The following is a 57671-nucleotide window of genomic DNA, read 5'->3' as shown; positions in this document are numbered from 1 at the left end:
ACAACCTTTACGAGGCGGGCCTGGCACGACCCAGGGTCAAGGCCGCGGACTTCCACGGCAAGGCCGCCTACCTGGAACAGCGCGAACGGCACGGCCAGCCGGCCACGCTCTGCACCCTGGTGATGGAGGCACACCACGACGCCGCCGGCACCCCGCGCTTCCCGGTCGGCCAGTCGCCGCTGCTCGACCCCGAGAGCGGCGAGGTGCCGGTGGACACCCTGGGCCGGCGCTCCTACGTGACCAGCATCGCCTTTGGGCCCTCGCTCGGGCGCAACATCGCCCTGGCCTATCTGCCCGCTGGCTACGCCGAGGAGGGAAAGACCCTGTTGCTGGAGTACTTCGCCGAGCACTACCCGATGCGGGTGGCCGCCGTCGGCTATCGCGCCCTCTATGACCCGGAGAACGCCCGGCCGCGAGGCTGAGGTCTCAGCCGCCCGGCAGCCCGTCCGGCAGAGCCAGCTCGGCCTGCCGCTGCTGCCGGCGCTTACGCTCGCCGCTCGGCGAGTGGCCGAAGTGGTCGTGGTAGCACTTGGTGAAGTGGGGGGGCGAAACGAAGCCGCAGGCCAGCGCCACCTCGGTGATCGGCATCCGCGTCTGCTGCAGCAGCAGCCGTGCCCGGGCCAGGCGCAGTTCCAGGTAGTACTTGAGCGGCGGACAGCCCACGTAGCGCTGGAAGAGGCGCTCCAGCTGACGCCGCGAGAGGTCGGCATAGCGGGCCAGCTCGTCCAGCGCCAGGGGCTCCTGGAGGTTGGCCTCCATCAGGGTGGCCACCTCCTCCAGCTTGGGATGGCTATGGCCCAGGCGCACCCGCAACGGGCTGCGCTGGCGGTCGCCCACGCCGCGGATGCGCTCGTGGATGAACTCCTCGGCGATCGCCTCGGCCATGGCCAGCCCCTGCTGGCGACCGATCAGGTTGAGCATCATGTCCAGGGGGGCGATGCCGCCCGTGCAGGTGTAGCGGTCGCGATCCATGACGAACAGCTGGGAGGTAAAGGTCACCTCGGGGAAGCGCCGCGCCTCGTGGAGGCTGCCGATATGCTCCCAGTGCAGGGTGCAGCGATAGCCGTCGAGCAGCCCCGCCCGGGCCAGCACATAGCCCCCGGTGCACACGGCGCCCAGTGGGATGCGCCGTTCGGCCAGGCGCCTGAGCCAGGAGAGCGTGGCGCGATCGCAGTGCGCCTGCACGTCCAGGCCACCGCACACCAGCAGCAGGTCCAGTTGCGGCATGGGCTCCAGCGCCTGGTCCACCGCCGTGGGCAGGCCGCTGCTGGCCGTCACCGCGGTGCCATCGCGGCTCACCAGGTGCCAGGTGTAGAGGGGACGGTCGGCCAGATGGTTGGCCATGCGCAACGGCTCCAGCGCCGCGGAGAAGGCGAGCTGCGAGAACCCGGACAGCAGCAGGAAGCCGATGTCATGGTGGTCCTTGGCCGGTACGGGAGCCTCAATCATCCTCCTTCCCCTCGCCGGCGCTCGGCCGGGCGACGTTGTCATCAGGAATAGTCAATCCCTTCGACCCTCGGCAAGGGCAGCGAGTTTGCGGCAGGTGTCGCTGCGCCCAAGGCCGCGGACGTCGACAGGCAAAAGGGCCGCGTCAGGCGCACGATACTGAACGGGACGCGAGGCATGACCCGCCGACGCCCAAGAGGAGAGACGCTGATGGCACCCCAAGCGACCGAGCAGGCCGCGTCCCGGCCCGCCGACAACCTGAGCATCGCCCGCGCGGTGCGCCTCTGGCCGATCGAGGAGATCGCCCATCGCCTGGGCCTGCCCGGCGAGGCAGTGGAGCCCTATGGCCGCGGCATCGCCAAGCTCGACCTGGCGGCCTTGGCGACCCTGGCCGAGCGCCCGCAGGGGCGCTACGTGGTGGTGACCTCGATGACCCCCACCCCGCCCGGCGAGGGCAAGACTACCACCGCGATCGGCCTGGTGCAGGGACTGCAGCGCCTCGGCCACACCGCTACCGTCGCCCTGCGTCAGCCCTCCATGGGCCCCACCCTGGGCCTGAAGGGCGGCGCCACCGGCGGCGGCTACAGCCAGGTGCTGCCCATGGAGCGCATCAACCTGCACCTCACCGGCGACATCCATGCGGTGGCGGCGGCCCACAACCTGCTGGCGGCCATGGTCGACAATCACCTGCACCATCGCCTGGAACCCGAGCTGGATCCTCGCGAGGTGCGCTGGCAGCGCGTCATCGACCTCAATGACCGCGCCCTGCGGCACCTCGTCATGGGCCTCGGCGGGCGCGGGGACGGGATGCCCCGCCAGGGCGGCTTCGAGATCACTGCCGCCTCCGAGGTGATGGCGGTGCTGGCGCTGGCCGACTCCCTGGCCGACCTGCGCCGACGCTTGGGCCGGCTGATCGTGGGGCTGGACCGCGACGGCGAGCCGGTCACCGCCGAGCAGATCGGCGCCGCCGGCGCCATGACGGTGCTGCTCAAGGAGGCACTCAAGCCCAACCTGCTGCAGACCCTCGAACACGCCCCGGCGCTGATCCATGCCGGCCCCTTCGGCAACATCGCCCACGGCAACTCCTCGATCGTCGCCGACCGCATCGGCCTGCACGCCGGCGACTTCCTGGTCACCGAGGCGGGCTTCGGTGCCGACATGGGCGCCGAGCGCTTCTTCAACATCAAGTGCCGGGCCTCGGGCCTCGTGCCAGACGCCGCAGTACTGGTGGTCACGGTACGCGCCCTGAAGTACCACAGCGGCCGCCACCGGGTGGTGCCCGGCAAGCCGCTGCCCGCCTCGCTGCTGGGGGAGTCCGCCGACGAGGTCCGGGAAGGCGGGGCCAACCTGCTCAAGCAGATCGACAACGTGCGTGCCCACGGCCTCTCGCCCGTGGTGGCGATCAACGCCTTCCCCGGCGACCATCCAAGCGAGGTTGCCACCATCCGTGAGCTATGCGCCTCGGTGGGCGTGCGCGCCGAGGTCTCCAGCCATGTGCGCGACGGCGGCGAGGGCGCCCTGGGCCTGGCGCAGGCGCTGGTCGAGGCGATCGACGAGGCCGACGAGGCGGGGAACGGCTTCCAGTTCCTCTACCCCGCCGAGATGGCGCTGGCGGAGAAGATCGAGCGCATCGCCACGCGCCTCTATGGCGCCGAGGGGGTCGACTTCGCCCCGGGGATCCGCGAGCTACTGGAGACCTGGCAGCAACAGGGGTACGGGGCGTTTCCGGTATGCATCGCCAAGACGCACATGTCGCTGTCGTCCGACCCGGGACGGCTCGGCGCCCCCACGGGCTGGCGGCTGCCGGTGCGCGAGGTGCGCCTCTCCGCCGGCGCCGGCTTCGTCTATGCCCTGGCCGGCGACATTCGCACGATGCCCGGGCTCGGCGCCTCGCCGGCCGCCATGCGGCTGGATATCGACGAGGATGGCGAGACGGTCGGCCTCTACTGAGGCTGGGGAACAGCTGATTTATGTCGCGAGCGAAGAGAGGTTGGCCGCCGCCGGAGCACAGAAACCGGAGCCTATGCGGCACTAGGTGAGGATTTCGACCGGGCTGGCGAACCAGCACCGCCGGCGGCCAAGATATCGAGCGCAGCAATAAATCAGTGTTTCCTAGAGGCCCAGGCGATCGCGGGTGGCGTAGTACCAGGCGCCGATCGCCGACAGCGGCACGCGCAGCAGGCGGCCACCGGGAAACGGCAGGTGGGGCAGGCCGGCGAAGGCATCGAAGCGCTCCTCGCGGCCCGTCATCACCTCGGCGATCAGCCGGCCGGCCAGGTGGGTACAGGTGACGCCGTGCCCCGAGTAGCCCTGGGCATAGTAGACGTTGTCGTTGACCACCCCGAACTGCGGCAGGCGGTTGAGCGTCATCAGGAAGGTGCCGCTCCAGGCGTAGTCCACCTTGACGTCCTCGAGCGACGGGAAGGTCGTGAGCATCTTGGGCCGGATGACGCCCGCGATGTCGGCGGGGTCGCTGCCGCCGTAGTTGACGCCGCCGCCATACAGCAGGCGGTTGTCGCGGGTGAGGCGGAAGTAGTCCAGCAGGTAGTTGCAGTCCTCCACCGCCAGGCCATTGGGGATCAGGGCACGGGCCCGCGCCTCGTCCAGCGGCTCGGTGGTGATGATCTGGGTGCCGCAGGGCATCGACTTCCCCTCGATCTCGGGCAGCACGCCCTTGAGGTAGGCATTGCCGGCCATCACCACCCGGTCGGCCCGCACGCGACCGCCGGCGGTGCGCACCACCACCGGCTCGCCGTGCGCCACGCCGGTGACCGGCGAGTACTCGAAGATGCGCCCGCCCAGCGACTCGACGGCCGCCGCCTGGCCCAGCACCAGGTTGAGCGGGTGCAGGTGACCGCCGCCGTGGTCCACCAGGGCGCCGGTGTAGCGCTCGCTGTCGACCTCGCGCTTGACCGCCTCCCCGTCGAGCAGTTCGAGCTCCCGATAGCCGTAGCGCTCCCACAGCGCCTGGTGCTCGCGGAGCCCTCGCATCTGGCTGGCGTTGCAGGCGGCGAAGAGGTTGCCGTCCCTGAGGTCGCAGTCGATGGCGTAGCGCTCGACGCGCTCGCGGATGATGCGGTTGCCCTCGAAGGCCATGTCGCCCAGGGCGCGGGCGGTATCGGCGCCGTACTTCTCCTCGATGACGTCCATGTCGCGGCTGTAGCTGTTGACGATCTGGCCGCCGTTGCGCCCCGAGGCGCCATAGCCGACCCTCACCGCCTCCAGCACCACCACCGAGAAGCCGCGCTCGGCGAGGTGCAGGGCGGCGGAGATGCCGGTGAAACCCGCTCCCACCACGCAGACGTCACAGCTCACCTCGCCCTCGAGGGCGGCGCGCTCGGGGGCGTCGTTGGCGGTGGCGGCGTACCAGGACGCGGCGTGATCGCGCTCGAATGGGACAGACATGGAACCCCCCTGTTGGCAATTTTATTCAACATCAATACCCCATGTTAGGCGTAATATCCCGACAATGGCAATGAGATGACATGGGATAATCACCAAAAAAGACCGCCGGAGGGGAGCCCCTCCGGCGGCGCCGGCCCGCGGGGTACCGGGATCAGCGACTGCGCGCCTCGCTCCACAGCTCCTGGAGCAGCTCGAGCTCCTCGCCGCTCACCGAGGGAGTGAAGTGGAGCCGCTCGCGAGCGGCGGCATCCGGCATCACCGGCGGTTCGCGCAGGGCATCGTTCACCAGCGGCAGGGCCGCCTCGTTGGGGGTGGTATAGAAGTTGTAGTCGGCCAGTCGGGCAGCAACCTCGGGGCGCAGCAGGTACTCGATGAAGGCCCGCGCGGCCCCCGGGTTCGGCGCTCGCGCCGGGATCGCCAGCACGTCCACCCAGCGCTGGGAGCCCTCCTCGGGGATGAAGAAGCCCAGCTTGCCATAGGTCTCGGGATCCTCGGCGCGCTTGCCGGCGAGGTCGCCGTTGTAGGCGATGCCGGCATGGATCACCCCGTTGGCCACCTGTTCGATGGCCGCCGTGGCATCCACGAAGCCGACGAAGTTGTCCCGCTGGCGGGTCTCGATCACGCCGCGGGCCGCCTCCACCCAGGGAGTCTCGCCCACGCAGTCGAAGCCCTGCCCCTGGAAGGCACAGAGGGTGCCGAAGGTGAACTGGGCATCGCCCTTGAGCAGCGCGAAGGGGTAGTCGGCGTTGACTTCGGGGTCATAGAGCAGCCCCCAGCTGGGCTCGGGTGCCGGCCAGGTCTCCCGGTTGTAGACCACCCCGGTCACGCCCCACAGGTAGGGCACGGTGTAGTCACCCTCGGGGTCGAAGCTCGGCGCGCGGAACTCCGCGAGGATATTGTCGTGGCCCTCGAGCCCCTCGCCTTCGGCGGCAAGCGGCTGGATCAGGCCGGCGTCGATCAGCCGCGGTACGAAGTAGTCCGAAGGCACGATCAGGTCATACTGGGCATCGCCACCGGCGGTAAGCTTGGAGAAGAGCTCGGCGTTCGAGTTGTAGTAGTTCTGTACCACCTCGATGCCCGTCTCCGTCTCGAAGGCGTCGATGATGGCCGGATCCATGTAGTCCGACCAGTTGAACAGCCGCAGCTTGCCCTCCTCGGCCGTCGCCGCCAGGCTGACGGCCACCAGCCCCAGGCCCGCCAGCCGGGCCCATTGTCGCAGCAGCATCTCGTCCCCCTCCCTGATGATGGTTTGCCTCGATACGGGGCGACCCCGTCCAGGCACTATACCCGCAACAGCAGGTGCTCGCGTTCCCAGGAGCTGATCACCTGGAAGTAGGCGCGATGCTCGGCGCGCTTGACCGCCAGGTAGCTGTGGGTGAAGCGCTCGCCGAGGATGTCGGCCAGGGGCTGGCAGTCGTGCAGCAGGTCCAGCGCCGGGCCGATGTCGTCGGGCAGCTTGTTGCCGCCGGACCAGGCGGAGCCGACCATCGGCGGGCGCGGCTCGAGGCGGCCCAGCAGGCCCAGGTAGCCGCACGCCAGCGAGGCCGCCATCACCAGGTAGGGGTTCGCGTCGGCGCCCGCCAGGCGGTTTTCCACCCGCGTCGCCTCGGGGGGAGAGACCGGCACGCGCAGTCCCACGGTGCGGTTGTCCATGCCCCACTCCACGTTGATCGGTGCCGAGCCGCTGGTCTCGGTGCGCATCAGCCGGCGGTAGGAGTTGACGTTGGGCGCCAGCAGCGGCATCACCGAGGGCAGGTAGCGTTGCAGGCCGCCGATGAAGTGGTGGAACAGCTTGCTGGGCTGGCCATCCGCGTCGGCGAAGACGTTGTGCCCGTCCTTGGTGTCGAGCAGGCTCTGATGGATGTGCATGGAGCTGCCCGGCTCGTTGGCCATCGGCTTGGCCATGAAGGTGGCATACATGCCATGGCGCAGCGCGGTCTCGCGCAGGGTGCGCTTGAACATCACCACCTGGTCGGCGAGGGTCAAGGGGTCGCCATGCTGGAAGTTGACCTCCATCTGGCCCGCCCCCTCCTCGTGGATCAGGGTGTCCAGGTCGAGGTTCATGGCCTCGCAGTAGTCGTACATCTCCTCGAACAGCGGGTCGAACTCGTTGACCGCATCGATGGAGAAGGACTGGCGACTGCTCTCCTGTCGGCCGGTACGACCGATCGGCGGCTCCAGGGGATAGTCGGAGTCGGTGTTGGTCTTGACCAGGTAGAACTCCACCTCCGGGGCGATCACCGGGGTCCAGCCGCGGGCGGCGTAGAGCTCCAGCACCCGCTTGAGCACGTAGCGTGGCGCCAGTTCCACCGGCTCGCCGGTCAGGTAGAAGCAGTCGTGGATGATCTGCGCCGTGGGGTCCTCGGCCCAGGGCACCAGGTAGATGGCGTTCGCGTCCGGCACCAGTTCCATGTCCCGCTCGGCGGGATTCCAGAAGCGGATGTCCTCGTCGTCGGGATAGCCGCCGGTGACGGTCTGGATGAAGATCGAGTCGGGCAGCCGCGGACGCCCGCCGTTGAGGTACTTGCCGGCGGGCATGATCTTGCCCTTGAGGATGCCGGTCAGGTCGCTGACCAGGCACTCGACCTCGGTGATGCCGTGATTCTGGAACCAGTCGTTGAGGAGCGGTTGCTCCTGTCGGTTACTCATGGGAATTTCCTTGCTCGGGATGGCGGGCCCCCGGCCCGATGCCGGGGGCCCTGCGCTCAGCGAGACTGGACCTCGGACCAGAGCTGCTGGAAGGTCTGCAGGGCATCGCCTTCCAGGCTGGGGGTGAAACGCAGTCGCTCCATGTCCGCCTCGCTGGGCTGGACGGGCGGCTCGGTCAGCACCGCGTCCAGGTAGGGCTCGGCGGCCGCATTGGGGCTGGCGTAGTAGTTGTAGTTGGAGAGCTGGGCGCCGACCTCGGCATCGAGGATGAAGTCGATGAACTTGTGCGCCATGTCCGGGTTGGGGGCCTCGGAGGGGATGAGCATCGCATCCACCCACATCTCGGCGCCCTCGTCGGGGATCATGAAGTCCAGGGTCTCGAAGGTCTCCGGGTCCTCGTCCTTGAAGAAGAGGTAGTCGCCGTTGTAGGAGAGCCCCACGTGGGTGACGCCGCGGGCCAGCTGCTGCAGCGCCGGCGTGCCGTCGGAGAAGCCGCTGAAGGTGTCACGCCCCTTGGTGTCGATCAGCAGCCGGGCGGCCTCCTTCCAGGCGTTCATGTCGGTGCAGTCGTAGCCGTGGCCCAGGTAGGCGCAGGCGCCCCCCATGCTGACCTGGCCGTCGCCCATCAGGGCGAAGGGATGGTCGGGATTGACCTCGGGGTCGAACAGCAGCGACCAGCTCTTGGGGGCCTCCGGGAAGGTCTCGGTGTTGTAGACGATGCCGGTGGTGCCCCACTGGTAGGGTGCACTGTACTCGGCCCCCGGGTCGTAGGCCGGATCCTGGAACTGCGCCATGACGTTGTCGAGGTTCTCGAGCTTCGACTTGTCGAGCTTCTGCACCAGGCCGGTCTGGATCAGCCGCGGCACGTAGTAGTTGGACGGCACGATGATGTCGTACTGCGAGACCCCGCCGGCATTGAGCTTGGCGAACATCTCGGGCAGCGAGTTGAAGTAGTTCTGCACGACCTCGACGTCGTACTTCTCCTCGAAGGCCTCGATGATCTCGGGGTCCATGTACTCGGTCCAGTTGAACAGGTAGAGCTTGTTCTCCTGGGCCTGGACGCTGCCGGCCAGCAGCGCGGCGCCGACGGACAGGGCAAGTGCGGTCTTGTTGATTGTCATCTCGGACTCTCCTCGTTTCCCCTAGGGAAGGCTTGGCCGGCTCATGCCTGCCGGCGACGGCTGAACACCAGGCTGATGATGGCGGCGAGGGCCACCGCGCCGATCATCAGGGTGGCGATGGCGTTGATCTCGGGCGACACCCCCTTCTTGATCGCCCCCCAGATGTAGATCGGCAGGGTCGCGCTCTCCGGCCCCGCGGTGAAGAAGCTGATCACGAAGTCATCCACCGAGAGTGTAAAGGAGAGGAAGAAGGCCGAGATCAACGCCGGCTTGATGGTCGGGAGCATGAAGTGCACCACCCGCTTGATCGGGGTAGCATAGAGGTCCTTGGCGGCCTCGAAGAGCGTCGGGTCCAGGCCCACGAAGCGCGAGTAGACGATCAGCGCCACGAAGGGGATCTGGAAGGTGACGTGGGCGATGATCATGGTCACCAGGCCCGGCTGCAGCAGCCCGGTGAGGCGATGGACCTGCACGAAGAAGGCCATCTCCGAGATGCCGAAGACGATGTCCGGCAGCACGATGGGCAGGTAGATCAGCACGATCAGCCAGCCCAGCTTGCGGTGGCGATGGCGGTACATGCCGTAGCCGATCAAACAGCCGATCCCCAGCGCGATCACCGAGGAGGTGATGGCGAGTATCATGCTGTTGGAAAAGGCCGAGAGGATCTCCTCGTTGCCCATCAGGCGGCCATACCAGCGCAGCGAGATGCCGGTGAAGGTGGCCGCACTGTTGGAGGCATTGAAGGAGAACAGCACCACCACGGCGAGCGGCAGGTAGAGGAAGGCCAGGGTGAACCACCAGAAGCCGGTCAGGCCGCGCTTGAGCGTGCGCTTTCTCATATCACCACCTCCTCGCCGCCACCCAGGCGCTTGCCGATGCGACGCATGGCGAACAGCCCGATAAAGGTGGCGATCAGCATCAGGATCGCGCCGGCGGCGCCCAGCGGCCAGTTGGCCCCGCCGGCGAACTGGTTGGCCACCAGGTTGCCGAGCATCATGCCCTTGCCGCCACCGAGCAGCTCGGGGATCACGTACATGCCGAAGGCGGGGATCGCCACCAGCACGATGCCGGCCAGCAGCCCCGGCAGGGTCTGGGGGAAGACGGCGTGCCAGAAGGCCCGCACCGGCGAGGCGAAGAGGTCCTGGGCGGCCTCCACCTGGGCGGTGTCGAGCTTCTCGAAGGCCGCGTAGAGCGGCAGCACCATGAACGGCAGGAAGTTGTAGACCAGGCCCAGGGTCACCGCGAAGTTCGACGGATAGAGCCCCATGTTGGGGGCAATGAAACCGAGGCCCTCGGCCAGGTTGGAGAGCGGCGTGCCCGGCGCCAGCAGGTTCATCCAGCCGAAGGTGCGGATCACCTGGTTGGTCCAGCTCGGCACCACCACCAGCAGCAGCATGATCGGCCGCCACTTCGCCCGGCAGGTACTGATGTAGTAGGCGATGGGATAAGCGACGATCACCACCAGGCCGGTGGAGACCAGCGTCTGCCACAGCGAGCGCAGCAGGGTGTAGAGGTTGCCGGGGCTCCAGCCCAGGAAGCCGAAGCCGGCCAGGCGCCGGAAGGACTCCAGCGACAGCGGCATCTCCGGCAGGCCATAGGGGCCGTTGGTCATGAAGGCCACGCCCATCAGGTAGGCGCTGGGCAGCACCAGAAAGATCACGATCCAGGTTGCCCCGGGTGCCACGGTGGCCAGCAGGTGCCGTGCCTCGCGCACCATGCCGCGGCTGCGGGCGGAGGGCGTTACGCCGGTGTAGGCCATGTGCGTCTCCTCACTCGCTCAGGGTGACCAGGTCTTCGGGGGCCACCGATACGGTGACCCGGTCCCCCACCTCGGGCAGGTGCCTGCCCCGGTTGTTGAGGGTCGCCTGCAGGGTGCTCGAGCCGATCTCGAGGCGATACTCGGCATGGCTGCCGCGATAGAGCCGCTCGCTCACCACGGCCGGCAGGTGGTTGTCGCCTGCCACCTCACCGGGCAGCAGGTCCAGTGTCTCGGGTCGGATCAACAGCAGGCCGCCCTCCCCGGCGTCCTCGGCGGTGAGCTCGCCGAGCGACGTGGTCAGGCGCCCTCCCTGGCGGGCGGTGACCGGATAGAGGTTGTCATGGCCCATGAAGCGCGCGACGAAGGCGTTTGCCGGACGCTCGTAGACCTCGCGGGGCGGCCCCACCTGCTGGATCACCCCGCCGTTGAGCACGGCGATGCGGTCGGACATCACCATGGCCTCCTGCTGGTCATGGGTGACGAAGACGAAGGTCATGCCGAGGCGCTTCTGCACCCGCAAGAGCTCCACCTGCAGCTGGCTGCGCAGGCCGGCGTCCAGTGCCGAGAGCGGCTCGTCGAGCAGCAGCACGTCGGGCTCGTTGACCAGGGCGCGGGCCAGGGCGATGCGCTGGCGCTGGCCGCCGGAGAGCTGGTCGACACGGCGATCCACCAGGTCGCCCAGCTTGATGAACTCGGCGATCTTCGCCACCCGGGCCTCGCGCTCCTCGGGGGGCAGGCCGCGCATCTTGAGCCCGAAGGCCAGGTTCTCGCGCACCGAGAGGTGCGGGAAGAGCGCATAGGACTGGAAGACGGTATTGACGCTGCGCTTGTGGGGCGGCACCTCGGTGATGTCCTTGCCGCCGATGGCCAGGCGGCCGTCGTCGGCCTCCTCGAGGCCGGCAAGGATGCGCAACAGGGTGGTCTTGCCGCAGCCCGAGGGGCCGAGCAGGGTGAAGAACTCGCCGGCCTCGATGGTCAGGTCGACGCCGTCCAGGGCCACGGTATCGCGGCCGAAGCGCTTGTGCAGGCCCTGCATCTCGATGGAGGAGGCCTCGCGGGCCACCTCGCCCTGTGCCGCCTCCCCGACCGGTGGCGCGCCTGGTGACGCGCTGGCTTCCGCCGTGATGGTGTCGCTCATGGGGGTGCCCTCTCGGTTCTCGATGGCCCGGTTCACAGCCGGTCCCGCAGTTTGTAGAAGTTGGTGGCCAGCACCAGCAGCGGCTTGCGCAGCAGGGTGCCGCCCGGGAAGTGGCGATGGGGCATGGCGGCGAAGACGTCGAAGCGCTCGCTCTGCCCGGCGATGGCCTCGGCCAGCAGCTTGCCGGCCAACCCAGACAGGGCCATGCCGTGTCCGGAATAGCCCTGGGCGTAGTAGACGTTGCTGCCCAGCCGGCCGAAGTCCGGCGCCCGGTCGAGGGTGATGGCCACGTCCCCGCCCCAGCGGTAGTCGATGCGCACCCCCTCGAGGACCGGAAAGATCCGCGCGATCTTGGCATCCATGCGCGCCTCGAGGCCCCGTGGCTCACGGCCATCGTAGCTGACCTCGCCGCCATAGATCAGGCGCCGGTCGGCGGAGAGCCGGTAGTAGTCGAGCACGAAGTTGGCATCGGACAGGGCATCGTTGCGCGGCAGCACCCGGGCCGCCCGCTCGGCCGAGAGCGGCTCGGTGGCGATCATGTAGTTGGCGGCGCGCATGATGCGGCCGGAGAGCTCGGGCACGAGGCCCGCCTGGTAGGCGTTGGTGCCCAGCACCACGAAGTCGGCGGTGACCCGGCCAGCGGCGGTGAGCACGCTGGCCGGCTGGCCATGGCGGACCTCCACGGCGGCACTCTGCTCGTGGATCGCCACCCCGGCGCGGCGGGCCGCCCGGGCCAGGCCCAGGGTATAGTTGAGGGGGTGCAGGTGGCCGCCCTCGGCATCGTGAAGGGCCGCCGGGTAGGCATCGGACACCACGTGTTCGCGCAGGGCCTCCCCCTGGAGCATGGTGAGCGCCGGGTAGCCGTAGTCGCGCGCCATGCGCTCGCGGAAGGCCTCGAGCTCGCGCACGTGGCGCCGCTTGACCGCAGCGTGCAAGTAGCCCCAGGCCAGCTCGCAGGGAATGGCGTGGCGCTCGACCAGCTCGGCGGTGAGGCGCACCGCCTCGCGGCTCATCTCCCAGATATCCCGGGCCCGCTCCCGCCCCAGGGCCTTCTCCACGGTGGCGATGTCGGTGCCCAGCCCCGGCAGGATCTGCCCCCCGCTGCGCCCGGAGGCGCCATGCCCGATCTGCCCGGCCTCCAGCAGCACCACCGAGTAGCCCCGCTCGGCCAGGTGCAGTGCCGCCGAGCAGCCGGTGATGCCGCCGCCGACCACGCAGACATCGGCCTTCACCTCGCCCTCGAGCGGGGGGCAGTCGCCGAGCTCGACGGCGATGGAGTCGCGGTACCAGGAGGCGGGCGGCGCCAGCGGCGGGGTCGTCATGCGGGACACCTGTCGTGTGATGCGCAGTGCGCTGGTTGTTGTTGGCTTCCTCGCCCGGTGAAACCACCCGGGCAGGCCACCTCAGTTTGACACCAGCACCGCAACACCTGTCAAGTATTTAATACCTTGCTGGCGAGCGGCTTTCACGATACCTCAATCCGGCCTTGTTCAACCTCGATACAATAGTCTGTTTTCAAAGACATATATGGGTGAGAAAAGAACATTGACGGTCAGGCGGCCCCCCGGCATTCCGCGCAGATCTCGTCAATTAATCACCATCACCCGCCCGGACGAGACGATGAGGGAACCCTGCCTTCACGTCAGGGTTCACTCACGCAAGGGTCAGCAGGTGAGCCTTTTATCGACTCGAGACACCCGCCATCCTCCAGTGAGGACAACGCCCCGACCGAGGAGACCCCCATGACGGCGTCGACTGCCCCTGCCCCCCATGCCGTCGAGTACGGCGAGGGCGAGAGCCCGCTCAACCACCACTACTGGATGCCGTTCAGCGCCAATCGCGACTTCCATGCCCATCCCCGGGTGATCACCGCCGCCGAGGGACGCTACTTCATCGACGACCGCGGCCGGCGACTGTTCGACTCCCTCTCCGGCCTCTGGACCTGCGGCGCCGGCCACAATCGCACCGAGATCCAGCAGGCGGTGGCAACCCAGCTGGGCCGGCTGGACTACGCCCCGGGCTTCCAGGTCGCCCACCCGCTCGCCTTCGAGCTGGCCGAACGGGTGGCGGCACTCACCCCGCCGGGCCTGGACCACGTCTTCTTCACCGACTCCGGCTCCGAGTCCGCCGACACCGCGGTGAAGATGGCGCGCGCCTACTGGCGCCTCCAGGGGCGTCCGGAGAAGACCCGGCTGATCGGCCGCGCCAAGGGCTACCACGGCGTCAACGTGGGCGGCACCAGCCTCGGCGGGATCGGCGGCAATCGCAAGCACTATGGCCAGCTGCTGGACGTCACCCACCTGCCCCACACCCTCCAGCCGAGCCTCGCCTTCACCCGCGGCCAGGCCGAGAGCGGCGCGGAGCTCGCCGACGCCCTGCTCGACCAGATCGCCCTGCACGACGCCTCCAGCATCGCCGCGGTGATCGTCGAGCCCATGTCCGGTTCGGCCGGGGTCATCGTGCCGCCGAGGGGCTACCTGGAGCGGCTGCGCGAGATCTGCTCCGCCCACGACATCCTGCTGATCTTCGATGAGGTGATCACCGCCTTTGGCCGTGCCGGGGCCCGCACCGGCGCCGAGGCCTTCGGAGTCACCCCGGACATCATGAACGTGGCCAAGCAGCTCACCAACGGCGCGGTGCCCATGGGGGCCGTGATCGCCTCCCGGGAGATCTTCGACACCTTCATGGCGGGGGGCGGGCCGACGCACGCCATCGAGTTCCCCCACGGCTATACCTACAGCGCCCATCCCGTGGCGTGCGCCGCGGGGCTGGCGACGCTGGACCTGTTCGAGCGCGAGGACTTCCCCGGACAGGTGCGGGCCATCGCCCCGGCGTTCGAGGCGAAGCTCCACGCCCTCAGGGGCCGCTCCCACGTGGTGGATATCCGCAACCACGGCCTGGCCGGGGCCCTGCAGCTCGCGCCCCGCGACGGGGATCCGACCATCCGTCCCCGGGACGCCCACCTGGCGCTCTGGGAGGCGGGCTTCTATGTGCGCTACGGCGGCGACACCCTGCAGTTCGGGCCTCCGTTCGGCAGCACGGAGACGGAGCTCGAGCGGCTCTTCGATGCCGTGGCCACCACCCTGGACCGGCTGGCGTGACGCTCGGCTAGGCGGCGTCGCCGCCTAGCCGAGCGCGGCCAGGAAGGCCTCCAGCACGCGATGGGGGCGCCGGTCGCGCTGGGTGATCGCCACCAGCGGGATGCGATAGCGGCAGGTGTCGGGGCACAGCGCCCGCAGCCGGCCGGCGGCGACCCAGGGCGCCGCCAGGTGGTCGGGCAGGTAGCCGATGTAGCAGCCGGTGAGGATCAGGAAGGCCGCGCCCTCGCGATCCGAGGCGGTGGCGGCCCCGAGCAGCCGCGCATGGGCCGCCCGGGCGGCGTCCGGCAGCGGGTAGCCCGGCACCACCGCCTCGTGGGCTCCCAGGCGCTGGGGGTCTACCACCGTCTCGGCGAAGAGCGGATGGCTGTCGGCACAGTAGAGCAGGGAGCGCTCGTCGTAGAGCGCCTCGCTCGCCAGGCTCGACGGCAGGTTGACCTCGGGGACGACCCCCACGTGCAGCCGGCCGTCCACCACGCCCCGGGCGATGCTGTCGGGCGCCTCCATGGCGATGTTGATGCGCACCTCCGGCCCCCGCGCCTTGAGCTCGGCCAGGGCGTGGGTGATGCGCATCTCGGGCATGCTGACCAGGTTGTCGGTGATGCCGATGTTGAGCTCGCCACGCAGGCTCTCGTGCAGCCCGTTCACCTCGGTGCGAAAGGTCTCCAGGGAGGCCAGCAGGGTGAGCCCCGCCTCGTACACCTGGCGCCCCTCCTCGGTGAGCGAGAAGCCGCCGCGGCCTCGCTGGCAGAGCCGCAGCCCCAGGCGACGCTCCAGGTCGTTCATGTGCAGGCTGATGGCCGAGCGGCCGACGCCGAGCACCCCCTCGGCGGCGGAGAAGCCGCCGCACTCCACCACCGCCTTGAAGACGCGGATCAGGCGGATGTCGAAGTCGCTGACCTGGCCCAGGGGGGCCACCGGGTGGTCGCTCATGCCCCCTCCTCAGGCCGGCCCGCAGACCGGGCAGGCGGGGTCGCGGGGCACCCGGAAGTGGCGCCACTGGCCGCCGAGGCCATCGAAGGTGGAGAGCCCGCGATGGGGCGTGCCGGCGCCGCTGACCAGCTTGATCGCCTCCAGGGCCTGGAAGCTGCCGATCAGCCCCACCAGGGGCGCCACCACGCCGCTCTCGGCGCAGCTGAGTGCCTCGTCGCCCTCCCCACTCTCCCCTCCCCCAGGCGGATAGAGGCAGGCATAGCAGGGCGAGTCGGGGTCGCGGGCATCGAAGACGGCGAGCTGGCCGGAGAAGCGGATCGCCGCCCCGGAGACCAGCGGCACCCGCGCCGTGCGACAGGCGGCATTGATGGCATAGCGGCTGGAGAAGCGGTCGGTGCAGTCGAGCACCACGTCCGCCTCGCCGACCGCCCGCGCCAGCATCTCGCCCTCGAGATGCTCGGTGATCGCTTGAATCGTGCAGCCGGGGTTGAGGGCGAGCGCCGCCTCCCGGGCCGACTCGGCCTTGTTCCGACCCAGGTCGGCGGTGGCGTGGGCGATCTGGCGCTGCAGGTTGGAGAGCTCGACCTCGTCGGCATCGGCCAGGGTCAGCCGGCCAAGGCCCGCGGCCGCCAGGTAGAGGGCCACCGGCGAGCCCAGCCCGCCGGCGCCGACCACCAGGGCATGGCCGGCGAGCAACCGCTCCTGGCCGTCGATATCGACCTGGTCGAGCATGATCTGGCGGCTATAGCGCAGCAGGGCCTGGTCATCCATCGCGGGGCTCACTTCTCCTCGAACTCCTCGATCTCGGGCACATGGAGGCTGAAGTCCTCCTTGACCTCCTCCATGACCACGTAGCTCTTGGACTCCTTCACCCCGGGCAGGGTCAGCACCACGTCACCGAGCAGCTGGCGATAGGCGGACATCTCGGGAATCCGGCACTTGAGGATGTAGTCGAACTGCCCCGAGACCAGATGGCACTCCTGGATCTGCGGCAGCTTGGCCACGGCGCGACGGAACTCGTCGAACACGGCCGGCGACTGGGTCTCCAGGCTGATCTCGACGAACACCAGCAGGTTGGCCTTGAGCGCCCGGGGATCGAGCAGCGCCTTGTAGCCGCGGATGATGCCGGCGCGCTCCAGGCGCTTGACGCGCTCCAGGCAGGGGGTGGTGGAGAGGCCGACCCGGGAGGCCAGGTCGACATAGGAGATGCGGGCGTTCTCCTGCAGGCAGCGCAGGATCTTGAGGTCGATGCGGTCGAGCGAGCGGGTCTTGGCTTTCATGGTCGTGGGCGTGCCGATAGGAATGGGCCGTTCACGTCGTCGCGACAGCACGATCACCTGAAAATCACCCCACCAATGGCACCCCGGTGGGTTTCACGAATGCAAAGGCGACGAGACGTGGCGTTTTTTGCTGATCAAGATGTACCACATCACGACCTCCCCCCTCCAGTCCCGCCCTCAACGTGACGTCCCAGGCTGACCCTGTCGTTGCCGCCGAGGTCGCGAAGCGTCGCGACCTCCCCATAGCCGGCATCGGCGAGGGCATCGCGCACCGCCTTCCCCTGGCCATGGCCATGCTCGAGCAGCAGCCAGCCACCGGGGACGAGGTGAGCACGGGCCTCGACGACCAGGTGGCGCAGGTCGGCCAGTCCCTGCTCGGCGGCCACCAGGGCGCTGGCCGGCTCGAAGCGCAGGTCACCCTGACGCAGGTGCGGGTCGTCCGCGGCGATATAGGGCGGGTTAGAGACGATGAGCGCGAAGCGCTCGCCGCTATCTTCATGGTCCAGCGCCGCGAACCAGTCTCCGGCGCGGAAGTCGACGTTGCCGATGGCGAGGCGCTCGGCATTGTGCCGGGCCAGGGCCACCGCCTCCGGGCTACGGTCGATGCCGACCACCGACCAGCCGGGGCGCTCGCTGGCGAAGGCCAGGGCGATGGCGCCGGTGCCGGTGCCGAGGTCCAGCAGCCGCCCCCGCGGCGATGCGTCATGCGCCAGGGCCGCCTCCACCAGCCGCTCGGTATCGGGACGGGGAATCAGGGTGTGCGGCGAGGTGGAAAGCCGCAGCCCCCAGAACTCGCGCTCGCCGGTCAGGTAGGCCACCGGCTGGCCGGCGGCGCGCGCCGCCAGCAGCGCCTCGAAGCGGGCCCGCTCGAAGACCGGCACCTGGCGGTCGCCCCAGGTGTAGAGCCAGGTGCGATCGACGCCCAGCACGTGGCAGAGCAGCACCTCGGCATCGAGTCGCGCGCTCGGCGAGCCGGCGTCAACCAGGCGCCGGGCGGCCCGGGCCACCAGGGCGTCGAGGGTCATCCGGCGTCCTGTTGGAGGGCCGCCAGCTGCTCGGCCTGGTACTCGTGGATCAGCGGCTCGATCACGTCGTCCAGCTGCTCGCCGCTGACCACCTCGGAGAGCTTGTAGAGCGTCAGGTTGATGCGGTGGTCGGTGACCCGGCCCTGGGGAAAGTTGTAGGTGCGGATGCGCTCGCTGCGATCGCCGGAGCCCACCAGGCTGCGCCGGGCATCGGCCTGCTGCTGGCGCTGGCTGGCCACGGCCGACTGCTTGAGCCGCGCGGCGAGCAGCGACATCGCCTTGGCGCGGTTCTTGTGCTGGCTGCGCTCCTCCTGGCACTCCACCACCACGCCGCTGGGCAGGTGGGTGATGCGGATCGCGGAGTCGGTGGTGTTGACGTGCTGACCGCCGGCCCCGCTGGAGCGGAAGGTGTCCACCCGCAGATCGCTCGGATCGATATCGATGTCACCCACCTCGTCGGCCTCGGGCATCACCGCCACCGTGCAGGCGGAGGTGTGGATGCGCCCCTGGGACTCGGTGGCTGGCACGCGCTGCACCCGGTGGGCGCCGGACTCGAACTTGAGCCGGGCATAGACCCCCTCGCCCCTGACCCGCGAGATGATCTCCTTGTAGCCGCCCTGCTCGCCATGGCTGGCACTGACCACCTCCACCTTCCAGCCGTGCTGCTCGGCGTAGCGCGAGTACATGCGAAAGAGGTCACCGGCGAACAGCGCCGCCTCGTCGCCGCCGGTGCCGGCACGGATCTCGAGGAAGACGTTGCGCCGGTCGTCGGGGTCCCGCGGCACCAGCAGCTGCTTGAGCCGGACCTCGAGGGCCTCCAGCCGGTCGCGCCCCTCGTCCCGCTCGAGCTCGGCCAGCTCGCGCATCTCGGCATCGGCATCGCCGAGGAGCTGCTCGGCGGAGGCGATGTCGGCCTCCACGGCGCGATACTCGCGCCAGGCCTCCACAAGGGATTCGAGCTCGGCATACTCCCGCGAGTAGTCGCGGAAGCGGGTCTGGTCGCTGATCACCTCGGGCTCCGCCAGCAGGGCGGAAAGCTCCTCGAAGCGCTCGACGAAGGCATCGAGTCGCTGGCGCAGGGTGGCTTTCATCGGCGCATCCTATCGGGAGTGGTCGGTGGATTCATCCAGCAGCAGGGCGGTGGCGGCCTCCAGCAGGTCGCGACGCTCCCGGGAGGCGGCCTCGCGCATCGCCACGGTGGGACGGTGCATCAGCCGGTTGGTCAGCTGGTGGGCCAGGCGGCGGATCACCAGTTCGGGGTCCTCGCCGCGGGCCAGGCGCGCCAGGGCCTGCTGCTCGGAGAGCTCGCGCATGGCCTCGCCGCGGGCGCGCACGTCGCGGATCAGCTCGCCGCCGCTGCGGATCCGCCGCTCGTGCTGCCAGTTGCCCACGCCGTGCTCGATCAGCGACTCGGCCTGGTCGGCGGCCACCTGGCGATGCCGGCGGTTCTCCTCGATGACCTCCTGGAGGTCATCGACGGTATAGAGGAAGACGTCGCTGAGCTCGCCCACCTCGGGCTCGATGTCCCGGGGCACGGCGATGTCGACCATGAAGACGGGGCGGTGGCGGCGCTTCTTCAGCGCCCGCTCCACCATGCCCTTGCCGAGGATCGGCAGCGGCGCGGCCGTGGAGGAGATCACGATATCGGCCTCGACCAGGGCCTCGGGGATGGCATCGAGGGTGATCGCCTCGCCGCCCAGCGGCCCGGACAGGGCCTCGGCCCGCTCGCGGGTTCGGTTGGCCACGGTGAGCCGGCGCACTCCCGCCTCGTGGAGGTGGCGCGCCACCAGCTCGATGGTCTCCCCGGCCCCGATCAGCAGCGCCCGCGAGCGGGTGAAGTCGCCGAAGATGCGGCTGGCCAGGCTCACCGCCGCGTAGGCCACCGACACCGGGTTGCGACCGATGCCGGTCTCGGTGCGTACCTGCTTGGCCACGGCGAAGGTGTTCTGGAACAGGCACTCCAGCTCGCCGCCCAGGCCCCGGGCCCGGCGGGCCGCCTGGTAGGCCTCCTTGAGCTGGCCCAGTATCTGCGGCTCGCCGAGCACCATGGAGTCCAGCCCCACCGCCACCCGCATCAGGTGCCGGGCCGCGTCGTTCTCGAGAAAGTGGTAGGCACAGCGCGAGAGGTCCTCGACCCGCAGCCCGTGGAAACGGCCCAGCCAGTCGAGGATCTCGCGCTCGCCGACGGCCTCGGTGACGCAGTAGAGCTCGGTGCGATTGCAGGTGGAGAGGAGTGCCGCCTCGCGCACTTCCGGCAGGGCACGCAGCTCGGCCAGCGCCGCCTCCAGCTGAGTCGGCGAGAAGGCGACCTGCTCGCGCACCTCGATGGTGGCGGTCCGGTGGTTGATTCCCAGGGCAAGAAGCGTCATGCGTTCGGCGTCTTCGCGAGTCGTGGTTCCGGCAGGGGCGCTGTGGTGATGTCCGCCGACGCGGACCGCCCTTCCTCGAAGCGCAGCATTCTACCACAGGCCATCCGCCCGGGGCGCCATGACATGCCGTGATCGGGATCATGCTTTGCCCGGGGGAGCCGAGCCGTTATGCTGACGGCTCGTCCTTTGGCACGAGACGCGCATGCCCCGCGGAACGCTCCCCCGATTCACTCGCCACTTTCCCCTGGCGCCGCTGGTGCTGGCGACCCTGCTCGCCGGCTGCCAGGGCCTGCCGGGAGCGTCCTCGGCCGCCGAACCCGACGAGGACCCGTTGGCGGGCGCGCCGCCGGTCACCCGTGGCCTGGATGCCGACAGCCTCTCCGGCCTGCTGGAGGCCGAGCTGGCCGGACAGCGCGGCAACTACCCGCGTGCCACCCGCGGCTTTCTCGACGTCGCCGAGCGCTACGGCTCGGCGCCCCTCGCCGAGCGCGCCACCCTGGCCGCCCGCTTCAGCGAGGATCCCCGGCTGCTCGAGGAGGCCGCACGTCGCTGGCAGGCCCTGGCACCGGAGAGCGACGCCCCGGCACGCCTGCTGGCAAGCCTCGCCATCCAGCGCGGCGACTGGAACGCCGCCCTGGTGCAGCGCCTGGCCGCCATCTCGCGCGGCGCCCAGGAGGAGTTGACCGGCTTCGTGGAGAGCGCCCTGGAGGCCGGTGCCGACCCGGCGCCGCTGCTGGAAAGCATGCGCGAGCACCTGGCAGGACCTGGCGACGCAGGCCACGACAGCCAGCTGGCCACCGCCCTGCTGGAAGCCGCTGCCGGGGAGCGCGCCGCGGCCGAGCGGCGCCTGTCGCGACTGGCCCGGGAAGCCCCGGAGCTCCCCGAGCTATGGCAGGTCCGCGCCCGCCTGGCCCTCGAGGCCGACGACCCGGCGAGTGCACGATCGTCGGCGCGGCGCGGCCTTGAGGTGGCACCGGGCGACCCGCGCCTGATGCTGCTGCTGGCCCGTGCCGAGATCCGGCTGGGCGGCATCGAGGCCGCCGAGGCCACCACCGACGCTCTGCTCGACGACCAGGGCGACGACCCCGAACTGCGCCTCGCCCTGGCACGGCTGTTCCTGGAAGAGGAGCACCTGCCCCCCGCGCGACGCCTGCTGCTGCCCCTGGTCGGCGACGACCAGGCCCCGCCGCTGGCCTTCCTGCTGCTGGGTGCCATCGCCGAGGAAGAGGGAGAGGTGGACAACGCCCTCCTCTATTACCGCCAGGTGCCCGAAGGCGAGCAGTTCCTGACCGCCCGCCTGAGTGCGGCCCGGATGCTCATCGAGGATGACCGGCTGCTCGACGCGCGGGCCTTCCTGCGCCTCGAGCGGCTGCGCCACGAGGCCTACCGCAGCGAGCTGGTCTCCCTGGAGGTCGAACTGCTCGACGAGGCCGGCCACGTCGAGCAGGCCGACGCCCTGCTCGACAGCGAACTCTCGCAGCACCCCGACGACGAACGGCTGCGCTATCAGCGGGCCATGCGCGCCTTCGCCGACGACGACCTCGCCGCCATGGAGGCGGACCTGCGGCACATCATCGAGGCCGACCCGGACAACGCCAATGCCCTCAACGCCCTGGGCTACACCCTTGCCGATGCCAACCTCGAGGGCCGCCTGGAGGAGGCACGCGAGCTGATCGAGCGGGCCCACGCCCTCGAACCGGACAACCCGGCGATCCTCGACAGCCAGGGCTGGGTCCGCTATCGCCAGGGCGACCCCGAGGGTGCCCTGCCCTGGCTCGAGCGCGCCTGGTCGGCCATGCCCGACCAGGAGATCGCCGCCCACCTCATCGAGGTACTCTGGGCGCTGGGCGAGGAGCAGCGCGCCCGCGAGCTGCTCGAGGAGGCCCGGCAACGCTTCGAGGAGCGTCCGCTGATCGACGAACTGCTGCAACGCCATCCCGAGCTCGGCGCGCCCGGGCATGACGACTGACCCCTGACGAACGGACCTCGCCATGACGACACTGCCGCGACTGCTGATTCCCCTGCTCGCCCTGTCCCTGCTGGCCGGCTGCGCCGGCCGGGCACCCGCTCCCGAGGGCGAGCGCGCCGCAGGCCAGTGGCAGGCCCAGGCCGAGCGCCTGGCCGAACTCGACACCTGGGTGCTGGCCGGCAAGGCCGGCCTGCGCACCCCCGAGGACTCCACCAGCGCCAACCTGGACTGGAGCCAGCACCCGCATTACTACCGGCTGCTGATCAGCGGGCCCTTCGGCAGCGGGCGCAGCACCCTGGAGGGACGCGAGGGGCGCTTCTCGCTGACCACCGCCGAGGGCCGCTTCGAGGCCGAGACCCCGGAGGCGCTGATGGAAGAGCAGCTGGGCTGGTCGCTGCCGGTCAGCGCGCTCTCCGACTGGATCCGCGGCCTGCCGGCAGACGACACGCCCTACCGCCTGGAGGAGGACGAGCTGGGCTTCCCCCTTCGCCTCGAGCAGGATGGCTGGGAGATCGCGTATCGCGACTGGACGCGCGTCGCCGACCTCTGGCTGCCCCGGCGCCTGGTGATGACCTATGACGACCTGCGCGTCACCCTGGTGGTCACCGACTGGCGCCCGGCCCTCGACGACTGACATGCCTCAGACCGCTAAACCTTCCGAGACGCTGGTGCTGCCGGCACCGGCCAAGCTCAACCGCCTGCTGCACATCACCGGCCGACGGCCGGATGGCTACCACGAGCTGCAGACGCTGTTCCAGTTCCTCGATCACGGCGACACCCTCACCCTGCGCGGCCGCGAGGACGGCGAGATCCGCCTCGCTCCCCGCCTGCCCGGGGTGGCGGCCGAGGACAACCTGGTCGTGCGGGCCGCTCGCCTGCTGCAGGCCGAGAGCGGCTGCCGCCGGGGGGCGGACATCCACCTCGCGAAGCGCCTGCCCCTGGGCGGCGGCCTGGGCGGCGGCAGCAGTGACGCCGCCACCACGCTACTCGGCCTCGATGCCCTCTGGAAACTCGGCCTCGGCCTGACGCAGCTGGCCCGGCTCGGCCTCGCCCTGGGGGCCGATGTGCCGGTGTTCGTGCATGGGCACGCCGCCTGGGCCGAGGGGGTCGGCGAACGCCTCACCCCGGTCGAGCTCGACACCCCCTGGTTCGTGGTGCTCCACCCCGGCGTGACCGTCTCCACCCCGGCGGTGTTCGGGGCACCGCAATTGACACGCCACACCCCCCCGATTACCATGGCGCGCGCACTGCAGGGGGGAGCGGCGAGCTGGCGCAACGACTGCGAGCCCACCGTCCGGGCACTGTATCCCGAGGTGGGGCATGCTCTCGACTGGCTGGCGGCCCGTGCGCCGAGCATGCTGACCGGCACCGGCGCCTGCGTCTTTGCCCGGCTCGACAGCGAGGCCCGGGCAGACCGTGTTCTGGCCGAGGTTCCCGAGGGCTGGCAGGCCTTCAAGGCGCGCGGCCTGAATCGCTCACCTCTCCATGCTGCGCTGGGTCGATGACCCTCCCCGCCCACGGGCGCCGAGGCATCCCGGGACGTCCCGGAGCGGAGCAGGCTGCTGGGGCATAGCCAAGCGGTAAGGCAGCGGTTTTTGGTATCGCCATGCGGAGGTTCGAATCCTCCTGCCCCAGCCATCCGTCCCGGAACGACCCTCGACCCGAATCCCTGAAGACCCAACACAGCAAAGGTGGCTGCGCGTGTCAAAATTGATGGTTTTCGCCGGGAATGCCAATCCCGAACTCGCCCGAAAGGTCGCCGAGAGTCTGGACACCTACCTGGGCAATGCCACGGTCGGCCAGTTCAGCGACGGCGAGGTCGCGGTCGAGATCAACGAGAACGTGCGCGGCAAGGATGTGTTCATCCTGCAGTCCACCTGTGCACCGACCAATGACAACCTGATGGAACTGATCCTGATGGTGGATGCCCTGCGCCGGGCCTCCGCCACCCGGATCACCGCCGTGGTGCCCTACTTCGGCTACGCCCGTCAGGACCGCCGCGTGCGCTCCGCGCGCGTGCCGATCTCGGCCAAGATCGTCGCCGACATGATGGTCAAGGCCGGGGTCGACCGGGTCATGACCATGGACCTGCACGCCGACCAGATCCAGGGCTTCTTCGACGTGCCGGTGGACAACGTCTACGGTTCGCCGATCCTGCTCGACGACATCGAGCGCCAGAACTACGACGACCTGGTGGTGGTATCGCCCGACGTCGGCGGCGTGGTGCGGGCCCGCGCCATCGCCAAGCAGCTCAACGCCGACCTCGCCATCATCGACAAGCGTCGGCCCTCGGCCAACCAGGCCCAGGTGATGCACATCATCGGCGAGATCGAGAATCGCACCTGCGTGGTGGTGGACGACATGATCGATACCGCCGGCACCCTGTGCAAGGCCGGCGAGGCCCTCAAGGCCCGGGGCGCCCGGCGTGTGGTCGCCTACGCCACCCACCCGATCCTGTCGGGGCCGGCGGTGGACAACATCACCGGCTCGGTGCTCGACGAGGTGGTGGTGACCGACACCATCCCCCTCTCCGAGACCGCGCGGCGCAGCGGCAAGATTCGCCAGCTCAGCGTCGCCGGCCTGATCGCCGAGGCGATCCGCCGGGTCAGCAACGAGGAATCCGTCAGCGCCATGTTCCACTGAATGCGGGTCCAACGGGACTCGCCCGGCGGGACAGGGCGCGGGACACATGCCCTGCGGGGCTCCCGGAAACGCCGTGGTCTGGTCGCGGGCCACGGCGCTTTCCTTACTTCCAGAAAGAGGCAATTCCATGTCCGATTACACACTCAATGCCAGCGTTCGCAACGACCTGGGGAAAGGTGCGAGCCGCCGCCTGCGTCGTGCGAACGAACAGGTGCCGGCCATCATCTATGGTGGTGAGCAGGCTCCGCAGCCGATCGCCGTCGACAAGACCAGCTTCTACAAGGCGCTGGAAGACGAGGCCTTCTTCTCCTCGGTGATCAACCTGCAGGTGGATGGCAAGGCCCAGCAGGTGGTGGTGCGTGACCTGCAGCGTCACCCCTACAAGCCGCTGATCACCCATGCCGACTTCCTGCGGGTCGATGCCACCCACGAGATCACCCTGCGCGTGCCGCTGCACGTGGTAGGCGAGGAGAAGTGCAAGGGCATCAAGGACGAAGGCGGCGAGCTCCACTTGCTCTCCAACGAGGTCGAGGTCAGCTGCCTGCCGAAGGACCTGCCCGACTTCCTGGAGGTCGACATCGCCGAGGTCGCGCTGGGCACCACCCTGCACCTCTCCGACCTGACCGTGCCGGCCGGCGTGACCCTGGTCGAGCTCACCCATGGCGAGGATCATGACAACGCCGTGCTGAGCATCACCAAGCCGAAGGTGCGCGCCGAGGAAGACGAAGGCGAAGCCGCCGAGGGCGAGGAAGAGGGCGAAAAGGGCGAGGAGTGATCCTCACCCGCTCAGGGGCCGCGCCTGGCGCGGCCCTCCTGATGATGATCAAGCGCCCCGGCGCTTGATTTTTTTTGGAGGTGATACATGAGTCAGGTCAGAGCGATCATCGGCCTTGGCAACCCCGGCGCCGACTACGCGGCCACCCGCCACAATGCCGGTGCCTGGCTGGTACAGGCCGTGGCGAGGGCGGCGGGCGGTGAGCTGCGCCCGGACAGGAAGTTCCTGGGCCTGCACGCCAGGGTCCAGCTGGACGGCCAGGACGTGCACCTGCTCGAGCCCACCACCTTCATGAACCGCAGCGGCGGCGCCGTGGCGGCCCTCTGCCAGTTCTTCAAGCTGGCACCGGGCGAGCTGCTGGTGGCCCATGACGAGCTCGACATGCCGCCGGGCACGGCACGCTACAAGACGGGCGGCGGACACGGCGGGCACAACGGTCTGCGCGACATCATCCGCGCCCTGGGCAACGACCGGGACTTCCATCGCCTGCGCATCGGCATCGGCCATCCCGGCGACAGCCGCCAGGTGACGAACTACGTACTGGGCCGGCCCGGCAAGGCCGAGCGCAGCGCCATCGACGCCGCCATCGACGAATGCCTGGCCACCCTGCCCCAGGCCATGGCCGGCGACTGGGCGAAGGCCATGAACCGGCTGCACAGTTTTACAGCGCCGAGCTGAAGGCGCCGAGCTACAAGGGGAGCGCCGACGCGCAGCCATGCCCGGAACGACGCTGCCCGAGGCCGAATCCGCCCTGCCTCGTAGAGGACCCGTCTCTTCGCGGCTTGGCTGCTCGGTGCTTGTAGCTTGGCGCTCCGCGCTTCCGTAGAATACTCGCCACTTTCCACTCGCGAACACGCTTTCCAGGACACTCCCATGGGTTTCAACTGCGGTATCGTCGGCCTGCCCAACGTCGGCAAGTCCACGCTGTTCAATGCGCTGACCAAGTCAGGCATCGACGCCGAGAACTTCCCCTTCTGCACCATCGAGCCCAATGTGGGCATCGTGCCGATGCCCGACCCCCGCCTCGACCGGCTGGCAGAGATCGTCAAGCCGCAGAAGGTGCTCCCCACCACCATGGAGTTCGTCGACATCGCCGGCCTCGTCGCCGGCGCCTCCAAGGGCGAGGGGCTCGGCAACAAGTTCCTGGCCAATATCCGCGAGACCCAGGCCATCGCCCATGTGGTGCGCTGCTTCGACAACGATAACGTGATCCACGTCGCCAACCAGGTCGACCCGCGGGCCGATATCGAGATCATCAACATGGAACTGGCGCTGGCCGACCTCGACACCGTCGAGCGCGCCATCCAACGCCTGGCTCGCGTGGCCAAGGGCGGCGACAAGGAGGCCATCGCCACCAAGGCGATCCTCGAGCGCATCCAGCCCCACCTGGCCGAGGGCCTGCCGCTGCGAAGCTTCGGCCTCGACGACGACGAGAAGCACCAGCTCAAGAGCTTCGGCTTCCTGACCCTCAAGCCCACCATGTACATCGCCAACGTCAACGAGGACGGCTTCGAGGCCAACCCCTACCTGGATGTGGTCAACGAGATCGCCGCCGAGGAAGGCGCCGTGGTGGTACCGGTGTGCAACCAGCTCGAGGCCGAGATCGCCGAGCTGGAGGACGAGGAGCGCGCCATGTTCCTCGACGAGATGGGCATGGAGGAGCCGGGGCTCGACCGGGTGATCCGCGCCGGCTATGCCCTGCTCGGGCTGCAGACCTACTTCACCGCCGGGGTCAAGGAGGTGCGCGCCTGGACCGTGAAGGTGGGCGCCACCGCCCCCGAGGCCGCCGGGGTGATTCACACCGACTTCCAGAAGGGCTTCATCCGCGCCGAGGTCATCGCCTACGACGATTTCGTCACGCTGGGTGGCGAACAGGGGGCCAAGGACGCCGGCAAGTGGCGCCTGGAGGGCAAGGAGTACATCGTCCAGGACGGTGACGTGATCCACTTCCGCTTCAATGTCTGAGGCACGCAAGCCTTGACCCGAGTGGGCAAACTCCGTAGACTTCGCCCCCGTTGTTCGGCTACGTAGCTCAGCTGGTTAGAGCACATCACTCATAATGATGGGGTCCCCTGTTCAAATCAGGGCGTAGCCACCAGATACCGAAAACCCGGCGCCCCTGGCGCCGGGTTTTTCGTATTGCAACACATGCCCATCCGGACTCGAGGCTTACCCGGGAGCAGGCCCCGGGGTGCCGGGCAGGCACTGTGAATACGTCTCCCGGCGCCTCTCGTACGTCACTCTAGGCCAGTTCGGGGCGATCGAAGAAGGCGGTGAGCACCCGCGTCAGGGACTCCACGTCCCGGGCGCCGGCGGTCTCGCGGATCGAGTGCATGGCCCACTGGGGCACGCCCACGTCCAGGGTCGGCACGCCGAGCTCGGTGGCGGTGATCGGGCCGATGGTGCTGCCGCAGCCCATGTCGGCCCGGGTCACGAAGCTCTGCACCGGCACCTCGGCCGCGCGGCAGAGATCACGGAACAGCGCCGCCGTGGCGCTGTTGGTGGCATAGCGCTGGCTGGCATTGACCTTGATCACCGGCCCGCCGTTGAGCACCGGCCCGTGGCCGGCATCGTGCTTGTCCGGGAAGTTGGGGTGCAGGGCATGGGCGTTGTCGCAGGAGATCAGCCGGGAGGCCTGGATCAGGCGGATGAAGCCCTCTTCCCCCGGCTCGCCGAGCTGCTCGTTCACCCGCCGCAGCACGTCACCGAGGAAGGGCCCCTGGGCGCCGCAGGCGCTGGCGCTGCCCACCTCCTCGTGGTCGTTGGCCACCAGCACCGCCCCCTGGCGACCGTCGCTCTCGAGCAGGGCCTCCAGGCCGATGAAGCAGGAGAGCAGGTTGTCGAGGCGGGCGCTGGCGATCAGCTCGCCGTCGACGCCGACCCGTGACGGCGGCTGCATGTCACGGAAGGCGAGCTCGAACTCGAGGAGCTCGACGTCCTCGAGCCCGTGCTGCTCGGTGACCCAACCCGCGAGCAGCCGCTCGAGGTCGGGCCGCCCCCCGCCCTGCAGGAGGACCGGAGCCATCTCGGTCTGGGCATTGATAGCACGACCGTTGTTGGCCTCGCGGTCCAGATGGATGGCCAGGCTCGGGATGATCGCCAGCGGCTGCTCCACGTCGAGCAGCACGCCCTCGATGCGGCCGTCAGGGTGACGCAGGTGCACCCGCCCGGCCAGCCCCAGGTCACGATCGAACCAGGGCGCCAGCAGGGCCCCGCCATAGACCTCGACGCCGAGCTGGAGCCAGCCCGCCGCGCTCTGCGCGGGGTTGGGCTTGAGGCGCAGGCCGGGGCTATCGGTATGGGCACCGACCAGGCGCAGCGCCGTGAGTCGCTCGCACGGCAGCTGCAGGGCGACGATCGAGGAGTCGTTGCGGGTGACGTAGACACGCTCACCGGGCGACAGGCGCCAGGCCTCGGTCTCCTCGAGACGCCGGTAGCCGGCCTCCTCCAGGCGCCTGGCCATGTTGGCCGTGGCATGCCAGGGCGTGGGGGATCGACGCAGGAAGTCGAGCAGCCGCTCGAGTCGGGCATCCTGGGACATGGAATTCCTCTATCGCGGGGCATTTCAGGGGTCTTGGCGGCACGACCAAGCTGATACAATGACCGTTCGGTCCATGCAACTCGTCAGCCGGGTCGGAGTCTGGATAGAGAGTAAGTGTACACGAATCGGGGAGTGCTTCATCGATGAGCCTGTTTGTCACCCTTGGGCGTTCAGCGGCCCTGGCCCTGCTGCTGGCCACCACGCCGTTACTGGCCGCCGTCGAGCCGAGCGACGCCCAGCGCCAGGTGGCCGCGGAAGTGGCCGAGTCGCTGCGCTACGGCCACTATGCGGATGTCAGCCTCGACGACGACTGGTCACGGCGCGCCTACTCGCGCTTCCTGGACATTCTCGATGGCCAGCGGGCCTACCTCCTCGACCGCGACGTGGCCGCCTTCGGCGACCTGGAAACGGGCATGGACGAGGCACTGCTCGACGGCGACCTGTCCCGCCCCTTTGCCCTCTATCAGCGTTACCACGAGCGCGCCGAGGCGCGCTTCGAGTGGCTGCTCGACCGCCTCGACGAGGGCGTCGACTTCGCCTTCGACAGCGAGCAGCGTCTGGAACTCGAGCGTGAGGACGCCCCCTGGGCCGGCCGCGAGGCGGCCCTGGACGAGCTGTGGATGAAGCGGCTCAAGAACGCCGCCCTGACCCTGGCCATCAGCGACCAGGACGCCGAGCAGGTGGAGGACAACCTGCGCCAGCGCTACGAGGGGCAGCTGTCGCGCCTGCGCCAGACCAACGAGGAGGACGTCTTCGGCCTCTTCATGGCCGCGGTGACCGGCAGCATCGACCCCCACAGCGAGTACCTCTCGCCACGCCAGGGCGAGTCCTTCGACATCCAGATGCGCCTCTCGCTGGAGGGCATCGGCGCCCTGCTCCAGGCCGACGGCGAGTACGTCAAGGTCTCGAGCCTGGTGCCGGGCGGCCCCGCCGAGCGGGCCGGCGCCCTGCAGCCGGCCGACCGCATCGTCGGCGTGGGCCAGGAGGGCGAGGAGATCGTCAACGTGGTGGGCATGCGCCTCGACGACGTGGTCGACATGATTCGCGGCCCCAAGGGCTCGGTGGTGCGCCTCGACGTGGTGCCCGCCCAGGCCGTCGACATGACGCGCTCCAAGGTCATCGAGATCACTCGCGACACCGTGGACCTGGAGGATCAGGCCGCCCAGGGCGAGGTGGTCGAGATCGCCCGGGACGACGGCACCCACCGCCTCGGGGTGATCAAGATCCCCACCTTCTACGTGGACTTCGATGCCTGGCAGGCCGGCGAGGAGGACTACCGCAGCACCACCCGCGACGTGGCCAGGGAGGTCGAGCGACTCCAGGCCGAGGGCGTCGAGGGCATCGTGCTCGACCTGCGCAACAACGGCGGCGGCGCCCTGCAGGAGGCCAACTCGCTGATCGGCCTGTTCATCGACCGCGGGCCTACCGTGCAGGTCCGCGATGCCCGCGGCCGCATCAGCCTCTACGGCGATACCGAGAGCGGCACCCTCTACGATGGCCCCCTGGCCGTGCTGGTCAACCGCCTCTCGGCCTCGGCCTCCGAGATCTTCGCCGGCGCCATCCAGGACTACGGCCGTGGCCTGGTGGTGGGCACCGACACCTTCGGCAAGGGCACGGTCCAGACCCTCAACGAGCTCTCCCACGGCGAGATCAAGCTGACCCGCGCCAAGTTCTATCGCATCTCCGGGGAAAGCACCCAGCATCGCGGCGTGGAGCCGGACATCCGCTTCCCGAGCCTGATCGACCCGGAGCTGATCGGCGAGAGCAGCCTCGACAACGCCCTGGAGTGGGACACGGTGCGCGAGGTGCAGTACCGCACCTATGGCGAGCCCCGCCAGTACCTGGAGACACTGCGCAGTCGCCATAACGAGCGTGCCGAGCAGCACCCCAACTTCCACTACCTCGAGCAGCAGTCCGAGTTGGCCAACCGGCTTCGCGAGCAGCACACCAGCGTCAGCCTCAATCGCGAGCAGCGTCAGCGCGAGGTGGAGGCCCAGGAGGCCGAACAGCTCGCCCTGGAGAACGAGCGCCGGCGCGCCCTGGGGCTGGAGCCGCTGGAGGAGTGGATCGATGCCCGCGACGAGGAGGAGAGCGAGGAGGAGCCGGTCGACCGCGCCCAGATCCTGGAGGCGGCCCAGATCCTGCTCGACTACACCCAGCTCGAGGGCACCTGGCACTACGCGAAAGGCACCTGAGCCCGCCCTCCCCTGTCAGCGGATGCGACATGCGACGCCGGGCCTTCGGGCCCGGCGTCTTTTCCTCTCGCCTAGCAGACAAGCGCCAAGGCGGCAGAACCAGGCCGCAGGCGGTCCGGGCGACAATGAGACGCAGAAAGGGCAGGCGCTAACAGGCAGAAGCCGATGAGGCATCGCGCGACAGGCAAGGCAAGACAGGGTGACGGCCAGACAGGACTGGCTCCCCGAACAGGACTCGAACCTGTGACCCAGTGATTAACAGTCACTTGCTCTACCAACTGAGCTATCGGGGAACGATGCAGGATAATGCGTGGGGAAGCGGCAGGCAGCTAGGAGCGGTTGGCTCCCCGAGCAGGACTCGAACCTGCGACCCAATGATTAACAGTCATTTGCTCTACCAACTGAGCTATCGGGGAATGACCGCATGCCGCAATGTGCTCGTCAGGTTGACGAGTTCCTCCGCTGCATGAGCGAAGCTGGCTCCCCGAGCAGGACTCGAACCTGCGACCCAATGATTAACAGTCATTTGCTCTACCAACTGAGCTATCGGGGAATGACCTCGAGCACGGGGCGTAGTATACGGATCGGGCCCGCAAGGTCAAGCGGGGATTGGCACCGCGCGCCCTCGCAAGGCGCACCGGGCACCATGGAAAAGCGCCCGCCAGGGCAAGGCCTGGCGGGCGCTTTTCTATGGATCCTGGTGGCTACGCCCTGATTCGAACAGGGGACCCCATCATTATGAGTGATGTGCTCTAACCAGCTGAGCTACGTAGCCTTATCAACGGCTTGCCCGACCGCAGCCGGGCAACGGGGTGGGATTATGCACGCGGGCCCACCGCATGGCAAGCCCGCGTGACCCTCACGCCTCGATGTCGAGGGCGCGCTTGACCGCCGGCAGCCCCGGCTCGCCCTCGCGGGTCTCGACGCCTTCGAGCCAGCCCTCCAGGACCTCGGGATTGGCCTGCAGGTAGGCACGGGCGGCATCACGGGGATCCTCGCCCTCGTCCATGATCTGGCCCATCAGCTGGTTCTCCATCTCGAGGGTGAACTCGAGGTTTTCCAGCAGCGCACCGACGTTGGCGCACTCCTCGACATAGCCGCTACGGGTATTGGTGTAGACGGTTGCGCCGCCGAGGTCGGGACCGAAGTAGTCATCGGCACCTGCCAGGTAGGCCATGTCGAAGTTGGTGTTCATCGGATGCGGTTCCCAGCCGAGGAACACCATCCACTTCTCATCCGGCACCCGGGCGCTGAGCTCGGCGAGCATGCCGGCCTCGCTGGAATCGACCAGCTGCCAGTCCCCCAGGCCGAAGGCGTCGTCGTCGATCATCTGCTGGATCAGCTGGTTGCCGTCGTTGCCGGCCTCGATGCCGTGGATCTGGCTGTCGAACTGCTCGGCATGCTCGGCGAGGTCTTCCACCGAGGTGACGCCGGCATCGTGGACATACTGTGGCACCGCGAGGGTGTACTTGGCGCCCTCGAGGTTGGCCCCCAGGCGATCGATATCACCATCCTCGACGTAGGGATCACTGATCGAGGCCATGGAGGGCATCCAGTTGCCCAGGAAGACATCGAAGTCGCCGTTCTTCATGCCCTGATAGGCGATGGGCACGGAGACGGTATCGATGCGGGTGTCATAGCCCAGTGCCTCGAGTACCTCGGTGGTGAGCGCGGTGGTCGCGGTGATATCGGTCCAGCCGACCTCGGCGAAACGGACCGTCTCGCAGCTCTCGGGGGCGGCGGCCTGCAGCGGCGAGACGGAGAGACCGAGGGCGGCGGCGCCGAGCCCCAGGGTCAGGCGACGGTTCAGGTTGCGGGTGAGCATGGAGACACTCCTCTTGTGAGACTTGAAGTATAGCCGCGGTGGCAGCACCACGAGCCAGCGATATCCTTGGCCAGGCTCTTTATTGATTGAACGTTCAATAAAAAAATGGCAAGCTGTGCACATGGTAACCATGCTTCACGTGGTGGTTGCAAGATCAATTCCCCGGGAAAGGAGCCAGCAACGGTGCCCAAGGTTGGAATGGAACCCATCCGCCGCCAGCAGCTGATCAAGGCCACCATGGCGGCGATCGACGAGGTCGGCCTGGCCGATGCCACGGTGATGCGCATCGCCCGCCACGCGGGCGTCTCCGCCGGCATCATCAGCCACTACTTCGGCGGCAAGGATGGCCTGCTGGAGGCCACCATGCGCCAGATCCTCAGCGATCTCGGCGAGGCGGTGGCGGCGCGGCGGCGCGAGCTCACCAGCACGAGCCCCCGGGACCATATCGGCGCCATCATCGATGGCAACTTCGACCGCAGCCAGGTCACCGGGCCGGTGGCCAAGACCTGGCTGGCCTTCTGGGCCAGCAGCATGCACAAGCCCGAGCTGGCGCGCCTGCAGCAGGTCAATGACCGTCGCCTCTACGCCAACCTCTGCCACCAGTTCCGCCGCCTGATGCCCCGTGATGAGGCCCGCGCCTGTGCCCGCGCACTGGCCGCCCTGATCGACGGCCTGTGGCTGCGCGGTGCCCTGACCCTCGAGGGCCTGGACAGCGACGAGGCGCGTCGCCTGGCCCGGGACTACCTCGATCGCCTGCTCGACAGCCGAGACACCCTTTCCCCTTCCTGAATGGAGGTCACCATGCCATCCCTCGAGACCCAGACCCTCTACATCGACGGCCGTCGCACGGCCGCCACCTCCGGCGAGACCTTCTCGGTGGTCAACCCCTACGACGGCTCACCACTGGCCGAGGTGCAGCAGGCCGCCGAGGCCGACGTGGACGCCGCCGTAGCCGCGGCCCGCAAGGGCCAGCGCGCCTGGGCGGCGATGACCGGCATGGAGCGCAGCCGCATCCTCAACCGCGCCGTGGCGCTCCTGAGGGAGCGCAATGACGAGCTCGCCGAACTCGAGACCCGCAACACCGGCAAGCCGATCAGCGAGACGGCCGCGGTGGACATCGTCACCGGCGCCGACGTCCTCGAGTACTATGCCGGCCTGGCGCCGGCCATCGAGGGCAGCCAGATCCCGCTGCGCGAGGACTCCTTCGTCTATACGCGCCGCGAGCCGCTGGGGGTGATCGGCGCCATCGGTGCCTGGAACTACCCCATCCAGATCGCCTGCTGGAAGAGCGCCCCGGCACTGGCCGCCGGCAACGCCGTGGTCTTCAAGCCCAGCGAGGTCACTCCGCTGACCACCATGCGGCTCGCCGAGATCTTCACCGAGGCCGGGCTGCCGGACGGTGTGTTCAACGTCATCCACGGTGACGGCAGCGTCGGTGCCCTGATGACCGGGCACCCCGGCATCGACAAGGTCTCCTTCACCGGGGAGGTGGGGACCGGCAAGAAGGTGATGGCCGCCGCCGGAGGCTCCACCCTCAAGGACGTCACCATGGAACTGGGCGGCAAGTCGCCGCTGATCGTCTTCGCCGACGCCGACCTCGACCGCGCCGCCGACGCCGCCATGATGGCCAACTTCTACTCCAGCGGGCAGATCTGCACCAACGGCACCCGGGTCTTCGTCGAGAGCGCCGTCAAGGAGGCCTTCGAGGCGAGGATTGCCGAGCGCGTGGCGCGCATCAGGGCCGGCGACCCGCTGGACCCCAGCGTCAACTTCGGTCCCCTGGTGAGCTTCGAGCACCAGGAAAAGGTGCTCTCCTACATCGCCCTGGGCAAGCAGGAAGGCGCCACGGTGCTGGCCGGTGGCGAGGCCTGGAACGACGGCGAGCGGGCGAACGGCGCCTGGGCGGCCCCCACGGTATTCACCGACTGCACGGATGAGATGCGCATCGTGCGCGAGGAGATCTTCGGCCCGGTCATGGCGATCCTCGCCTTCGATGACGAGGAGGAAGTGATCCGCCGGGCCAATGACACCCACTACGGGCTGGCCGCCGGGGTCTTCACCGAGCGCCTCAACCGCGCCCATCGGGTGATACACCATCTACAGGCGGGCATCTGCTGGATCAACACCTGGGGGGAGTCCCCCGCCGAGATGCCGGTAGGCGGTTACAAGCAGTCCGGCGTGGGCCGCGAGAACGGCCTCGAGACCCTGGCCCACTACACCCAGACCAAGTCGGTGCAGATCGAGATGGGCCCCTTCGAGTCGGTATTTTAAGGAGACCCCATGTCACAGACCCGTGAATTCGACTACATCATCATCGGTGCGGGATCGGCCGGCAACGTGCTGGCCACTCGCCTGACCGAGGACGAGGGCGTCAGCGTGCTGCTGCTCGAGGCCGGCGGCCCCGACCACCGCTTCGACTTCCGCACCCAGATGCCGGCGGCCCTGGCCTATCCGTTGCAGGGCAAGCGCTACAACTGGGCCTTCGAGACCGACCCCGAGCCGCACATGGATGGGCGACGCATGGAGTGCGGCCGTGGGAAGGGGCTGGGGGGCTCCTCGCTGATCAACGGCATGTGCTACATCCGCGGCAACGCCCTGGACTATGACGGCTGGGCCAAGGCGCCGGGCCTCACGGACTGGACCTACGCCGACTGCCTGCCCTACTTCCGCAAGTCCGAGACCCGCGACATCGGCCCCGACGCCTATCACGGCGGCGACGGGCCGGTGAGTGTCACGACCCCCAAAGAGGGTAATAACCCTCTGTATCGCACCTTCATCGAGGCGGGCAAGCAGGCCGGCTACCCGGAGACCGAGGACGTCAACGGCTACCAGCAGGAGGGCTTCGGCCCCATGGACCGCTTCGTCACCCCGAACGGCCGGCGCGCCTCCACGGCCCGTGGCTACCTCGACCAGGCCAGGGGGCGCGCGAACCTGACCATCGAGACCCACGCCCTCACCGACATCATCGAGTTCGAGGACAAGCGAGCCGTGGGCGTGCGCTACTCTGTCAAGGGCAATCGCAAGGGCGGGGAACGCCAGGCCCGTGCCCGCCGCGAGGTGCTGCTGTGCGGCGGGGCCATCGCCTCGCCGCAGATCCTCCAGCGCTCCGGCATCGGGCCGAAGGCGGTCCTGGACGAGTTCGGCATCGCGCCGGTGCAGGTCAACGACAACGTCGGCGCCCACCTCCAGGACCATCTGGAGATGTACATCCAGTACGAGTGCACCCAGCCGATCTCGCTCTACCCGGCGCTGAAGTGGTGGAACCAGCCGAAGATCGGCGCCGAGTGGCTCTTCCTAGGCAGGGGCGTAGGCGCCAGCAACCAGTTCGAGGCGGCGGGCTTTATCCGCAGCAATGACCAGGAAGCATGGCCCAACCTGCAGTACCACTTCCTGCCCATCGCCATCAGCTACAACGGCAAGAGCGCGGTGCAGGCCCACGGCTTCCAGGCCCACGTGGGCTCCATGCGCTCCGAGAGCCGCGGCCGCATCCGCCTCACCTCCCGGGATCCCGAGGCCGCGCCGAGCATCCTCTTCAACTACATGTCCAGGGAGAAGGACTGGCAGGAGTTCCGCGATGCCATCCGCCTGACCCGCGAGATCATCGCCCAACCCGCCTTCGATCCCTACCGCGGCCGGGAGATCTCGCCGGGGCCGGATGTGCAGTCCGACGCCGAACTGGATGCCTTCGTCAAGGCCCATGCCGAGACCGCCTACCATCCCTGCGGCAGCTGCCGCATGGGCGAGGGCGACGATGCCGTGGTGGACGGCCAGGGCCGGGTACACGGCGTGGAAGGGCTCAGGGTAGTGGATGCCTCGCTGTTCCCGGTGATTCCCACCGGCAACCTCAACGCGCCGACCATCATGCTCGCCGAGAAGATCGCCGACCGTATCCGCGGCCGCGAGCCGCTGCCGCGAAGCGACGCCCCCTACTACGTGGCGGGCGACGCCCCCGCCCGCGGCGAGCCGCGGCGCCGCCTCGACTGACCGCGCCAGTGCCTCGGCACCCATGCGCCCCGCCCTGCCCTGCAGCGCGGGGCGCATGGGTGGGCACTGGCCGGTTGCAAGGATGTGAGCTAGTCTGCAAGAATTCAAACATTTGTTCGAATTCTTGCCGTCGACAACAACCGGAGTCTCCCCATGCTCACCCTGATCCTGCTGCTCGCGGCCATCATCGGCCTGCTCGCGGTGATGCGCCGCGAGGCGGGTGCCCTGCCCGCCCTGGCCGTGCTCGCCGTGACCGGCCTGGCCAGCCTGCTCTTCGCCTCTACCCTGCTGGGCGTGCTGCTGCTGGCCGGCGCCGCCGGGGTGGCGGTGGCCGGCCTGCCCTCGCTGCGCGTCCGCTGGCTGTCACCGCGCCTCTTCACCCTGTTCAAGAAGGTGTCGCCGAAGGTCTCGGACACCGAGCGCGTAGCACTCGAAGCCGGCACCGTGGCCTGGGACGGCGAGCTCTTTACCGGGCGTCCAGACTGGGAGGCGCTGCTCGGGTACCGCGACGAGGGCCTTACCGAGCAGGAACGGGCCTTCCTCGACCACCAGTGCAGCGTGGCCGCCGGCATGTGCAACGCCTGGGAGATCGCCCGGGAGCGCGCCGACCTGCCCCAGGAGCTGTGGGACTACCTCAAGCGGGAAGGCTTCTTCGGCATGATCATCCCCCAGGCGTACGGCGGCCTCGGCTTCTCTGCCAAGGCCCAGTCACTGGTGCTGCAGAAGCTCTCGGTCAGCGAGACGCTGATGGTCACGGTGGGCGTGCCCAACTCCCTCGGCCCGGGCGAGCTGCTGCTCAAGTACGGCACCGAGGCCCAGAAGGACCATTACCTGCCGCGTCTGGCCGACGGGCGCGAGATCCCCTGCTTCGGCCTCACCGGCCCCCGCGCCGGCAGTGATGCCACGGCCATCCCCGATACCGGCGTGGTCTGCCGGCAGGAGGTCGACGGCGAGGAGGTGCTGGGCCTGCGCCTGAACTTCGAGAAGCGCTGGATCACCCTGGCGCCCATTGCCAGCGTGGTGGGGCTGGCCTTCCGTCTCTTCGACCCCGACCACCTGCTGGGCGAGGAGAGCGATCGCGGTATCACCCTGGCGCTGATCCCGCGCGACACCGCGGGCATGGAGATCGGCCGCCGCCACCACCCCATCGGCAGCCCCTTCCTCAACGGCCCCATCAAGGGCAAGGACGTCTTCGTACCGCTCGATACCATCATCGGCGGGCCCGAGATGATCGGCCAGGGCTGGCGAATGCTGGTGGAGTGCCTCTCCATCGGCCGCTGCATCACCCTGCCCTCCGGCGCCACCGGAACCGCCCGCTACGCCCTCGGCTGGAGCGGCGGCTTCGCCCGCATCCGCCGCCAGTTCAACGTGCCGGTCGCCGAGATGGAGGGGGTCCAGGAGCCCCTGGCACGCATGGCCGCGCTGGCCTATGTCTCCCGGGCCGCGGTCTACCAGACCGCCAACACCATCGACCACGGCGAGAAGCCGGCGGTGCCCTCGGCGATCCTCAAGAGCCAGCTCACCGAGTTCCAGCGCCAGATCCTCGGCGACGCCATGGACATCCACGGCGGCAAGGCGGTGACCCTGGGGCCGCGCAACTACCTCGGCATCGGCTACAGCGCCAATCCGGTGGCCATCACCGTGGAAGGCGCCAACATCATGACCCGCAACCTGATGATCTTCGGCCAGGGGGCGATCCGCTGCCACCCCTACGTGCTCGAGGAGCTGGCCGCCAAGGACGCCGACGACCTGCAGGCCTTCGACCGCGCCTTATTCGGCCACGCCGGGCTGATCTTCGGCAATGCCGCCCGTGCCCTCACCCAGGGCCTGGGAATCGGCCGGGCGGCCGTGCCCTTCGACGAGGTCGCCGCGCCCTATGCCCGGGACGTCGCCCGCCTCTCCGCCGGTTTCGGGCTGTGCGCCGATGCCGCCATGGCGAGCCTCGGCTCAACCCTCAAGCAGCGGGAGATGCTCTCGGCCCGCCTGGGCGACGTGCTCTCCAACCTGTACCTCGCCTCGATGACGCTCAAGCAGTGGCACGAGGGCGACAAGGTCGAGGGCGAGGCCGCGCTGCTGCACTATGGCTGCCGCTTCCTGCTGGGTCGTGCCGAGCAGGCCCTGGACGAGCTCTTCGACAACCTGCCGAGCCGTGCCCTGGGCCGGCTGCTGCGCATCGTCGTGATGCCCGCCGGCCGCCGCTGGAAGCGCCCTCAGGACGCCCTGACCCGCGAGATCGCCCAGGCCGTCTCCCGCGACACGGCGCTGCGCCGCTACCTGCTGGAAACCACCTGGCAGGAGAACGACGGCAGCCGGGACAACCCCCTCGCCCACTACAACGCCCTGCTCGCCACCCAGGAGCGCGCCGAAAAGCTCTACCGCCAGGTCCAGAAGGCCCATGCCAAGGGCGAACTGCCGGCGCACGCCCTGCACCCCGAGCAGAAGGTGGAGGAGGCAGCCAGAGCCGGCATCATCAGCGAAGACGATGCCACCTTCATGCGCGAGCGCGAGGCCGAGGTGCTGGAGCTGCTCAGCGTGGACGACTTTGCCTACGACGCCTTCGTCACCGACAAGTCCCGGGTCCTGTGGCATACCGAGGAGCCATCGGCCATGGCCTGACCGGCCACCACGCCACCCTCCCGCCCCGGCCATCTGCCGGGGCGTTCTGTTAGGAGCCTGTCGGATTTGACCGATCGTCACGAGAGATTCGGATTTCGAGACAAGTTTATCGATCTGATGAGGCGAATAGCCCGCTATTTAACGAATCAGATCGAATAAAATTGACCGGAAGGCCGGATCTCGCAGTAGATCAGCGTTAAGTCCGACAGGCTCCTTAGAGGGGCCAGACCATCAGGATCATGGGAATGGCCACCGCCACCACCACGACCTCCAGCGGCAGGCCCATGCGCCAGTAGTCCCCGAAGCGATAGCCCCCGGGGCCCATCACCAGGGTGTTGGACTGATGGCCGATGGGCGTGAGGAAGGCGCAGGACGCGCTGACGGCCACCGCCATCAGGAAGGGGTCCACCGACACCTCGAAGCCGCGCGCCAGGCTTGCGGCGATGGGGGCCATCAGCACCGCCGCCGCAGCATTGTTGATGATGTCGGAGAGCATCATGGTGATCACGAAGAGCCCCACCAGGGTGACCACCACCGGCCACTGCCCGCCCCAGCCCAGCAGGGCGTCGGCGATCAGCGCCGCCCCGCCACTGGTCTCCAGCGCCTCGCCCACCGGGATCATGGCGCCCAGCAGCACCAGCACGGGGCCGTCGATCGCCTGGTAACCCTCACGCAGCGGCAGAACCCCCACCAGCAGCGAGGCCAGGGCCGCCGTGGCAAGCGCCACCGCCGCGGGCAGCACGCCCAGCAGGATGGCCAGGATGGCCGCGGCGAAGATGGTCAGGGAGACCAGCAGCAGGCGCGGCTGTCCCAGGGAGAGGTTGCGGCTGGCCAGCGGCAGGCAGCCCAGGGTCGCCAGGCTCTCGGAGAGCTCGCTCTCGCCACCCTGCAGCAGCAGCACGTCGCCCGGGCGGAAACGGATGTCGCGCAGGCGCTGCTTGAGGCGCCCCCCGTCGCGGGCCACGGCCACCAGGTGCAGGCCAAACTGGTTGTGCAGGCGCAGCTGGCCGACGGTGCGATTGACCATCATGGAGTCGTTGCGCACCACCGCCTCGACCAGCTGCAGCCCCTCGGTATCAACGCTCTTCTTTTTCTTCTCTTTCTTGCTCCCCTTTTCGTCCTCCTCGTCATGCGCCCTGCCCTGCGCCGCCGGGTCCTTGGCCGGCATTGCCGCTTCCCGCGTATCGTCGTCGGTCTCGGCCTGCTGCGCCGTCTCGTCACCTTCCTCGGGTTCCTTGCCCACGCGAAGCCCCGCCTTGTCCTCCAGCAGCTTCATCTCCTCGGGGCCCGCCTCCAGCAGCAGGATGTCGCCGGTTCGCAGCTCACCATGGAAGGCATGGCCGGCGCGGCGCCGGTCATCGCGCACCACGGCGAGCACCGGAATGGTCTCCTCCAGGGCCTCGTGCAGGTCTCGCAGCGTCCAGCCGTTGGCCTTCGCCTCCTCGTCCACCTCGAGTTCGACCAGGTAGTTGGCGGTGTCGAACATCTCCTCGGTGGAGGCCTTGCCGGCACGCTGGGGCACCAGCCGCCAGCCGATCAGCAGGATGAAGGCGAGCCCGGCCAGGGCCACCGCCACGCCCACGGGAGAGAAGGAGAAGAGCCCGAAGGACTCGCCGATGACCGAGCCCCGGTAGCTGGCGATGATGATATTGGGCGGGGTGCCGATCAGGGTGGTCAGCCCGCCCAGCAGCGAGCCGAAGGCCAGCGGCATCAGCAGCAATGACGGCGAGGTGTCGTGCTCCCGGGCCAGGCGCATGGCCACCGGCAGCAGCAGCGCCAGGGCCCCGACGTTGTTCATGAAGCCGGAGAGCACCACCACCGTCCCGGTCAGCGCGGCAAGCTGGAGGAAGAGCCGCTCCCCGACCTTGAGCACCTGCTGGGCGATCACGTCCACCACGCCGGAGCGCTCGAAACCGCGACTGAGCACCAGCACCGCGGCCACGGTGATCACCGCCGGGTGGCCGAAGCCGAGGAAGGCCTCCTCGCCTGGCACCAGTCCCAGGATCACCGAGCCCAGCAGCGCCGAGAGGGCTACGAGGTCGTAGCGGAAGCGCCCCCAGACGAAGGCGGCAAGCGTCAGTCCCAGGACAATGAAGACCAGCGTGCTGTCGGCCATGACACCTCCCTGTCCCTTCATGGAGACTCAAGCACACCAGCCGCGGGACAGAAAAGCCAGCCCTTTCGCCCGCCCGGATGCGAAGAACCCGGCAATGGCCGGGTCCGTCGGGTTGAGGTGTCGCGAGGCCTACTTCCTGGCCATCTTCTCCAGCATGGCATTGACGGCCTCGAGGTGCTCGGGCTCGTTGTGGCACATACCCTGGAAGGTCGCACAGAGGTCGAGGAAGTCGGGCAGCTCCATGCGGCTGCCCATCTTCATCAGCCGCTTGGTCAGTCGCGTCGCCTTGGGGGGCTGGGCCGCCATCTGCCCGGCCATCTCGCCGACGCGCTCGAGCAGCGCCTCGGGCTCGGTGACCTCCAGCACGATGCCATACGCCTTCGCCTCCTCGGCATCGATCACCCGGCCGGAGAGCGTCAGCTCGAAGGCACGCTGATAGCCGATCAGGCGCTGCATGAACCAGGCACCGCCGTCGCCGGGAATGATCCCCAGGTTGAGGAAGGTCTCGCCGAACTTGGCCTTGCGGGAGGCGATGCGCACGTCGGCCATGTTGGCCAGGTCGAAGCCGGCGCCGATGGCCGGGCCGTTGACCGCGGCGATGATCGGCACCTCCACGCCCTGCAGGGCCAGCGGAATCCGCTGGATGCCCCGCCGGTAGCGGCTGGCGACCTCGGCCACGTCGCCGGCGAAGTCGCCGCCGCGCTCGGCCATGTCCTTGACGTTGCCCCCGGCGGAGAAGGCCGAACCCGCGCCGGTGATGACCAGCACGGAGACCTCATCGCAGGCATTGACCCAGTCGGCCACGGCCACGATGTCATCCACCAGGGCGGTGCCGGTCAGGGCATTGCGCACGTCATGGCGATCCAGGGTCAGGGTGGCCACCCGCCCCTCCAGCGTCAGGCGGGCATCGGTCAGTTGCGGTCGGGTCAGGCTCATGCTCGGGCGTCCTCGTCGGTGGCAGCAGTGTCACGGTCGACGATAACCCGGGCATCCACCACCGCATAGCCGTCGGCGTTGACGATCACCGGGTTGAGGTCGAGCTCCTTGAGGTCCGGGTAGGCGGCGACGATGCTCGACACCTTGAGCAGCAGGTCGACCAGCGCCTCCTTGTCCACCGCGGACTCGCCGCGCACCCCCTCGAGGATCCGCTTCGCCTTGATCTGCTCCACCATGGAGCGGGCGTCATGGCGCGACAGCGGGATGGCGCGAAAGGCGACGTCCTCGAGGATCTCGACGAAGATGCCGCCGAGGCCGAACATCAGCACCGGCCCGAAGATCGGGTCGCGGATCACCCCGACGATCACCTCAACGCCCTTCTTCGCCATGGGCGTCACCAGCACGCCCTCGATCTCGGCGTTGGCGTCATAGGCCCTGCAGGCGTCGAGGATCGCCTCGCGGGCATCCCGCATGGCGGCTTCGCCCACCACGTTGAGCTTCACGCCGCCGGCGTCGGACTTGTGCAGGATGTCCTTCGAGACCACCTTCATGGCCAGCGGCGTCTCGCCAAGCGCTGACGCTGCCGCGGCAAGCTCGGCCTCGTTCCTGACCACCCGCTCCTCCGGGACCTCGACGCCGTGGTCGCGCAGCAGCTGCTTGGCCTCGTACTCGAAGAGGTCACGCCCCTCGGCCCGTGCCTGCCGGAACATGCTGGTGAGCTCGGGACGGGCCTCCACCGGGGTCTCGCGGGACTGGCCACTGGCCTGGGCCAGGTACTGGCCGCGCTCGCCCAGCGCCGCAAGCACCCGGACCGACTGCTCGATGGAGGCATAGACCGGCAGGCCCGCCTCGTGAAGGCGACGCAGCGCCGGCGGCTTGATCGGCGTATAGAGGCTGTAGATCACCAGCGGCTTCTCGGTGGCGTTGGAGAGGTCCACCATCGCCTCGGCGCCACGCATCTCGTCGCCCAGCAGCGACTCGGCGAAGCGGATGCTGTAGCCGCCGAACATGCCCACCAGGAAGACGCTGTCGACATTGTCGTCGGCGGCGACAATCTCCATGCAGGTGGCGAGCAGCGAGGGATTGGCGTCGGTGGAGCCGGCCACGTCGACCGGGTTGACGGTGGACGCCTGGGGGAAGAGCACCTCCCGCAGCTTCGCCCGCGTGGCCTCGGAGAGCTCGGCGAGCTCCAGGCCCGCCTCGGCCAGGCGGTCGGAGGCGATGGTGGCCTGGCCGCCGCCGTCGGAGATCACCGCCACCCGCTTGCCGCGGGACTTCTGCAGCAGCCCCAGGCCCTCGGCTACCGGGAGGATCTCGTCGGAGTACTGCACCACGCTGACCCCGGACTGCCTGAGCAGGTCCACGGTCATGGCGTAGCTGCCGGCCAGGGCCCCGGTGTGGGAGCTGGCGGCCTTCTGGCCCTGCTCGGTGGAGCCGGACTTGTAGACCACCACCGGCTTCATGGCGGTGACGTCACGGGCCACCTCGAGGAACTTGCGGCCGTCCCGGAAGCCTTCCACGTAGAGGGTAGCGACCCGGGTGTGCTCGTCCTCGCCCAGGTAGCGCAGGTAGTCGTTGAAGCCGATGTCGCTCTGGTTACCGGGGCCCACGTAGGTGGAGAAGCCCACATGGCCGTTGTGCTGGGCCTCCAGGGCCAGCGACAGCAGCATGTTGCCGGACTGGGAGATGATGCCCACGTCGCCCGGCCTGACGTTATCCAGCGCCAGCAGGTTGATATGGTGATGCAGGTTGAACACGCCCGAGGTGTTGGGGCCGATGATCCGCACGCCGTGCGCCTCGGCCTTGGCCATCATCTCGCGCTCGAGCGCCGCACCCTCACCGCCGACTTCGGCAAAGCCGCTGGCGAGTATCACCGCCCCCTTGATGCCGCGACGGCCACACTCGGCGATCAGCCCCGGCACCGTGGCCGCTGGCGTGCAGATCAGCGCCAGCTGGGGGTTGCCGGGGATCGCCGTGACCGAGGGCCAGGCCTTGACCCCGAGGATCATGTCGGCCTTGGGGTTCACCGGGTAGATGTCGCCGCGATAGCCGTCCTTGATCAGGCCGACCATCGCCTTGTAGCCCCGCTTGGTGGGATCGGCGGAGGCGCCGATCACCGCGATGCCGGTCGGCGCCAGGATGTCGTGCAGCGGGCTGCGGGTCGGGAGGTGTCCTTCGATGGGATTCATGTGCTGATGACCTTGACCGCAAGGGTCGTTGAACGGTGACAACGGGCCCGGCAGCCGGCCGGGCAGGGAAGATCGTGATTACTTGCCCTGGAACCGGGGGGTGCGCTTCTCGGCAAAGGCGTCGACGCCCTCCTGCCAGTCCTCGGTGGTGGAGCAGGTGAAGACCGCATCGAGCTCCTGCTGCAGCTGGCTCTCCAGGTTCGTGTCGCTGCCCTGGTTGACCAGCCGCTTGAGCATGGCGATGGAGACCGGCGCCTGCTTCGCCAGCTCGCCGGCCAGGGTGCGGGCCTCGTCGAGCAGGGAGTCGGCGGTCCAGCTGGAGGTCGCCAGGCCGATGCGGGTGGCTTCCTCGCCATCGATGCGCCGGCCGGTGAAGAGCAGCCGGCGCGCCTGGGCCAGGCCCACCAGCTCGGGCAGGAGCTTGGAGACACCGCCGCCCACGCAGGTGCCGATGCTGGTCTCCGGGAAGCCGATCTGGGCATCCTCCGCCATCAGGATGAAGTCACAGGAGACCGCCATCTCGGCGCCGGCCCCCAGGGCATAGCCATTGACGGCGGCGATGACGGGCTTGTTGAGACGCAGGATCGCCTCGCAGACGTCGTTGCCCAGCTGCAGGTACTGGCGGCGCTGGAACAGCGAACGCTTGGCGCTGCCATGCTCCTTCATGTCGGCGCCGACGCAGAAGGCGCGACCCTCGCCGGTGAGGATCACGGCACGGATATCGACATCGGCGGAGACGACGGCGAGGACATCGAGCAGCTCGGTATACAGCGTCTCGACCACGGCATTGAGGCGATGGGGCCGGTTGAAGCGAATCTCCATCACCTGGCCGTGGCGCTGGGTGATCAGGGTCTCGTAGGCGGGATGCTTGGCGGAGTGGCTCATGTCGGGTTCGGTCGTTCCTGGAGTGGCTGACGATGAATGAAACAAACGTATCAGTCACTTTGACAATGAGGCACGTCTGTTTTGCCGGCATCCTAGACGACAATCCGGAGAGGCGTCAATACATCCGTGTCATGGTTTTTTGCCATGGGACACATTTGTTTCATTCATGCCGGCCCGCATGCGTTACAATGCGCGCTGCCACGATGGGCGGATGCCATCAACATGATCAGCTGAGGAGAACCGCGTGCTGGAACCGCAGACCCCGAGCCAGGAGGCGCTGCCGGAGGCCCCGGCGGGACTGGATGCCGTCAACCAGCAGCTGGCCGAGGCGTATCCGGAGCTGAGCCCGCAGCTCAAGCTGGCCGCCGGCTACGTGCTGGAACACCCGGTGGAGATCGCCTTCCAGTCGATCCGCAAGTCGGCCACGGCCGCCGAGGTCACGCCCTCGACGCTGATGCGGCTGGCCAAGCGGCTCGAGTTCGAGAGCTATGAACAGTTCCGCGAGGTGTTCCAGTCGGCGGTACAGGCCGGTCCGGTGGAGCTCTCGGGGCGGGCCAGCCAGCTGCGTAGCCTGGCCAACCAGACCGATGATCAGGTGTTCCTGGACGTGGGAGACGCGGCCTTCGACAACATCGGTCGGCTGTTCACCGCCGACAACCAGAAGAAGGTCCGCGAGGCGGCCCGGCTGCTGCTGGGCGCCGGCAAGGTGGCGGTGGTCGGCTTTCGCGACACCTTCGCCTGCGCCTACCACTTCGCCTACGTGGGGCGCATCGCCATGCCCGACATCTACCTCATCCGCGGGCAGGAAGGTGGCCTGCTCACCGAGCTGGCCCCCTTCGGCGAGGGGGACGTGGTGATCGCCTTCGGCTTCGAGCCGTACTGTGCCGAGACCATGCGGGCCCTGGAGATCACCCGCGCCAACGGCGTGAATGCCATCGTGGTTACCGACACCATGCGCTCGCCGCTGGTCCCCGGCGCCAGCATCACCTTCCCGGTGGCCAATGCCACGCCGCACTTCTTCCCCTCGATCCTCTCGGCGATCACCCTGATCGAGGTGCTGCTGGCCGAGTGTGTGGCCTTCGGCCCCGACGACCTGGTCGACAACGTGGCACGCTTCGAATCGCGGATGCGCGAGATGGGCGCCTATGTGGAGCACAGTTAAGGGGCAAGGAGCCAGCCACAAGGGTGTTACCTTGCTCCTTGATCCTTGTCACTGGCCGCAGGCCTTCAGGGAAGCAGGATGGTGGAGCCGGTGGTCTGGCGCCCCTGGAGGGCCTCCTGGGCCTTGCCGGCCTCCGCCAGCGGATAACGCTGCGCGATATCGACCTTCACCTTGCCGCTCTGGAGCATCTCGAAGAGCTCGCCGGCCATCCACTCCAGCCGCTCGCGGGTGTCGGCATAGCCGTTGAGGCTTGGCCGGGTGACGAACAACGACCCCTTCTGATTGAGGATGCCGATGTTGACCCCCTCCACGGCGCCCGAGGCGTTGCCGAAGCTGACCATCAGCGAGCGCGGCTTGAGGCAGTCCAGCGAGGTCTCCCAGGTGTCCTTGCCCACCGAGTCGTAGACCACGTCGCACATCGCCCCGTCGGTAAGCTCGCGTACCCGCGCGACGACGTCCTCCCGGGTATAGTCGATGGTCGCCCAGGCGCCGTTGCGCTCGGCCAGCGCCGCCTTCTCAGGCGAACTGACGGTACCGATCAGCTTCACGCCCAGCGCCCTGGCCCACTGGCAGGCGATGGAACCCACGCCACCGGCGGCGGCGTGCCAGAGGATCGTCTCGCCGCCCTTGAGCTCGCGGGTCTGGCGCAGCAGGTACTGCACGGTCAGGCCCTTGAGCATGCTGGCGGCGGCGGTCTCGACGTCGATGCCGGCGGGCAACGCCACCACCTTCTCCGCCGGCAGCACATGCTGCTCGGCATAGGCGCCCAGCGGCCCCTGGGCATAGGCGACCCGGTCCCCCGGCTTGAGGTGGGTGACGCCCTCGCCCACTGCATCCACCACGCCGGCCCCCTCGGTGCCCAGACCGGAGGGCAGCGACGGGGCCGGATAGAGGCCAGTGCGAAAGTAGATGTCGATGAAGTTGAGGCCGACGGCCTGGTTCCTCACACGGACCTCGCCGGGCGCCGGCTCGGCCGGGGCGACGTCGACGAGCTCGAGGACCTCGGGGCCACCGGTGCGGGCGAACTGGATGCGCTTGGCCATGGGAGTGCTTTCCTTGTGCTGCCTTCGGGATGGGCCCACCAGTCAAGCGCCGTGGTCCCCCTGGGTCAAGTCGCGCCGCGCTCAGAGCGTGGCGGGAAAGGTTTCCAGGCCGCGGATGAAGCGCGCCTTGTAGTCATCGAACTGCTTGCGGTCACGCTTGAAGGACTGGATCACCGCCGCCTCGTCGAAGGTCAGTGCCCGGGGCAGGTCCTCGAGGGAGGTGGCGGGATGCTTGGGACCCAGGCCGATCCGCATCCCGGCCTTGCCGTCCAGCCAACGGGTGATGCCGGCGTCGCGAAAGCGCGCCTCCTGCTCGGCATCCCGGGCATCGACCCGTAGGGGGGCCTTGAGCGCCAGCTCGGCGACCAGGCGCTCGGCCGGCCGCGCCACGCCCTCCTGTTGCGGGTCCTGGTCAAGCTCGGCCAGCAGCATCACGGTCATGCTGCTGCCGAGCTCATCGAGCACGAGCAGGGCCAGCGCCACCGGGCGCGACTGGTCATCCACCAGCGCCAGCACCCTGGCCGCCTCCTGCTTGACCAGCACGCCCAGGGTGCCGGCGAAGGTGGCCAGCGGCCTGAGGCCCGCCTCCTGGCCATAGGCCTCGGCACACAGCCGGGCCAGGCAGGCCTCGCGCTGCCGGGGGTTCTTGATATGCACGACTCTCATCTCACGCTCCTCGCATCGTCGGGTCCGGCACCATCACCAGGGTCGAAATCGCGCAGCCTACCATATCCAGGCCATGGCGGATGGCGATACGCTGTAGGCCGCTTCCTCGCCGCCAGTGGACGGCGCCTCGCAGACCAGGACGACCGAGCATGCCCCACCCCGACATCCCCCTGCCCCGCCTGATCGCCCACCGCGGCCTATCCGCCCATGCCCCGGAGAACACCCTTTCCGCGGTGCGCGCCGCCCACGCCGCGGGCGTCACCTGGGTGGAACTGGACGTGCAGCTGCTCGGCGACGGCACACCGGTGATCTGGCACGACGCCAACATCCGGCGCTGCTCCGATGGCCGTGGACGCCTCGCCGACCTGGACCTGGCCGCGGCCCGCCGGCTCGACGCGGGCAGCTGGTTCGGCGACGCCTTCCTGGGCGAGCGCATGGCCACCCTCGGGGAGATGCTGGCCCTGCTCGACGAGCTGCAGATGGGGGTGAACCTGGAGCTCAAGGTGAATCGCGGCCGGGACCCCCGGGCCCTGGTGGAGGCCGCCCTGCCCCCGGTGATGGAGGCGCTGTCGCCGGCACGCTGCCTGGTCTCCTCCTTCAACGACACGGCGCTAGCCCAGGCGCGCGCCCTGGCCGGGCCCGAGGCGCTGGCGCTCGGCGTGCTCTTCGAGGCGGTCGGCCGCGACTGGCGCCGGCATTGCGAGCCGGTGCAGGCCTACAGCGTGCATGCCGACTGGCGGCGCCTCAAGCCGTCGCGCGTTCGCGAGGTCGTCGAGGCCGGCTACCGGCTGCTCTGCTATACGGCCAACGATCCCGCCGCCTTCGCCCCGCGCTGGCAATGGGGGGTTGAAGCGGTGATCAGCGACGACCCGGCGCGCTTCCTCGGCCATCTGCCCGACGCCTGACCTCCCCTTCCCCACAGCAGGCGGGCCGCCTCGAAAGGCGGCCCGCAACATGGCAAGACGCGTGTGCACGATCAGCGCGTGACGGGCTCCGGCTCGAGGCCATCGTCCGTTTCTACCGCCATGTCGTCTTCCACGGCGATCGGCTCCTCGGGTTCGGCAACGCGCGCCCGACGCGACCGGTGCTCGACCATGAAATAGAGCACCAGGCCGACACCCAGCCCCCAGGCGGCACCGTGGGTCGCCAGCACTACCCCCATGATGCCGGCCACGCCCATGGCGGTCGCATTGCGGATCTGCTCCACCGCCACGGCGATGCACAGGTAGCCGGTGATCAGCAGGGTGATCGACAGGGCGATGGGCAGCACCGGCCGGAACAGGGTGATCAGCGGCAGCATGAACAGCGCCAGGAAGCCGACGATCCAGAACACCGAGGCGCCGGAGTAGATGGTATCCATGGCCTTGCGCCCGTAGCGATAGCGCTCGGCGATGGTCGCCATGGCACCGGTGAACAGCGGGCCGGCCAGCCCCGGATAGGGGGCGAGGAAGGCGTGCATCAGGTTGCGCAGGCCGGTGATCAGGTGAACGCGATCGACATTGACCTCGATCTTCTCGTCGGGCCGCAGGTGGTCGACCCGCTTGATCAGGCTCTGGCCGACGATGATGTCACCGAAGGCGATGATATAGGCGATGACCGCCGTGGGGATCGCGGTCAGCAGCAGCTCCAGGCCCGGCAGCCCGACCGCGAAGGGCAGGTAGCCCCAGATACCGGCGAAGTCGGGAATCGCCATGCCCCACTCGATCTCGGGCAGCGGGTACTCGCCCACGCCCCAGCCGATGGCCATGGTCACCAGCATGCCCGGCACCATGCCGTAGGCGGCGATGTTGCGCGCCCAGCGATGCCTTTCGGCGAGGTCGCGAAACGACAGCGAGAAGAGCACGTAGAGGGTCACCAGGCCGCCGATGCCCAGCGAGATCGGCGTGTTGTAGAGGCGTCCGCCGGCGCTGATCTCGCCGCTGATCGCGGCGATGCCCGCCCCCAGCAGGATGCCGGCCTTGATCGAGTCGGGAATGTTGTTGACCAGTTTCGAGCCCAGCCGGGTCACCGCCATGAACAGGAAGATGGCCGTCACCATCAGCTGCAGGGCCACCATGGCGCGGATCGCCTCGGGGCCGGGCGTGAAGTCACTCAGGAACAGCAGTACCACCGGGATCGCGGGGGTGATCCAGCCGGCAATGAAAGGCACGCCGAGCAGGGGTGGCAGGATGAAACCGATGCCGCAGACCACCACGAAGGCCAGCGCTACCTCGTAGGGCACCCCCAGGTACTGCTCGAGCAGCGGGATCATGCCCATGGCGATGACGAACATCACCAGCGCCTGGACGGTCTCGGGGACCTCCCAGCGGAAGTGGATGAACGGCAGGCGCAGCTTGAAGGGGCCGAGGGGCCAGTAGGGATGTTCTTCACCGTATTCGCGTTTGAGCAGCACGTCGGTTCCTCATCGTGTCGGATTGGGCATGAGCGGTCCTCGTCGAACATTGTTGTTGTTGGCCATGGCCGTTTTACGCAGGTGCAGCAAGAGAGGACATTCGACCTTCTATCGAACGATGGGCGGCGTGAGCGTCACTTGGTGTCGACAATCATCACTTCAGCCGCCGCCCACCAAGCAAGATGACGCCATGGAGCCGATCGAGCTCCGGAATGTTGTCGACACTTTCCCGGGGAGATTGACGACGTTTACGTCAACGTCATCCATGGGTGACGAGAAGGCAACCCGTGCCCGAGCGGCAGGAAAACCGACAGGGTGGATGCCAGCGCCGTGCGGCGGGCACGACCAAAGTGCAAGGCTCAGGGCACGGCGACGAACACCCTCGCGCCTTCCACCTCGGCACTGGCCAGGCGCTGGCCATAGAGGCGCTCGAGGGCGGCGGGGACCAGCATGCTCTCCGCCGGGCCCCAGCAGGCTTCGCCGCTCGGGTAGAGCAGCAGCAGGTGATCGCACCAGCGAGCGGCCAGGTTCAGGTCATGCAGGCACAGCATCACGGCGCGGCCGCCGGCCGACTGCCCGGCCAGCAGGCGCATCACCGCCACCTGGTGGTGCAGGTCCAGATGATTGGTGGGCTCGTCGGCGAGCCAGATGCCCGGATCCTGTGCCAGCAGGGTGGCGATCGCCAACCGCTGGCGCTCGCCACCGGAGAGGGTAGCCACCTGGCGACCACCCAGCTCGGCCAGGCCGAGTCGCGCCAGGGCGCGATGAGCCAGCGCCAGGTCCTCGGCGGTTTCCATCTGCCACGGCGAAAGCCAGGGATGGCGGCCGATCAGGGCGGTCTCCTCCACCGTGGCAGGAAAGCCATCGTGATGTTCCTGGAAGACCAGCCCCAGGCACTGGGCCAAACGGCGACGGCGCAGGCGCGTCAAGGGCACGCCATCCACCTCGATCCCGCCGGCGCGCGGCGAGCGCAGGCCGGCCAGGGTATGCAGCAGGGTGGTCTTGCCCGCGCCATTGGGTCCCAGCACGCCCCACACCTGGCCCGGCAGCACGGCGAGGTCCAGGGGGTCCCCACCCTTGCGGCCCGGCACGTCGATGACCAGCCCGCGGGTCTCCAGGCGACTCATCAGCGGCTCCGATGCAGCAGGTAGAGGAAGGTCGGCACGCCGAGCAGGGCGGTGATCACCCCCACCGGCAGCTGCTCGGGGGCGATGATCGTCCGCGCCAGGGTATCGGCCAGCACCAGCAGGGTGCCGCCGGCCAGGGCACAGGCGGGAAGGATCAGCCGCTGGTCGTTGCCCAGCGCCAGGCGCAGCAGGTGCGGCACCACCAGCCCCACGAAACCGATGCTTCCGGCCGTGGTCACGGCGACGGCGGTCACCAGGCTCGCCAGCAGGTAGATCAACCACTCCAGCCGTCGGACCGCCACGCCCAGGGCCGCCGCCTGCAGCCCGCCCCGGGCCAGCACGTTGAGGCTTCGCCCGAGCGGCACCACCAGCAGGCAGACCAACCCCAGCAGGCCCAGCGCGACGCCGGGGCCCCGCGCATGGGCCAGGTCGCCCATCAGCCAGTAGAGCATCCCCGGCAGCTGGCGGGACGGGGTGAGCGACAGGATCAGGGTGATCACCGCTCCCCAGCCTGAGGCCACGACCACCCCGGTGAGCAGCAGCCGCGAGGGGGTCCAGCTGCCGGTCCCATGGGCCAGGCCGAACACCAGCAGGGTCGCCGTCAGGGCGCCGGCAAAGGCCGATCCCGAGATCAGGGCGCTGCCCAGCCCCGCCAGCATCGCCAGCAGGGCACCCACCGCCGCACCGCCGGAAAGTCCCAGCACATAGGGGTCCGCCAGCGGGTTGCGCAGCAGCACCTGCATCAGCGCACCGGCCACCGCCAGCAGGCCACCGGTGGCGAAGGCGGCCAGGGCTCGCGGCAGGCGCAGCTCCAGGATCAGGGTGCGTGACAGGGCGTCGCCCCCGCCCACCAAGACGGCGAGGCCATCCGACAGGGGCACCGTGGCGCTGCCCAGGGCGACGGCGAAAACCAGGGCCGCCAGGGCCACCGCGGCCAGCCCCCCCAGGGTCAACGCCAGGTGGCCCAGGGTCAGGTGCCCCTGGGCAGCGCGCGGGCTAGCGCCGCCCACGGGCCACCTCAAGCCGCTCGCAGAGGAGCCGGCTGCCCTCGAGCAGGCGCGGCGTGGGGCGCTGGAGCAGCGACGGGGGCACGAAGAAGAGGTTGTCGCGAGCCACCGCGGTCAGCTCGGGAAAGCGCTGCCAGTCTTCGAGCCAACTGCGGTTCTCCTCCCCTCGCCCACCGGCGAGGATCACCTCGGGGTCGGCCGCCAGCAGGGCCTCCTCATCGATGCGCGGCACCAGCCGCGCGAGACCGCCGAAGACATTCACGCCCCCGCAGAGCGTCACCACCTTGCCGATCAGGTGCTCGTCGTTGACGGTCATCAGCGGCGAATCCCACACCTGGTAGAACACCGTCACCGGTGGCGCGTCGGCATGGCGTGCCGCCAGCTCGGCCAGCCCCTGGCGAAAGCGCTTGGCGGCCAGGCGCCCCTGAGCCTCGCTGTCGGCCAGCCGCGCCAGCCGCTCCAGGGCCGTGGCGATGCCCTCGAACGCCCGTGGCTCGATCCGGAACACCGGCACCCCCAGCCGCTCGAGGCGCTCCACCTGCGCGACGGGATTGCCGGTGACCCAGCCGATCACCAGGTCCGGCTGCAGGGCCACCAGGCGCTCCAGGTCCAGGCGGTCATGGCTGCCCACCGAGGGCAGCACCTTGGCCTCGGGTGGATGGTCGCTGTGATCCACCGCCGCCACCAACCGCTCCCCTGCCCCGGCGGCAAAGAGCAGCTCGGTGGCACCGGGAGAGAGCGCGATGATCCGCTCGGCCGGGTCCGCCAGGCAGACCTCGCGGTCGGTATCGTCGATGGCGCAGACCTGATCGGCAGCGGCCGGCCCGATGAGGCCGGTCAGCAGCATGAGCAAGAGCCCGGCCATGCCGGGCAGACGGTGAGTCACTGGCGACTCCCTAGGGACCAAAGTGGACACTGACAAAGCCAGCTCGGCCGGCGTTGATGTAGTCGAAGGGGATGCTCTCGAAGGTGGCAAGGTCGAAGTCAGCACCCTGGGCGATGGCATACTCCTTGTCCGTCAGGTTCTCCACGGTGGCGCGCAGCGACCACATCGGCGCAAACTCCCAGCCGGCCCGCAGGTTGACGATGCCATAGCCGGGCAACCGCTGCTCGTTGGCGCTGTCGTTGTAGCGATGGTTCTGGGCGATCCAGGACGCGCCCAGCGACCACTCCCCCAGTTCGCGATCGATATCGAGACGCAGGCCCTGGGTGGCACGGCGCGCCAGCCGGTTGCCGGTATCGCGGTCTTCGGGGTCGGTATAAGTCAGCGCCGTCGCCAGCGTCCAGCCGTCAAACTCGGCACCGACGGTGAGCTCGGCGCCACGAATCCTCGCCTCATTGACGTTGACAGGGCGGAAGCTGGCATCCAGGGCAATCAGGTCCTCCACCTCGGTCCGGTAGGCGGTGAGATCCCAGAACCAGGCGTCGTACTGCCCGCGCATGCCCAGTTCGACCGTCTCGGAGGTTTCGGCTTCCAGGTCCGGGTTGCTCGAGCCGACGAAGGGGAAGTAAAGCTCGTTGAAGGTCGGGGCACGAAAGGCCGTTCCGAAGCTGGCACGCAGGCTGTGACGGGCATCCAGCTCATAGCCCAGTGCCAGGCTGCCGGTCAGTTCCTCACCGAACGCCTGGTTGTCGTCATGGCGAAGGCTGAGCTGGGTGGTAAGCGGCTGGAAGTCCAGCAGCCCCTGGGCGAACACCGCCCGGTTGTCGCGGCTCTCCTTGTTGAAGGCGAGCCCGGACGTCTGGCTGTCGCCGAGATCATCTTCGCTGTACTCGGCACCGACCACCACTTCATGCTGGCCGAGGGCCAGGGTGTTCTTCCACTGGGCGGTACGGGTCCGGGTCTCGAAGAGGGAACTGTAGGTCGGTGCTAGCGTATCACGCTCGTCACGCGCCTCGCTGAGGGTGAGCCGGCTCGTCCATCTCTCGGTGAGTGGCAACTCGGTATAGATGCCTGCCACCTGCTGCACGAAATCATCCTCAGCCGGCCCGGACGCGTCGAATTCCGTGCTCCCCCTTGACCGCAGCGCCAGCATGCCGATCTCGGCCCCGCTGTCGAAGGTGTGGGAAAGTCGTACCAGGCCGGTGGTGTTGTCATACCCCTTGTCGTCCCCATCACGGCGCACCGGTGCGCCCTCGGTATCGAAACGGCTGGCGGCAAAATGGTAGCGGGTGCCGTCCTCGGCGCCGGAGAGACTGGCGGAGTAGCGTTGAGTCTCGAAGGAGCCACCACCAACCGAGATGCGCGGCTGGGGACCGCCCTCTTCCCCTTCCGGCGTGAACAACTGGACCACGCCACCCACCGCGTCGGCGCCGTAGAGACTGCCGCGGGGCCCGCGCACGATCTCGGCGCGCTCGAACATGCGCGGATCCAGGAACTCCCAGGAGGCCGCCCCCGTGGTCGCCGAGCGCAGCCGGATCCCGTCGATCAGCAGCACATTGGCATTGCTGCCCGTCCCGCGAATGAAGACGCTGCTCTGCTTGCCGAAACTGCCTTGGGTGGTGACATCCACCCCGGGCTGGCCACGCAGCACATCGGTGATGCTGGCGGGATCCTGGCGACGCAGGGCAGCCTCGTCGATCACGGTGACGGAGGCGAGGCTCTGGTCGGCGGTGCGGGGCGCCAGGGCGGCGGTCACGACCATCGGATTGAGCTCGACGGTTGGGGACGCCTGGTCGGTGGTGTTCGCCTGGGCGTGGACGGCCAGCGGAAGCGCGGCAAGGCCAAAGACGGCCAGGCCCTGGGCGGCGTGGTTTATGGTTTTCATGGTGTGTCCCTTGCTCACCGTGCTCACCCGCACGGCGTGATGGCGTATTGAGCGCCGAGGCGGCAAGGGGTCGAGGAAGAAGGACGAACGGAAAAGCGACGCCGGCCCTGCCTCGAGGTCGCCCACCGCAACTCGGCATGAACTCTCGGGCCGGTCTCCGGGCTGACGAGTGGGGGGCCGGGCATGAAGCAGGCCCGACGTCCGGAACGACCGCCTTCCCGTGCCGCAGCACAGTGGCGTGATGGCCGTTCTCTCCTCGATCACCGTTGCGGGGGCAGCGTCGGAATGGGATCACCGACTTCCCGTTTCACTGGCAGACGCATCCACCAGCACCTGAGAGTGCGCGTAAGCTAGCAACCCCCCGATGAAGCGTCAACGCGCACCCTCGCGCGGATTGACCTGGCGCAGCCGATCTACCGATGGGCTGACAGACCACTGCCGGGCCCTTATACTGTTTATTCATACAGCAAAAGGTCTCCCCGATGGTCCATCAGCCGAACCGCGATGGCGTGGCGCGCAAGGGCCGCGGCGCCACCTTTGCCCCCCACAACCGCTTCGCCCCGACCACCAGCGAGCCGGTCGACGACGGCTGGTGGCAGGAGGAGGCGCCGACGAGCCTGGCCACCGAGGTGCGCGAGGAGAACACTCGCAGCGCCCTGGCCTGGAACAGCTCCCCCGACCTGCCCTTCGACCGCTCGATCAACCCCTATCGTGGTTGCGAGCATGGCTGTATCTACTGCTATGCGCGCCCCAGCCACGCCTACTGGGACCTCTCCCCGGGGCTCGACTTCGAGACGAAGCTGATCGCCCGGACCGGGCTGGTGGAACGCCTGCGGGACGAGCTGTGCCGGCCTGGCTACCAGTGCCGCCCCATCAATCTCGCCGGCAACACCGATGCCTACCAGCCCCTGGAGGCCCGCTACGCCACGACCCGCGCCATCCTGGCGCTGCTGCTCGAGTGCCGCCATCCGGTGACCCTGGTGACCAAAGGCGGGCTGATCCTGCGCGACCTCGATCTGCTGCAGGACCTGGCCAGGCAGCGCCTGGTGCGGGTGATGGTCAGCCTCACCAGCCTCGATAGCGAGCTGAAGCGAACCCTGGAGCCGCGGGCCGCCTCCCCGTCGGCGAGGCTGAGAGTGATCGGCACCCTGGCCGAGGCCGGCATCCCGGTGGGTGCCCTGGTGTCGCCGGTGATTCCCGGGCTGACCGACCATGAGCTCGAGCGCCTGCTCGAGGCCGCCGCCGACGCCGGGGCCACCACCGCCGGCTGGATGCTGCTGCGCCTGCCCCGCGAGGTCGCCCCGCTGTTCGAGGCCTGGCTTTCGGAGCACTACCCCGAACGGGCCGGCAAGGTGATGAGCCTCATCCGCCAGTGTCGGGGTGGTGCGGACTACGACTCGCGTTTCGGCAAGCGCATGCGGGGCGAAGGGGTGTTTGCGGAACTCCTGGCGCAGCGCTTCCACAAGGCCTGCCGCCGCGTCGGCTTGAATGATCCGGACGCCGTGGCCAGCCAGGAGCTGGACACCTCGGCCTTCCGGCCGCCCCGCGCCCAGGGGGATCTCTTCGATTGAGGGCCCGGCTTGCACGCTGCGATTCGCTGCTATGCTGG

Annotated in this window: 46 protein-coding genes, 6 tRNA genes and 1 riboswitch (1 of these 53 cut by a window edge); of the genes, 20 read left to right on the top strand and 32 right to left on the bottom strand. The window is 68.8% G+C overall.

From position 1 onward, the window contains the following. On the top strand, positions 1–422 hold the 3' portion of the coding sequence (locus P8934_RS06125) for an FAD-dependent oxidoreductase (protein ID WP_278033388.1). Its footprint begins 2146 nt before the window's first position; 422 of the gene's 2568 nt are visible here — the last part of the coding sequence; its start codon lies beyond the left edge, outside the window; it ends in the stop codon at positions 420–422. A 4-nt stretch (positions 423–426) separates the two neighbouring features. Here P8934_RS06125 and P8934_RS06120 read toward each other — a convergent pair whose 3' ends face one another. Beyond that, complete coding sequence (locus P8934_RS06120; RefSeq protein ID WP_278033387.1) at positions 427–1449, bottom strand: GlxA family transcriptional regulator; 1023 nt, start codon at positions 1447–1449, stop codon at positions 427–429. A gap of 207 nt (positions 1450–1656) precedes the next feature. On the opposite strand from P8934_RS06120, the gene P8934_RS06115 reads away from it, so the two are divergent. Then, positions 1657–3396: a formate--tetrahydrofolate ligase gene (locus P8934_RS06115; RefSeq protein ID WP_278033386.1), complete on the top strand. Its 1740-nt coding sequence runs from the start codon at positions 1657–1659 to the stop codon at positions 3394–3396. A 162-nt stretch (positions 3397–3558) separates the two neighbouring features. Here P8934_RS06115 and P8934_RS06110 read toward each other — a convergent pair whose 3' ends face one another. The 8 genes from P8934_RS06110 to P8934_RS06075 all read right to left on the bottom strand — a co-directional run bounded on the left by P8934_RS06110 (position 3559) and on the right by P8934_RS06075 (position 12840). Next, on the bottom strand, positions 3559–4851 hold the full coding sequence (locus tag P8934_RS06110; RefSeq protein ID WP_278033385.1) for an FAD-binding oxidoreductase: 1293 nt from the start codon (positions 4849–4851) through the stop codon (positions 3559–3561). Positions 4852–5002: 151 nt separating this feature from the next. Continuing rightward, positions 5003–6076, bottom strand: a complete 1074-nt coding sequence (locus P8934_RS06105; RefSeq protein ID WP_278033384.1) for a spermidine/putrescine ABC transporter substrate-binding protein — start codon at positions 6074–6076, stop codon at positions 5003–5005. 56 nt (positions 6077–6132) lie between these two features. Continuing rightward, complete coding sequence (locus tag P8934_RS06100) at positions 6133–7500, bottom strand: glutamine synthetase family protein (RefSeq protein WP_278033383.1); 1368 nt, start codon at positions 7498–7500, stop codon at positions 6133–6135. A gap of 56 nt (positions 7501–7556) precedes the next feature. Beyond that, entirely contained in the window at positions 7557–8621 is a 1065-nt protein-coding gene (locus tag P8934_RS06095) for a spermidine/putrescine ABC transporter substrate-binding protein (protein ID WP_278033382.1), read from the bottom strand. A gap of 41 nt (positions 8622–8662) precedes the next feature. Then, positions 8663–9460, bottom strand: coding sequence for an ABC transporter permease (locus P8934_RS06090; protein WP_278033381.1), 798 nt, complete (start codon positions 9458–9460; stop codon positions 8663–8665). Then, entirely contained in the window at positions 9457–10380 is a 924-nt protein-coding gene (locus tag P8934_RS06085; protein WP_106229109.1) for an ABC transporter permease, read from the bottom strand. Before P8934_RS06085 ends, P8934_RS06090 begins: the two co-directional genes overlap by 4 nt. Positions 10381–10390: 10 nt before the next feature. Further along, positions 10391–11518 (bottom strand): ABC transporter ATP-binding protein, encoded by a 1128-nt coding sequence (locus tag P8934_RS06080; RefSeq protein WP_278033380.1) that lies wholly within the window; start codon positions 11516–11518, stop codon positions 10391–10393. 32 nt (positions 11519–11550) lie between these two features. Continuing rightward, entirely contained in the window at positions 11551–12840 is a 1290-nt protein-coding gene (locus tag P8934_RS06075; protein WP_278033379.1) for an FAD-binding oxidoreductase, read from the bottom strand. A gap of 420 nt (positions 12841–13260) precedes the next feature. On the opposite strand from P8934_RS06075, the gene P8934_RS06070 reads away from it, so the two are divergent. Continuing rightward, positions 13261–14619 (top strand): aspartate aminotransferase family protein, encoded by a 1359-nt coding sequence (locus P8934_RS06070; protein ID WP_278033378.1) that lies wholly within the window; start codon positions 13261–13263, stop codon positions 14617–14619. 24 nt (positions 14620–14643) lie between these two features. Here P8934_RS06070 and P8934_RS06065 read toward each other — a convergent pair whose 3' ends face one another. The 6 genes from P8934_RS06065 to hemA form a co-directional block, all read right to left on the bottom strand. Further along, positions 14644–15549 (bottom strand): LysR family transcriptional regulator, encoded by a 906-nt coding sequence (locus P8934_RS06065; RefSeq protein ID WP_278033377.1) that lies wholly within the window; start codon positions 15547–15549, stop codon positions 14644–14646. 9 nt (positions 15550–15558) lie between these two features. Beyond that, positions 15559–16320, bottom strand: a complete 762-nt coding sequence (gene moeB, locus P8934_RS06060) for a molybdopterin-synthase adenylyltransferase MoeB (RefSeq protein WP_278033376.1) — start codon at positions 16318–16320, stop codon at positions 15559–15561. Positions 16321–16328: 8 nt separating this feature from the next. Continuing rightward, positions 16329–16829 (bottom strand): Lrp/AsnC ligand binding domain-containing protein, encoded by a 501-nt coding sequence (locus tag P8934_RS06055; protein WP_106229103.1) that lies wholly within the window; start codon positions 16827–16829, stop codon positions 16329–16331. Positions 16830–16978: 149 nt separating this feature from the next. After that, the gene (gene prmC, locus P8934_RS06050) at positions 16979–17854 is read right to left on the bottom strand and encodes a peptide chain release factor N(5)-glutamine methyltransferase (protein ID WP_278033375.1); all 876 of its coding nucleotides are present in this window, start codon (positions 17852–17854) and stop codon (positions 16979–16981) included. After that, on the bottom strand, positions 17851–18945 hold the full coding sequence (gene prfA, locus P8934_RS06045; RefSeq protein WP_278033374.1) for a peptide chain release factor 1: 1095 nt from the start codon (positions 18943–18945) through the stop codon (positions 17851–17853). Before prfA ends, prmC begins: the two co-directional genes overlap by 4 nt. A gap of 9 nt (positions 18946–18954) precedes the next feature. Next, entirely contained in the window at positions 18955–20223 is a 1269-nt protein-coding gene (gene hemA, locus P8934_RS06040; protein ID WP_106229100.1) for a glutamyl-tRNA reductase, read from the bottom strand. 202 nt (positions 20224–20425) lie between these two features. On the opposite strand from hemA, the gene P8934_RS06035 reads away from it, so the two are divergent. The 9 genes from P8934_RS06035 to P8934_RS05995 all read left to right on the top strand — a co-directional run bounded on the left by P8934_RS06035 (position 20426) and on the right by P8934_RS05995 (position 27708). Continuing rightward, complete coding sequence (locus P8934_RS06035) at positions 20426–22192, top strand: tetratricopeptide repeat protein (protein ID WP_278033373.1); 1767 nt, start codon at positions 20426–20428, stop codon at positions 22190–22192. A gap of 22 nt (positions 22193–22214) precedes the next feature. Next, positions 22215–22826 (top strand): lipoprotein insertase outer membrane protein LolB, encoded by a 612-nt coding sequence (gene lolB, locus P8934_RS06030; protein ID WP_278033372.1) that lies wholly within the window; start codon positions 22215–22217, stop codon positions 22824–22826. Between the two features lies 1 nt (position 22827). Then, positions 22828–23697 (top strand): 4-(cytidine 5'-diphospho)-2-C-methyl-D-erythritol kinase, encoded by an 870-nt coding sequence (gene ispE / locus P8934_RS06025; RefSeq protein ID WP_278033371.1) that lies wholly within the window; start codon positions 22828–22830, stop codon positions 23695–23697. Positions 23698–23755: 58 nt separating this feature from the next. Continuing rightward, positions 23756–23830: transfer RNA gene (locus P8934_RS06020), tRNA-Gln, on the top strand. A 75-nt stretch (positions 23831–23905) separates the two neighbouring features. Then, the gene (locus P8934_RS06015) at positions 23906–24835 is read left to right on the top strand and encodes a ribose-phosphate pyrophosphokinase (RefSeq protein ID WP_106229096.1); all 930 of its coding nucleotides are present in this window, start codon (positions 23906–23908) and stop codon (positions 24833–24835) included. A gap of 127 nt (positions 24836–24962) precedes the next feature. Next, a complete protein-coding gene (locus P8934_RS06010; RefSeq protein ID WP_278033370.1) occupies positions 24963–25610 on the top strand; it encodes a 50S ribosomal protein L25/general stress protein Ctc in 648 nt (215 codons plus the stop codon). An 87-nt stretch (positions 25611–25697) separates the two neighbouring features. Next, the gene (pth, locus tag P8934_RS06005) at positions 25698–26288 is read left to right on the top strand and encodes an aminoacyl-tRNA hydrolase (protein WP_278033369.1); all 591 of its coding nucleotides are present in this window, start codon (positions 25698–25700) and stop codon (positions 26286–26288) included. 195 nt (positions 26289–26483) lie between these two features. Continuing rightward, positions 26484–27575 carry a redox-regulated ATPase YchF gene (ychF, locus tag P8934_RS06000; RefSeq protein ID WP_133635969.1) on the top strand — a complete coding sequence of 364 codons (1092 nt, stop codon included), beginning with the start codon at positions 26484–26486 and terminating at the stop codon, positions 27573–27575. A 56-nt stretch (positions 27576–27631) separates the two neighbouring features. Continuing rightward, a tRNA-Met gene (locus tag P8934_RS05995) sits at positions 27632–27708 on the top strand. Positions 27709–27852: 144 nt separating this feature from the next. On the opposite strand, the gene P8934_RS05990 is transcribed toward P8934_RS05995, so the two are convergent. Continuing rightward, positions 27853–29151 (bottom strand): M18 family aminopeptidase, encoded by a 1299-nt coding sequence (locus tag P8934_RS05990; RefSeq protein ID WP_278033368.1) that lies wholly within the window; start codon positions 29149–29151, stop codon positions 27853–27855. A 143-nt stretch (positions 29152–29294) separates the two neighbouring features. Between P8934_RS05990 and P8934_RS05985 the strand changes: the two genes are divergently transcribed. Then, positions 29295–31346 carry a carboxy terminal-processing peptidase gene (locus P8934_RS05985; RefSeq protein WP_278033367.1) on the top strand — a complete coding sequence of 684 codons (2052 nt, stop codon included), beginning with the start codon at positions 29295–29297 and terminating at the stop codon, positions 31344–31346. 217 nt (positions 31347–31563) lie between these two features. Here P8934_RS05985 and P8934_RS05980 read toward each other — a convergent pair. From P8934_RS05980 to P8934_RS05960, 5 genes are all read right to left on the bottom strand, one after another. Continuing rightward, positions 31564–31639, bottom strand: a tRNA-Asn gene (locus P8934_RS05980). Between the two features lie 47 nt (positions 31640–31686). After that, positions 31687–31762 (bottom strand) — tRNA-Asn (locus tag P8934_RS05975). 61 nt (positions 31763–31823) lie between these two features. Further along, positions 31824–31899, bottom strand: a tRNA-Asn gene (locus tag P8934_RS05970). 145 nt (positions 31900–32044) lie between these two features. After that, positions 32045–32121: transfer RNA gene (locus P8934_RS05965), tRNA-Met, on the bottom strand. 84 nt (positions 32122–32205) lie between these two features. Then, positions 32206–33171: a choline ABC transporter substrate-binding protein gene (locus P8934_RS05960; protein WP_133635972.1), complete on the bottom strand. Its 966-nt coding sequence runs from the start codon at positions 33169–33171 to the stop codon at positions 32206–32208. Positions 33172–33354: 183 nt separating this feature from the next. On the opposite strand from P8934_RS05960, the gene betI reads away from it, so the two are divergent. From betI to P8934_RS05940, 4 genes are all read left to right on the top strand, one after another. Further along, positions 33355–33960, top strand: coding sequence for a transcriptional regulator BetI (gene betI / locus P8934_RS05955; protein ID WP_208108479.1), 606 nt, complete (start codon positions 33355–33357; stop codon positions 33958–33960). Positions 33961–33972: 12 nt separating this feature from the next. Further along, positions 33973–35442: a betaine-aldehyde dehydrogenase gene (betB, locus tag P8934_RS05950; protein WP_278033366.1), complete on the top strand. Its 1470-nt coding sequence runs from the start codon at positions 33973–33975 to the stop codon at positions 35440–35442. A 9-nt stretch (positions 35443–35451) separates the two neighbouring features. Continuing rightward, positions 35452–37155 carry a choline dehydrogenase gene (gene betA / locus P8934_RS05945; protein WP_278033365.1) on the top strand — a complete coding sequence of 568 codons (1704 nt, stop codon included), beginning with the start codon at positions 35452–35454 and terminating at the stop codon, positions 37153–37155. A gap of 153 nt (positions 37156–37308) precedes the next feature. Beyond that, positions 37309–39771, top strand: a complete 2463-nt coding sequence (locus P8934_RS05940) for an acyl-CoA dehydrogenase (protein ID WP_278033364.1) — start codon at positions 37309–37311, stop codon at positions 39769–39771. A 214-nt stretch (positions 39772–39985) separates the two neighbouring features. Here the strand turns inward: P8934_RS05940 and P8934_RS05935 are convergent, their stop codons facing one another. The 4 genes from P8934_RS05935 to P8934_RS05920 all read right to left on the bottom strand — a co-directional run bounded on the left by P8934_RS05935 (position 39986) and on the right by P8934_RS05920 (position 45897). After that, positions 39986–41887: an SLC13 family permease gene (locus P8934_RS05935; RefSeq protein WP_278033363.1), complete on the bottom strand. Its 1902-nt coding sequence runs from the start codon at positions 41885–41887 to the stop codon at positions 39986–39988. A gap of 129 nt (positions 41888–42016) precedes the next feature. Beyond that, positions 42017–42823 (bottom strand): enoyl-CoA hydratase-related protein, encoded by an 807-nt coding sequence (locus P8934_RS05930; RefSeq protein ID WP_278033362.1) that lies wholly within the window; start codon positions 42821–42823, stop codon positions 42017–42019. Continuing rightward, positions 42820–45012, bottom strand: a complete 2193-nt coding sequence (locus tag P8934_RS05925) for an acetate--CoA ligase (RefSeq protein ID WP_278033361.1) — start codon at positions 45010–45012, stop codon at positions 42820–42822. Before P8934_RS05925 ends, P8934_RS05930 begins: the two co-directional genes overlap by 4 nt. Positions 45013–45090: 78 nt before the next feature. Beyond that, entirely contained in the window at positions 45091–45897 is an 807-nt protein-coding gene (locus P8934_RS05920) for an enoyl-CoA hydratase/isomerase family protein (protein ID WP_133635979.1), read from the bottom strand. Between the two features lie 244 nt (positions 45898–46141). On the opposite strand from P8934_RS05920, the gene P8934_RS05915 reads away from it, so the two are divergent. Continuing rightward, positions 46142–47059: a MurR/RpiR family transcriptional regulator gene (locus P8934_RS05915; RefSeq protein WP_278033360.1), complete on the top strand. Its 918-nt coding sequence runs from the start codon at positions 46142–46144 to the stop codon at positions 47057–47059. A gap of 65 nt (positions 47060–47124) precedes the next feature. Here P8934_RS05915 and P8934_RS05910 read toward each other — a convergent pair whose 3' ends face one another. Further along, positions 47125–48102 carry an NADPH:quinone reductase gene (locus P8934_RS05910; protein WP_278033359.1) on the bottom strand — a complete coding sequence of 326 codons (978 nt, stop codon included), beginning with the start codon at positions 48100–48102 and terminating at the stop codon, positions 47125–47127. A gap of 81 nt (positions 48103–48183) precedes the next feature. Next, a complete protein-coding gene (locus P8934_RS05905) occupies positions 48184–48768 on the bottom strand; it encodes a hypothetical protein (protein ID WP_133636136.1) in 585 nt (194 codons plus the stop codon). Positions 48769–48917: 149 nt separating this feature from the next. Between P8934_RS05905 and P8934_RS05900 the strand changes: the two genes are divergently transcribed. Beyond that, positions 48918–49673, top strand: a complete 756-nt coding sequence (locus P8934_RS05900) for a glycerophosphodiester phosphodiesterase family protein (protein WP_278033358.1) — start codon at positions 48918–48920, stop codon at positions 49671–49673. Positions 49674–49744: 71 nt separating this feature from the next. On the opposite strand, the gene P8934_RS05895 is transcribed toward P8934_RS05900, so the two are convergent. The 5 genes from P8934_RS05895 to P8934_RS05875 form a co-directional block, all read right to left on the bottom strand. Then, positions 49745–51160 (bottom strand): xanthine/uracil/vitamin C permease, encoded by a 1416-nt coding sequence (locus P8934_RS05895; RefSeq protein WP_278033357.1) that lies wholly within the window; start codon positions 51158–51160, stop codon positions 49745–49747. A 359-nt stretch (positions 51161–51519) separates the two neighbouring features. Further along, on the bottom strand, positions 51520–52287 hold the full coding sequence (locus tag P8934_RS05890) for an ABC transporter ATP-binding protein (RefSeq protein WP_278033356.1): 768 nt from the start codon (positions 52285–52287) through the stop codon (positions 51520–51522). Beyond that, positions 52287–53234 carry an iron ABC transporter permease gene (locus tag P8934_RS05885; RefSeq protein ID WP_278034002.1) on the bottom strand — a complete coding sequence of 316 codons (948 nt, stop codon included), beginning with the start codon at positions 53232–53234 and terminating at the stop codon, positions 52287–52289. Before P8934_RS05885 ends, P8934_RS05890 begins: the two co-directional genes overlap by 1 nt. A 49-nt stretch (positions 53235–53283) precedes the next feature. Then, positions 53284–54141 (bottom strand): cobalamin-binding protein, encoded by an 858-nt coding sequence (locus tag P8934_RS05880; RefSeq protein WP_278034001.1) that lies wholly within the window; start codon positions 54139–54141, stop codon positions 53284–53286. Positions 54142–54190: 49 nt separating this feature from the next. Continuing rightward, the gene (locus P8934_RS05875; protein ID WP_278033355.1) at positions 54191–56062 is read right to left on the bottom strand and encodes a TonB-dependent receptor; all 1872 of its coding nucleotides are present in this window, start codon (positions 56060–56062) and stop codon (positions 54191–54193) included. Positions 56063–56192: 130 nt separating this feature from the next. Then, positions 56193–56414: riboswitch (cobalamin riboswitch) on the bottom strand. A gap of 130 nt (positions 56415–56544) precedes the next feature. Between P8934_RS05875 and P8934_RS05870 the strand changes: the two genes are divergently transcribed. Continuing rightward, complete coding sequence (locus tag P8934_RS05870) at positions 56545–57633, top strand: PA0069 family radical SAM protein (RefSeq protein ID WP_278033354.1); 1089 nt, start codon at positions 56545–56547, stop codon at positions 57631–57633. The last annotated feature ends 38 nt before the right edge of the window (positions 57634–57671 follow it).

The sequence above is a fragment of the Halomonas sp. CKK8 genome (assembly GCF_029625235.1).
Classification (GTDB): Bacteria; Pseudomonadota; Gammaproteobacteria; order Pseudomonadales; family Halomonadaceae; genus Halomonas; species Halomonas ventosae.
Note: the sequence above shows the minus strand (reverse complement) of the source record. Positions and strands in the feature narration are given on the sequence as shown.

Bases quoted from the DNA above. Each gene is read 5' to 3' on its own strand.
- P8934_RS05935 (WP_278033363.1), bottom strand. From the start codon at position 41,887: ATGGCCGACAGCACGCTGGTCTTCATTGTCCTGGGACTGACGCTTGCC.
- P8934_RS05985 (WP_278033367.1), top strand. From the start codon at position 29,295: ATGAGCCTGTTTGTCACCCTTGGGCGTTCAGCGGCCCTGGCCCTGCTG.
- prfA (WP_278033374.1), bottom strand. From the start codon at position 18,945: ATGAAAGCCACCCTGCGCCAGCGACTCGATGCCTTCGTCGAGCGCTTC.
- P8934_RS05930 (WP_278033362.1), bottom strand. From the start codon at position 42,823: ATGAGCCTGACCCGACCGCAACTGACCGATGCCCGCCTGACGCTGGAG.
- P8934_RS06080 (WP_278033380.1), bottom strand. From the start codon at position 11,518: ATGAGCGACACCATCACGGCGGAAGCCAGCGCGTCACCAGGCGCGCCA.
- P8934_RS05875 (WP_278033355.1), bottom strand. From the start codon at position 56,062: ATGAAAACCATAAACCACGCCGCCCAGGGCCTGGCCGTCTTTGGCCTT.
- P8934_RS05905 (WP_133636136.1), bottom strand. From the start codon at position 48,768: ATGAGAGTCGTGCATATCAAGAACCCCCGGCAGCGCGAGGCCTGCCTG.
- P8934_RS06075 (WP_278033379.1), bottom strand. From the start codon at position 12,840: ATGACGACCCCGCCGCTGGCGCCGCCCGCCTCCTGGTACCGCGACTCC.
- P8934_RS05940 (WP_278033364.1), top strand. From the start codon at position 37,309: ATGCTCACCCTGATCCTGCTGCTCGCGGCCATCATCGGCCTGCTCGCG.
- P8934_RS06120 (WP_278033387.1), bottom strand. From the start codon at position 1,449: ATGATTGAGGCTCCCGTACCGGCCAAGGACCACCATGACATCGGCTTC.
- P8934_RS05870 (WP_278033354.1), top strand. From the start codon at position 56,545: ATGGTCCATCAGCCGAACCGCGATGGCGTGGCGCGCAAGGGCCGCGGC.
- P8934_RS05890 (WP_278033356.1), bottom strand. From the start codon at position 52,287: ATGAGTCGCCTGGAGACCCGCGGGCTGGTCATCGACGTGCCGGGCCGC.
- ispE (WP_278033371.1), top strand. From the start codon at position 22,828: ATGCCTCAGACCGCTAAACCTTCCGAGACGCTGGTGCTGCCGGCACCG.
- ychF (WP_133635969.1), top strand. From the start codon at position 26,484: ATGGGTTTCAACTGCGGTATCGTCGGCCTGCCCAACGTCGGCAAGTCC.
- P8934_RS05920 (WP_133635979.1), bottom strand. From the start codon at position 45,897: ATGAGCCACTCCGCCAAGCATCCCGCCTACGAGACCCTGATCACCCAG.
- hemA (WP_106229100.1), bottom strand. From the start codon at position 20,223: ATGACGCTTCTTGCCCTGGGAATCAACCACCGGACCGCCACCATCGAG.
- P8934_RS06010 (WP_278033370.1), top strand. From the start codon at position 24,963: ATGTCCGATTACACACTCAATGCCAGCGTTCGCAACGACCTGGGGAAA.
- betA (WP_278033365.1), top strand. From the start codon at position 35,452: ATGTCACAGACCCGTGAATTCGACTACATCATCATCGGTGCGGGATCG.
- P8934_RS06105 (WP_278033384.1), bottom strand. From the start codon at position 6,076: ATGCTGCTGCGACAATGGGCCCGGCTGGCGGGCCTGGGGCTGGTGGCC.
- P8934_RS05910 (WP_278033359.1), bottom strand. From the start codon at position 48,102: ATGGCCAAGCGCATCCAGTTCGCCCGCACCGGTGGCCCCGAGGTCCTC.
- P8934_RS06100 (WP_278033383.1), bottom strand. From the start codon at position 7,500: ATGAGTAACCGACAGGAGCAACCGCTCCTCAACGACTGGTTCCAGAAT.
- P8934_RS06070 (WP_278033378.1), top strand. From the start codon at position 13,261: ATGACGGCGTCGACTGCCCCTGCCCCCCATGCCGTCGAGTACGGCGAG.
- lolB (WP_278033372.1), top strand. From the start codon at position 22,215: ATGACGACACTGCCGCGACTGCTGATTCCCCTGCTCGCCCTGTCCCTG.
- P8934_RS06115 (WP_278033386.1), top strand. From the start codon at position 1,657: ATGGCACCCCAAGCGACCGAGCAGGCCGCGTCCCGGCCCGCCGACAAC.
- P8934_RS05880 (WP_278034001.1), bottom strand. From the start codon at position 54,141: ATGCTGCTGACCGGCCTCATCGGGCCGGCCGCTGCCGATCAGGTCTGC.
- prmC (WP_278033375.1), bottom strand. From the start codon at position 17,854: ATGACCCTCGACGCCCTGGTGGCCCGGGCCGCCCGGCGCCTGGTTGAC.
- P8934_RS06055 (WP_106229103.1), bottom strand. From the start codon at position 16,829: ATGAAAGCCAAGACCCGCTCGCTCGACCGCATCGACCTCAAGATCCTG.
- P8934_RS06015 (WP_106229096.1), top strand. From the start codon at position 23,906: ATGGTTTTCGCCGGGAATGCCAATCCCGAACTCGCCCGAAAGGTCGCC.
- pth (WP_278033369.1), top strand. From the start codon at position 25,698: ATGAGTCAGGTCAGAGCGATCATCGGCCTTGGCAACCCCGGCGCCGAC.
- betB (WP_278033366.1), top strand. From the start codon at position 33,973: ATGCCATCCCTCGAGACCCAGACCCTCTACATCGACGGCCGTCGCACG.
- P8934_RS05900 (WP_278033358.1), top strand. From the start codon at position 48,918: ATGCCCCACCCCGACATCCCCCTGCCCCGCCTGATCGCCCACCGCGGC.
- P8934_RS05925 (WP_278033361.1), bottom strand. From the start codon at position 45,012: ATGAATCCCATCGAAGGACACCTCCCGACCCGCAGCCCGCTGCACGAC.
- P8934_RS06090 (WP_278033381.1), bottom strand. From the start codon at position 9,460: ATGAGAAAGCGCACGCTCAAGCGCGGCCTGACCGGCTTCTGGTGGTTC.
- P8934_RS05960 (WP_133635972.1), bottom strand. From the start codon at position 33,171: ATGCTCACCCGCAACCTGAACCGTCGCCTGACCCTGGGGCTCGGCGCC.
- P8934_RS06110 (WP_278033385.1), bottom strand. From the start codon at position 4,851: ATGTCTGTCCCATTCGAGCGCGATCACGCCGCGTCCTGGTACGCCGCC.
- P8934_RS06065 (WP_278033377.1), bottom strand. From the start codon at position 15,549: ATGAGCGACCACCCGGTGGCCCCCCTGGGCCAGGTCAGCGACTTCGAC.
- P8934_RS06085 (WP_106229109.1), bottom strand. From the start codon at position 10,380: ATGGCCTACACCGGCGTAACGCCCTCCGCCCGCAGCCGCGGCATGGTG.
- P8934_RS06035 (WP_278033373.1), top strand. From the start codon at position 20,426: ATGCCCCGCGGAACGCTCCCCCGATTCACTCGCCACTTTCCCCTGGCG.
- P8934_RS06095 (WP_278033382.1), bottom strand. From the start codon at position 8,621: ATGACAATCAACAAGACCGCACTTGCCCTGTCCGTCGGCGCCGCGCTG.
- P8934_RS05990 (WP_278033368.1), bottom strand. From the start codon at position 29,151: ATGTCCCAGGATGCCCGACTCGAGCGGCTGCTCGACTTCCTGCGTCGA.
- moeB (WP_278033376.1), bottom strand. From the start codon at position 16,320: ATGGATGACCAGGCCCTGCTGCGCTATAGCCGCCAGATCATGCTCGAC.